At 40.4% G+C, this 43232-nt stretch carries 30 protein-coding genes and 1 tRNA gene; 14 read left to right on the top strand and 17 right to left on the bottom strand.

The window, feature by feature from the left end:
• Nucleotides 1-150 precede the first annotated feature (150 nt).
• The 10 genes from tldD to CXF72_RS08895 all read right to left on the bottom strand — a co-directional run bounded on the left by tldD (nt 151) and on the right by CXF72_RS08895 (nt 13450).
• Nucleotides 151-1596, bottom strand: a complete 1446-nt coding sequence (gene tldD, locus CXF72_RS08945; RefSeq protein ID WP_101038625.1) for a metalloprotease TldD — start codon at nt 1594-1596, stop codon at nt 151-153.
• Between the two features lie 11 nt (nt 1597-1607).
• The gene (locus CXF72_RS08940) at nt 1608-2429 is read right to left on the bottom strand and encodes a carbon-nitrogen hydrolase family protein (protein WP_101038624.1); all 822 of its coding nucleotides are present in this window, start codon (nt 2427-2429) and stop codon (nt 1608-1610) included.
• A 127-nt stretch (nt 2430-2556) separates the two neighbouring features.
• A complete protein-coding gene (locus CXF72_RS08935; protein WP_232784928.1) occupies nt 2557-6435 on the bottom strand; it encodes a YhdP family protein in 3879 nt (1292 codons plus the stop codon).
• 93 nt (nt 6436-6528) lie between these two features.
• A complete protein-coding gene (gene rng / locus CXF72_RS08930; protein ID WP_101038622.1) occupies nt 6529-8004 on the bottom strand; it encodes a ribonuclease G in 1476 nt (491 codons plus the stop codon).
• 257 nt (nt 8005-8261) lie between these two features.
• The gene (locus CXF72_RS08925) at nt 8262-8846 is read right to left on the bottom strand and encodes a Maf family protein (protein WP_101038621.1); all 585 of its coding nucleotides are present in this window, start codon (nt 8844-8846) and stop codon (nt 8262-8264) included.
• 2 nt (nt 8847-8848) lie between these two features.
• Complete coding sequence (mreD, locus tag CXF72_RS08920) at nt 8849-9331, bottom strand: rod shape-determining protein MreD (protein WP_101038620.1); 483 nt, start codon at nt 9329-9331, stop codon at nt 8849-8851.
• Nucleotides 9315-10295: a rod shape-determining protein MreC gene (gene mreC / locus CXF72_RS08915; protein ID WP_101038619.1), complete on the bottom strand. Its 981-nt coding sequence runs from the start codon at nt 10293-10295 to the stop codon at nt 9315-9317. The genes mreD and mreC overlap by 17 nt, the downstream gene beginning before the upstream one ends.
• 192 nt (nt 10296-10487) lie before the next feature.
• Complete coding sequence (locus CXF72_RS08910; RefSeq protein ID WP_101038618.1) at nt 10488-11531, bottom strand: rod shape-determining protein; 1044 nt, start codon at nt 11529-11531, stop codon at nt 10488-10490.
• A 755-nt stretch (nt 11532-12286) separates the two neighbouring features.
• Nucleotides 12287-12682, bottom strand: coding sequence for a periplasmic thioredoxin of cytochrome c-type biogenesis (locus tag CXF72_RS08900; protein WP_101038616.1), 396 nt, complete (start codon nt 12680-12682; stop codon nt 12287-12289).
• Nucleotides 12683-13051: 369 nt separating this feature from the next.
• A complete protein-coding gene (locus CXF72_RS08895) occupies nt 13052-13450 on the bottom strand; it encodes a hypothetical protein (RefSeq protein WP_101038615.1) in 399 nt (132 codons plus the stop codon).
• A 660-nt stretch (nt 13451-14110) separates the two neighbouring features.
• On the opposite strand from CXF72_RS08895, the gene CXF72_RS20235 reads away from it, so the two are divergent.
• A complete protein-coding gene (locus CXF72_RS20235; RefSeq protein WP_198552543.1) occupies nt 14111-14293 on the top strand; it encodes a helix-turn-helix domain-containing protein in 183 nt (60 codons plus the stop codon).
• On the opposite strand, the gene aroA is transcribed toward CXF72_RS20235, so the two are convergent.
• From aroA to gyrA, 4 genes are all read right to left on the bottom strand, one after another.
• The gene (gene aroA, locus CXF72_RS08885; protein WP_101038613.1) at nt 14290-15576 is read right to left on the bottom strand and encodes a 3-phosphoshikimate 1-carboxyvinyltransferase; all 1287 of its coding nucleotides are present in this window, start codon (nt 15574-15576) and stop codon (nt 14290-14292) included. The two genes, CXF72_RS20235 and aroA, sit on opposite strands and share 4 nt — an antisense overlap.
• Nucleotides 15577-15584: 8 nt before the next feature.
• On the bottom strand, nt 15585-16697 hold the full coding sequence (hisC, locus tag CXF72_RS08880; protein ID WP_101038612.1) for a histidinol-phosphate transaminase: 1113 nt from the start codon (nt 16695-16697) through the stop codon (nt 15585-15587).
• 114 nt (nt 16698-16811) lie between these two features.
• Nucleotides 16812-17900, bottom strand: coding sequence for a 3-phosphoserine/phosphohydroxythreonine transaminase (gene serC, locus CXF72_RS08875; protein ID WP_101038611.1), 1089 nt, complete (start codon nt 17898-17900; stop codon nt 16812-16814).
• 488 nt (nt 17901-18388) lie between these two features.
• Nucleotides 18389-21145 (bottom strand): DNA topoisomerase (ATP-hydrolyzing) subunit A, encoded by a 2757-nt coding sequence (gene gyrA, locus CXF72_RS08870; RefSeq protein WP_101038610.1) that lies wholly within the window; start codon nt 21143-21145, stop codon nt 18389-18391.
• Between the two features lie 381 nt (nt 21146-21526).
• Here gyrA and ubiG point away from each other — a divergent pair, with 381 nt between their 5' ends.
• The 11 genes from ubiG to CXF72_RS08815 all read left to right on the top strand — a co-directional run bounded on the left by ubiG (nt 21527) and on the right by CXF72_RS08815 (nt 35527).
• Nucleotides 21527-22252, top strand: a complete 726-nt coding sequence (gene ubiG, locus CXF72_RS08865; protein ID WP_101038609.1) for a bifunctional 2-polyprenyl-6-hydroxyphenol methylase/3-demethylubiquinol 3-O-methyltransferase UbiG — start codon at nt 21527-21529, stop codon at nt 22250-22252.
• 631 nt (nt 22253-22883) lie between these two features.
• Nucleotides 22884-25157: a class 1a ribonucleoside-diphosphate reductase subunit alpha gene (gene nrdA / locus CXF72_RS08860; protein ID WP_101038608.1), complete on the top strand. Its 2274-nt coding sequence runs from the start codon at nt 22884-22886 to the stop codon at nt 25155-25157.
• A gap of 143 nt (nt 25158-25300) precedes the next feature.
• Complete coding sequence (gene nrdB / locus CXF72_RS08855) at nt 25301-26446, top strand: class Ia ribonucleoside-diphosphate reductase subunit beta (RefSeq protein WP_101038607.1); 1146 nt, start codon at nt 25301-25303, stop codon at nt 26444-26446.
• A gap of 35 nt (nt 26447-26481) precedes the next feature.
• Nucleotides 26482-26733, top strand: coding sequence for a class I ribonucleotide reductase maintenance protein YfaE (yfaE, locus tag CXF72_RS08850; RefSeq protein ID WP_101038606.1), 252 nt, complete (start codon nt 26482-26484; stop codon nt 26731-26733).
• 636 nt (nt 26734-27369) lie between these two features.
• Complete coding sequence (locus CXF72_RS08845) at nt 27370-29067, top strand: tetratricopeptide repeat protein (RefSeq protein ID WP_232784926.1); 1698 nt, start codon at nt 27370-27372, stop codon at nt 29065-29067.
• A 176-nt stretch (nt 29068-29243) separates the two neighbouring features.
• Complete coding sequence (locus tag CXF72_RS08840; RefSeq protein ID WP_101038605.1) at nt 29244-30860, top strand: cation:proton antiporter domain-containing protein; 1617 nt, start codon at nt 29244-29246, stop codon at nt 30858-30860.
• 186 nt (nt 30861-31046) lie between these two features.
• Nucleotides 31047-32717 carry an asparagine synthase B gene (asnB, locus tag CXF72_RS08835; protein WP_101038604.1) on the top strand — a complete coding sequence of 557 codons (1671 nt, stop codon included), beginning with the start codon at nt 31047-31049 and terminating at the stop codon, nt 32715-32717.
• Nucleotides 32718-32946: 229 nt separating this feature from the next.
• Nucleotides 32947-33459 carry a YchJ family protein gene (locus CXF72_RS08830; protein WP_101038603.1) on the top strand — a complete coding sequence of 171 codons (513 nt, stop codon included), beginning with the start codon at nt 32947-32949 and terminating at the stop codon, nt 33457-33459.
• A gap of 230 nt (nt 33460-33689) precedes the next feature.
• Complete coding sequence (purU, locus tag CXF72_RS08825; RefSeq protein WP_101038602.1) at nt 33690-34526, top strand: formyltetrahydrofolate deformylase; 837 nt, start codon at nt 33690-33692, stop codon at nt 34524-34526.
• Nucleotides 34527-34647: 121 nt separating this feature from the next.
• Entirely contained in the window at nt 34648-35232 is a 585-nt protein-coding gene (locus CXF72_RS08820; protein WP_101038601.1) for a VC2662 family protein, read from the top strand.
• A gap of 211 nt (nt 35233-35443) precedes the next feature.
• Nucleotides 35444-35527: transfer RNA gene (locus tag CXF72_RS08815), tRNA-Tyr, on the top strand.
• A 192-nt stretch (nt 35528-35719) separates the two neighbouring features.
• On the opposite strand, the gene hrpA is transcribed toward CXF72_RS08815, so the two are convergent.
• Together hrpA and queE are read right to left on the bottom strand one after the other, a co-directional pair.
• Nucleotides 35720-39610: an ATP-dependent RNA helicase HrpA gene (hrpA, locus tag CXF72_RS08810; RefSeq protein WP_101038600.1), complete on the bottom strand. Its 3891-nt coding sequence runs from the start codon at nt 39608-39610 to the stop codon at nt 35720-35722.
• A gap of 225 nt (nt 39611-39835) precedes the next feature.
• Nucleotides 39836-40513 (bottom strand): 7-carboxy-7-deazaguanine synthase QueE, encoded by a 678-nt coding sequence (queE, locus tag CXF72_RS08805; protein ID WP_198552544.1) that lies wholly within the window; start codon nt 40511-40513, stop codon nt 39836-39838.
• Nucleotides 40514-40817: 304 nt separating this feature from the next.
• Between queE and queC the strand changes: the two genes are divergently transcribed.
• Together queC and CXF72_RS08795 are read left to right on the top strand one after the other, a co-directional pair.
• A complete protein-coding gene (queC, locus tag CXF72_RS08800) occupies nt 40818-41483 on the top strand; it encodes a 7-cyano-7-deazaguanine synthase QueC (RefSeq protein ID WP_101038598.1) in 666 nt (221 codons plus the stop codon).
• A gap of 497 nt (nt 41484-41980) precedes the next feature.
• On the top strand, nt 41981-42577 hold the full coding sequence (locus tag CXF72_RS08795) for an AAA family ATPase (protein WP_101038597.1): 597 nt from the start codon (nt 41981-41983) through the stop codon (nt 42575-42577).
• A gap of 346 nt (nt 42578-42923) precedes the next feature.
• Here CXF72_RS08795 and CXF72_RS08790 read toward each other — a convergent pair whose 3' ends face one another.
• Nucleotides 42924-43103 carry a hypothetical protein gene (locus CXF72_RS08790; protein ID WP_101038596.1) on the bottom strand — a complete coding sequence of 60 codons (180 nt, stop codon included), beginning with the start codon at nt 43101-43103 and terminating at the stop codon, nt 42924-42926.
• Nucleotides 43104-43232: the final 129 nt, after the last annotated feature.

Raw genomic sequence — 43232 nt, 5'->3', positions numbered from 1 at the left:
CTGCGAGCTGCGAGCAAATGAGCTGCGAGCTGCGAGCAAATGAGCTGCGAGCTGCGAGCTGCGAGCAAATGAGCTGCGAGCTGCGAGCAAATGAGCTGCGAGCTGACTGAGCCTAGCGCTTCACGCTAGACCGGTTTCAAGAAAGTTTATTTAATTCGTCCCGCCAACAGTTAATTGATCAATTTTGACTGACGGTTGCCCCACTCCCACGGGCAAACTCTGGCCCTCTTTGCCGCACACACCAACACCTGAATCGAGCTTCATATTATTGGCGACCATAGATATTTGCTGCATAGTATCAAAACCGTTGCCAATCAGGGTGGCACCTTTAATTGGGGTGGTTATTTTACCGTTTTCAATCAAGTAAGCCTCGGAAGCTGAGAATACAAATTTTCCCGAAGTGATGTCAACTTGACCACCCCCAAAGTTAGGCGCATAAATACCTTTTTTAACACTTTCAATTAATTCTTCATGCGCATAATTGCCATTAAGCATAAAAGTGTTCGTCATACGCGGCATCGGCAGATGGGCATAGGATTCTCGGCGGCCATTGCCGGTAGGTGCAACGCCCATCAATCGAGCGTTCATTTTATCCTGCATATAACCTTTTAAAATACCCTTTTCGATTAAAACATTACGTTGTGTTTTAGTGCCTTCATCATCGATATTAAGAGAGCCGCGACGATCCGCAATAGTGCCATCATCAATGATGGTACAATGCTCCGATGCAACTTTATCACCAATGCGTCCCGCGTAAGCCGATGAACCTTTACGGTTAAAATCACCTTCTAAACCATGTCCTACGGCTTCATGTAATAACACGCCCGGCCAGCCTGCACCGACAATCACCGGCATTGAGCCTGCGGGTGCATCAATTGCCTCAATATTGGTCAATGCCTGATGAACGGCCGCACGCGCATAACCGAATACAACTTCTTCTCCTGCGCTGCTGTCAATAAAATAATCCAAATCAAAACGTCCGCCCCCCCCTGCACTGCCACGCTCACGTTTACCCTTTTTTTCAATCAATACGGAGCAACTAAAACGCACTAACGGGCGAATATCAGTGGCTAAAGTACCGTCAGTCGCCGCCACCAGAATTTCTTCATAAATCGCATTTAGGGAGACAGTGACATCGGTGACCGAAGGCTCTAGGGCACGGGTGAACTGATCAACCTGCTTTAGGAGCGCAATTTTTTTATCTCTCGATAAACTCAGTAGAGGATCGGATTCACCATAAATTAACTTCGCAGGCGTTGGCAAAATAAGTTTTAGCGATTTTTCCTGACCGCTTTTAACAATACTTTTAGCGGCATCAGCAGCCTCTTTAATTGCTTTTAGCGAAATTTGATCAGAATAGGCGAAACCTGTTTTTTCTCCTGAAACCGCACGGATGCCAACGCCTTTTTCGATATTATAACTGCCATCTTTGACAATCCCATCTTCCAATAACCACGATTCATGTCGACTTGACTGAAAATAAAAATCGGCATAATCAATTTGATTGCTATTAAGGGCTGCAAGCTGAGATTCTAAATCACTAATTTGTAATTGTGCAGGGGCTAAAAATCGTTCGCATACTTTATCGAAGGACATGAATATTTCCTTTAAACTTTTAAGGTTGTAAAACGGTTATGCTCAAGTATTGGCATAGCTTGACGAATTTTGTCTATCTGTGATTTTTCAAAGGAGTGGTGAATACTGCCTTCACCCTCTTCTAATTGTTCAAGTATTTCACCCCAGGGTGAAATAATCATGGAGTGACCATAGGTTTCAGCGCTGCTCTGATTCGCAGCAATAATATAACACTGATTTTCTATTGCCCTGGCTTGCAATAAAGGTAACCAGTGCGCCTCTCCTGTGGTCTGTGTAAAGGCGGCGGGCAGTAATAAAATATCAGCTCCCTGTTGGCGTAATGTTTGAAATAAACCCGGGAAACGTAAATCGTAACAGATAGCTAATCCAACTTTGACAGAATAAGCGCCACACTCCCAGTTAAAGAGCTTAACTTCCTGCCCGGGAGTAAAGGTATCTGACTCTTTATAAAGTCCTTTTTTATCCGGGACCTGTGCGTCAAAAAGATGCAGTTTATGGTAGTGACTAATCAGTTCGCCCAAGGGCGAAAACACCAAACAAGTTGTAAATATTTTATTCGTTATTGTACTTTTAATCGGGAAACTGCCACAGACTAAATAACATTGGTAACGTTTTGCAAGGACGCTCAACAGAGACTGATAATAACCCTTTCCCAAATTTTCGGATAACGTCAAATAATGGTCTTTGTTTGCCATACAGAGTGCATTTTCAGGCAACAGAACCAACTGCCCGGGAGCAGGAGACAATTTAGCTAACAACACTTCTAAACGTGCTAAATTATCATTTGGAAGACTCAAACTGCGCATTTGTATTGCTGATAGATTAAAATTCATTGCAAGTCCCCTTTCATAATAACCATTCGATAAACTCCGGCGTTAGTATAACCACCTGCAGCGCTAATGAGTAAAAATGAGTGCAGAAATAAACTTAAAGCGCGCTAAAGTAGAGCTAGCATGAGCATTAACTCTCGGCATTTTTTTGCTTGAGTCCTTCTATTTCATGAAGCACTTCGGTGTCTTGCAGTATTACTTTACCTTTTTTTCTATTGATAAGTTTGATTTCAGGTGAATTCAACGGACCTTTAACCGTAAAATCAACGCGAATAATAGTATCGACAACAGGCTCTAAAATTTTTGCCAACATAAAAACAGCGGCTCCGGTCAACGGACTGATCACAAAAGCGGTTAAAACGGGTAAACTTGAGGTAATTGCAGGGCTGTAACTAATATGATAATTAGTATCGTTGTTTGGCAAGTCGATAAGCCCCTTACCTGATATTTTCCCGGCAGCGCCATTTAAGTAAAAATCATCATTTTTAACAATACCATCGGTAATACTACCTGAAAAGTTTGCTTGATCAAAATTCAGACCTTTTGAAAATACATTGTTAAATTCATTATTGAGTGTACGGCGAATCCCATCAAGGCTAAATAAACTTAATAAACGTGCACCGTTATCATTAACCTCAGTGATAGCACCATCGGTTAATTCGGCAGAAAAAGTACCATTCAAAGAATCTAAATTAAAAGACCAGGGTGCGCCAATCCAATTTAAAGCCCCGTTTAATTCAGCTTTAGAATAGATCATCGGGCTGCTATAACCGAGTCTTTTTACAATGTCGTTGTTCTGGTCACCGACACTTTTAACAATCAAGTTAGTTTTACGTTGATCCCAAACGCCTGATATCTCGCTGAATTCTTTCTCATTCCCGATTTTAATGTAATTAATATTAAGATTTTTTTTGTTAGGAAAAATATGCAGGCGCATCGGCGATAAATTTATATCGCCATAAATACACTCTAAGCAATCAACCAAAATCTCGGGATAATCCTGCAATAAATTACGATCTTTAACTTGATTTTTTGAGTCCGATTCTTGCTTTATTTTTGTTAAATCCAGCGACTGAAAATTCAACTTTTTAATATCAAAATCGAGTCGTACAGGCTCTCCGTTGCGCAATTGCACGGCTGTCTGTAAATTATCAGAGTCAACTGTTGCATCCCACTTTTTATGATCGTTGACCGCCCGTATCCTTAAATTATTTAAGGATTGTGAAAATAAATCAGCATGTTTGATGTTGAAGTTAATTTCATCCAACTTAATCGCTCGATTGCTTGTTTCTTGTGTTTTAAGCTTGCCGCTGCGCTTATCAAACAAAACCCATTGTTGATACCAACTGGCGATGTTCAAGTTATCCAGATTAACATTAATAATCTGCTTGGTTTTATCAATTACAGATACGTTATCTGTGCCGATATTGAGCAAAAAATAGGCCGTATTATTTTGTTTTTGCAGGTAGTCAACGGTTCCACTAAACCACAAAGTGTTTTTTATTTTTGCTTCAACAGTGCTGCTGCTCTGGTCACCTGAAAAAACGATATCTGTCGGCCAGGATTGCAACGCATTTTTTTCAAAGGGGTAAGGAAGTGCAATATCGACTCCCCGTGTGGCAGAATTAAAGGCAACATTATATTGATAACCACTTGCCAGCAGATTATCAAATTTTATCGCGGTAGCCCAATCTAACTGTCCTGATATTTTCAACGGATTCAGTATGGTTTGTGCTTCGGTTAATTCCGTCAAGTCCCAATTTCCTGACAGGTCGGCGTTCACTTGATATCTATCTGGTTGTGCTTCACTGTTAAAAGAAATCTGTAGCGGTTGTTCAAATAATTGCCCCTGAAGGTTATTTGCCGTCAAGTTGCCATCGATAAAACTAAACTGTCCCTGCACGTTTTTTAAAGGCAGGATCATATCTTCAGCTAACCTAATATTAATATTATTTTTTGCCAGCTGAATAGTGCCCAGGGTTTTGCTGTTCTGCGCTTTTTGGTTAAAAGGGATAGTTAAGGTCAGTGCACCGGTTAATTTTTTTTCGACTTCAATCACCGAGAGTGCTTTACCCACACTTTCCTTAAGAGGAGAAGCTTTTAAATAGTCGCTTATTTTTTGCGCATCTTCAGTAATTTCTGCATTAACAGTTAAAATGCCGTTGGGATTTAAACTGTCAATGCTCGCGGTCAGTTTTTTAACCTCCAGCGCCTGCAAAGAGGCGCTTCGCGCATTCATTAAAAGCCCGTCATTTTCGAAGAGTAGATCTAAATCCAGATTTTTGAGCCCCTGCCAGTCACCATAAAAATCGTATTCGGAGTCCCGCAAGGGTACCCATGCCTGAAAAATGCCGTTATTCTGACGATACGGATATTGATTTAATGCACCGTACCATAATATTTTAGCCCCCTTTACCTGTCCTTTTTTCAGGGTCGGTTGCAGGTAATCAAAGACTTTATTACCCAAGGCTTTAATGGGTAAATAATATTGCGCCTTACTGGCATCATTGAGATTCGCATAACTATACAAGCTTAAAAAGGGGCTTTGTTTTTGCTGGTCTTGATTGGGGAAAAAAAGTGAAAACGCAGTCATGCTATTAAGATCGCGAGTATTTAATACGCTATGCTCACTAAAGACTTTAAATCCAGCCGGCATTTTTAACCATTGTAAATTAAGTTGCGCACTTTCAAGCGGCATTTCCCGGCTAAATTGTCCATCAAAATTGATACTCTGATTGGGTAAGCTGATAGTTAACTGACCTTTTGAAGTATCACCAATAACTTCAATCTGAGCATCGTTTATTCCCGGCATTGCCCCTGTTGCTTGGTTCTTAAATTGACTTAGATGGGCAGAAAACTGCAGTTTATCCGCACTGTTTTTAAACAGTCCAAAATCATCGAGTTGTGCCTCGGGGTCAAAAGCTAACAAGGATTCGATGGTTTTTTCTGCTAAATCAGAACGTAATAAATATAAAGGCATTAAATCTTTTATATTTACTCCGTCAAGTTCAAAATAAGCACTCGCTGCCGTGCCGTGCCCTCGCACATTAAGATCTTTTAATCTTTTTTGATTAGACTCTACATCAAGGGAGTAACTGTCTAATAACCACTGGTCATTACTGTTTGTAAATTGCACCAATCCACTGTTTATCTTCCATTGATAATCTTTATCCAATTGTGACCAATTTAATTGGGTGTTATTTAACTGCAGTTGCAGCTTTTGCAGCGTATTAGACGAAAATTCAGCCCACGCTTGAAAACCTAATACTGCATCAAAGAGTTGCGCATTACTGTTCACTTGATCGGTTAAATAATGACTAATATTGAAGTTATCTGCTGCCACATAAAGATGGCCTGCCAAGGGGGGATTTTGTTGATCATTTTGTTCAACCAAATCCACCACAAAATCCAAAGAGTTATCGGCAAGGCCGTTAAGCATTGAAGCAGAACCTGTCCCCTGGTGACGCCCCTCTTCGTTTATCCAATTTAACTTTTCTATCACAACGGTTTTATTGCGTTGCAGGGGACCGGTAAAATGAAGTTGGCTATCTTTTATTGAAAACTTACTAAGCTGCACTAATAAGATTTTCTGCAACGCCGCCGTCGTGACAGCGGAGCTTTCAGATTTAGCGCTATTTTTCCGGGTTGGTTTAATCGTAATATCGGCACCCTGCGCAGATATTCGGTTAAACACTAATGTTTGTTCGCTAATACTCTGCCAAAAATTAAGATAAATGAACAGATGATCAAGTTTAAGCCGATAAGGTAGATCAACCGAATCAACCAGTTCAATCTCACTGACATTTAAAATCAGTCCTGAAAGGTCAACACCGGCAGAGATATTTTCAAAGGTTAAATTAACATTATACTCTTCGTTTAACCATTGCATTGCATAGATTTTATAGTCGTCAATGCTGACAAATACAATGCGTAATAAGGTTAATAAAAAAGCAAAAATAAACAGCTTAACGGCAATTAATGCGTATATCCGTCTCAGCCATTTAAACAATCTGAACTTCAATTTATGACTCGATACGGGAGAAAAGAAAGATTGAATCGACGCATTGAATGCCTAAATTTTTAAATGTCATATACCGCCCTATTACATCATCACAACATCAAACTGTTCTTGACCATAGAGATGCTCAGCATGAATTTTAACCGGCTTTTCCATAAACAGAACGAGTTCAGCCAAATTATGAGATTCATCCCCGGTTAATGCCTCTGCCACTTTGGGTGAAGTATAAACAACAAAACGATCAGCATCATAAGCACGATTCACGCGTAATATTTCACGTAGAACCTCATAACAAACGGTTTCTACCGTTTTAACATAACCGCGACCGCTGCACTGCTCACAAACACCACAGAAAATATGCTCTAAACTTTCCTGCGTGCGTTTACGTGTCATTTCAATTAACCCTAAGGGGGAAAAGTCATTGATATTTGTTTTAACACGATCTTTTGCCAACGCTTGTTCTAAACTGTTAAATACTCGGCGTTTATGTTCAACTGACTGCATGTCAATAAAATCAATAATAATAATACCGCCTAAATTGCGTAAACGTAATTGCCTGGCAATGGCCTGTGTCGCTTCAATATTGGTATTAAATATCGTCTCTTCAAGATTTCTATGGCCAACAAAGGCACCGGTATTAATATCAACGGTGGTCATCGCTTCGGTCTGATCAATAATCAAATATCCACCTGATTTCAGTTCCACCTTACGCTCTAATGCACGCTGCACTTCATTTTCAACATCGAACAGATCAAAAATAGGACTTTTACCCCGGTAACATTCGATTTTGTCCTCCAGTTCCGGTACAAAATCATGGGTAAACTTTTGAATCAGACTAAAATTGAGTCGCGAGTCAATACGTACTCGGTCAATTTCCTCACCAACAAAATCTCTTAGTATACGAAATGCGAGTCCCAAGTCTCGGTAAAGCAGCCTGTTTTTGCTAGCAGTCCGCTTACGACGCGTTAATACTTTACGCCACACTCGAAGTAAAAAAGCCGCATCGTTGATCAACTCATTTTCAGGTGCGCTGTCTGCCGCAGTACGGATAATAAAGCCCCCCAGATCATTGACGCAGCAGCTTTGGGCGATGGTCTTTAAACGTTCACGTTCCTGTGCACTTTCAATACGCTGTGAGACACCAACATGGCTGCTGCCAGGCATAAAAACCAAATAACGTGAAGGCAGGGTTATATCGGTGGTGAGACGGGCGCCCTTAGTGCCGAGCGGATCTTTAACCACCTGCACCATAATATCCTGGCCTTGACGGACAAGCTGCGAGATATCTGCTACTTTAAATTTTGCTTTTTCATTTTTGGCTACACATTCTGTAAAGGGCACAATGTCTGAAGCATGTAAAAATGCCGCCTTCTCCAAGCCAATATCGACAAAAGCGGCTTGCATACCGGCTAATACTCTGCTGACTTTGCCTTTGTATATATTACCAACAATCCCTTTGGTCGCCTGACGCTCTATATGCAGTTCTTGTAGTACACCACCTTCAACTAACGCAACCCGTGTTTCGGTGGGGGTGATATTCATTAATAATTCAACGGACATTAGACTACTTCCTTTAAAATTCTTTCATAAGCACTATCGCTTGATAATATAGTCATATTAAACAGCAATTTATACCCAAGTTTCTTGCTGCATCACAAGAAACTTGGGTATAAATACTGATAGTTGTTTTTATTTTCACCCTTAAACTACAAATTAATTAGTTAATTTTCCAATCATCTCAGTGCCAAGAGATTGATTTAGCGAGACTTAATTCAACAATGAAATTAAACCGGCAAGTTTTTAATCAGATTAATAGCTCAACGACCTTTGTTAAACGCTTCCATAAACTCACCAAGCAGCTCAGCTGTCTCAAAAAGCGGCAAGCCAACAACGCCACTGTAACTTCCGGAGATATTGTTAATAAACTTCCCGGCAATCCCTTGAATCGCATAACCAGCAGCTTTACCAACGGGCTCTCCGGAGCGCCAGTAATCAGAGATTTCCTGCTCACTCAAGGTTTTAAAACTCACCTCGGTTTTAACCAGAGTACTTTTTGTATAAATACTTTGTACCAGTGCCACTGCCGTAAACACTTGATGAACCCGCCCCGACAATAATTGCAGCATCTTTCGAGCATGTTTTTTATCGCGTGGTTTTTCTAATATTTTTTGATCAATAACAATGATTGTATCAGCCCCTAAAACAGGTCTGTCTTTATTGCTGTTTTTGAAACCTGCCTGAGCTTTTTGTAACGCTAAACGTAAAACATAATCCTGCGCAGCTTCACCCGTTTCCGGTTTTTCTTCAATGTCAGCTTTCACTAAATCAAATGAGACTCCTATTTGACTTAAAAGTTCACTGCGACGAGGGGAACTAGATGCAAGATAGATAGAAACGCCCATGCTTATGCAACCTTAAAACGGCGACGAATAAAACGCAAAAAAAGAAAAAACCAAGGCCAAACCAGCATCGAGGTAAAGACTGACCAGAAATATGATTTATGTAAAATAATGTCTTGTAAGCTCGATGCCATCAAATATAACGCCAGTTTCGACAGTAAAGAATACAAACCAACTAACAGGGTTGTTTGTACTAAGGTGAAATAACGAAAAAGTTGGTAATTGGTAATGACTATATAGGCTAAAAATGAAAATAATAAGGCATGCATGCCTAATGTAGAGCCTAATACAAGGTCAAATACTACCCCTAAAATAAACGCATGCCCGATGCTGACCCGGTGTGGTAATGCCAACACCCAATAAAAAATAATAAGGATCATCCAATCTGGACGAAAAGCATTCAGCATGATAGGCAGAGGTACAATAGCAAAGACTAAACCTGCAAAATAAGTAAAGTAAATCGCCAGGTAGTTACTCAATAATGACATTTTTTGATTCCAGCGGTTCAATTTTTTCGTCTGTCACTGCCGTGTTCAGAGAATCCGGGGGGGTCTTTGCATTATCTGCACTCTCAGTCGGGAGTAAAGCCGATGTTGTTAATCTACCCTTTGATAAATCAGACTCATTATATTGGTCTTCATTCCATAATAATAATAAATAACGGCTGCGGTGCAAGGGAGCAACCGGGGTTGCACTCACATCGGCGTAAGCTGCGCCTTCTTGGTAATCAACATGGCTTATTGTCGCAACCGGGTAACCTGCCGGGAAACGTCCTCCTAAGCCTGACGTGACCAGTAAATCGCCTTCTTTTAAATCGGCATTACTTTGCACAAAAGGCACCTTTAGCCTATTCCAATCTCCGCTGCCATGGAGCACGGCAATCAGATCATTACGCTGAACGCGCACCGGAATACCGTGACTTACATCGACAATCAGTAAAACCCGACTGGTTGTACTGCCTACCTGAGAAACTTGCCCGACCACACCATCTTCATTAATGACCGGTTGGCCGACATAAACACCGTTTACCGCGCCCTTATCAATCAATAACTGATGAGAAAAGGGATCCGAGCGTAAACTCATCACTTCGGTGATCATTCTTTTGTTGGTAAAGCTTCGATTTGAGCTGAGTAGTTCACGTAACTGTTTGTTTTCATTTTCTAATTGGGTGAGTAATAGGCGGTCAGCTTTAAGGTGTAAATTGTCTTTTTCTAACTGTTGATTGCGCGCTTTTAACTCATGGCGAGTCATCACACTCGCAGAGATGCCACTGAATAATTTTTCCGGTAGATCCGCAATATATTGCACCGGGCTGACCAGAGAATTTAAATAAATACGTGATGATGCAAAGAGATTGAACTTGCTGTCAGCAACAAATAAAAAAACCGAAAAGACTACCACTGTGGATAGCCTTAATAAAAATGAAGGGCCGCGCGTAAAAATTGTTTTCATTGTGACAGATTATTTAAGGAAGAGTTATCACAGCAAGCACATTAAATAATGCCTGCTACTTGGGACTCCGGGTAAATTTAAAGAAGCTAGCTAACAATTGAAACAAACAGGTTGTCAATCAATTAATAACTAGACTATCAATGCGTTAAATCGATCCGTTAATGAGTATAACTGTCATGACTCGCCGTATTATCAGTCTGAGTTAAACAGGTCACGACCATAGGTATCAATCATTTCAAGTGCCATACCGCCTCCACGAGCCACGCAAGTAAGCGGTTCGTCAGCAACGATCACCGGAATACCGGATTCCTCTGAAAGCAACCGGTCTAATTCACATAATAACGCCCCGCCACCGGTTAACACCATGCCCGTTTCAGCAATATCAGCCGCCAATTCAGGCGGTGTTTTCTCTAGCGCCAGCATAACTGCAGAAACGATTCCGCTTAAAGGCTCCTGTAGGGCTTCTAAGATTTCATTACTGTTAAGTGTAAAGCTGCGGGGAACGCCTTCGGCAACATTCATTCCGCGCACTTCAATCTCTCTAATCTCGTTAATAGGGTACGCAATCGCAATGCTGTGTTTAATACGTTCAGCCGTGATTTCGCCAATAGTACAGCCATAGTTACGACGGACGTAATTAATGATCGCCTCGTCAAATTTATCGCCGCCAATACGTACCGAGGCAGAATAAACCACACCATTTAAAGAGATCACCGCAACTTCAGTCGTGCCTCCTCCAATATCGACAACCATCGAACCTTTTGCTTCCGAGACCGGCATACCCGCGCCGATGGCGGCAGCCATTGGCTCATCAATTAAATAAACCTCTCGTGCACCGGCACCCTGTGCAGATTCACGAATAGCACGACGTTCAACTTGGGTTGATCCGCATGGCACACACACTAAAACGCGTGGGCTCGGGCGTAAAAAGCTATTGTTATGTACCTGTTTGATAAAATGTTGAAGCATTTTTTCGGTGATATAAAAATCTGCAATGACACCATCTTTCAGCGGGCGAATGGCTTGAATATTACCAGGTGTTTTACCTAACATCTGCTTCGCTTCATAACCGACAGCAGCAACGCTTTTACCCGCACCGTTTTTATCCAAACGAATCGCAACAACTGAAGGCTCATTTAAGACTATGCCTTGGTCTTTTACATAAATAAGCGTGTTTGCAGTTCCCAAATCGATCGACAGATCGTTAGAAAACATACCCCGGAACATTTTAAACATGAAATTTTCCATTAATGGCGAATAAATAAAGTAACGTACTTTACCAATCTAGCCATATTTCATCAAGAAAAGAAAGTAAATAGCACAAGGTATTATGGCTTTATTGTAACGATTGAATTTTTTCTATCGCGAAAAGCAAAAAAGAGGTATTAGCCTGGTTATTTATCCCCTATTTATTCAAGATAAGAGCAGTGGATTTGGACTCGTTGAGTTATTGGCGATTAAAAGTAACAAACTCAAAGCGCTGCTTATCGTAATACAGTTTAAAAGCCCTGTATTAACAGGGCGTCTAATTTAGCCTGAAGGCTCTATTTACAAACCGGCAGACGCCAACTTTTCAACATAATTAGGAAAGGTTTTTAAGCTAGCTTTAGGATTGTTAATAATAATCTGTAGCACTTAATGCAACGAATGAAAAACAGTTTATTAACCAACAGCGACAATGCGTTGGCCTACATTGCCAGCTGGTCTTATAGCGGTTAGCGGGAAGAACCGTTGCTGTGTCTGCTCAGCAGCGCCTATATAGATCATTGTCTGATCAGTGATTCATTTGAGGTTATCAGCAAGGACTATCAGGGTGTCCCCGGCTCAGCTGATCACTAAGCTTGGAATGCGCTGAGGGTTAATTGCTAGTGAGTTATACGGCAGGTTAAAAAAGATCTGCACAGCCAAATTTCTTAACGCTTGGCTAAAACAGAAAAAATCAGGACAAACCCTTTCACTAGCTAAAAATAACAGCTGTCCGGCTATTTACTTTACTCTGCTGACTTATTTAACAGCAGAGTAAATTTATCCGCTAAGGCTGCAAGTTGCTCGCGACTGATAATTTCGACATTTTCTGCATCAACTATTTTATTGCCTGACATTAAAACCGTGCGCGGATAACCACGCCCGCCTAGTTTAACCGTCAGCGCTTCATGCCGTGCTGATAGATATTGATTTTTAATATCCTGCACATTAAGTTGATAAACAGGCACTCCCTGAGCGGAAAGTAACTGTGAAAATAGGGATAAATTTTCAGCCTGTGCCGTGCAGTCGCTGCACCATGAAGCCACTATATTCAGGACAAATACTTCATTGCCGCTGAAAAGTTGTTCAGCCTTGGTTATGTCTATGGTTAAGTCAATGGTGAGGTCAATATTTTTAATCATGTTTACATTCCGTTATTTAAAAAGTTGATTATAAAAAAAGAAGCGGACAGAAAACCTGATATTTTTTTATCTCAAAGGAGCAAAAAAACCAACTCAGGGGCTGTTGATTTGCTTTGTTGCAGGTCTGCTTTTGTTGTATTTGTTTTTACTTTTTAGTTGCTATTCCAGCCTGATGGCCTGTTAATTTATTACAAACACCAGTGAGTATTCAAGTTTTTTTACTCTGACTCACTTATCCGCTTATTTCTACAGGCCTAGAAGCTGGAGGTTTCAAACAGAGCTCTCACTTTTTCCGCCTGCCGCCGTTATTGAGTATTTTCAAAACAGCGACAATAGAATAAAGCCTAAGATATGCAGGTTAGACAGCTATTACTGGCATTCTGCTGTGGCAGTAACAAAAGGGTTATCCCCGAAGTTAAATGGCGAATATTGATAAAGCTTGGTGATACTGCCTGAATCTTTATTGTCAATATCTGCCAAGTAATTGACAGTGGAAGGCTGTTTACCGGAGCCATCTTCCGGATCAATGCCGTAGCTAAGAGCTGAAATAGAATAGCCATCAGCTGTTTCAGCTAACCTGACCACACCCCAGTCATCAAATTTATTTACCCAGGTCGACCACTTCTTTTCCACGCAAACGGCAACGTCTTTAGCATCTTTCTGACTTGAAAAAACCTGATCTACTCCAGCAGAACGGATTTGATCAGGGCTTGTGCTGCACGCTGATATTGATAATACGGCAACAGTCAATATTATTGATTTTTTCACTATTATTTCCTCTTGTTTTATCCAGACATAACAATAGCATTATTTTCATGGAGTTAGACACTCATAAAAACGCTGATCAAGTCGCTTATTGTAAAGATGATAGATTGAGCAAAACAATCCATCAAGGCTTAGGAGCAAAGATTTTATGCTTTGTTATCACGGGTATAGAGCCTTTCCTCCACTAGCACAACCGGTGTTCCTTCTTTTGCAAAGGCGTTCGCATAATACGAATAAGCATTATTAAATTATATTAAAAAAACCGATTTAAATGTAACCAACCGTTTATATTGAAAAATAAAAATGGGCATGATCAATGCGTTAAACTTGAATATAAAAAGACTCTCTCTAAAACCAAGGGATTAAGCCATCAAGATTAAAAATATCGATACCAGTAACGGCAATGTGATTATTCAGTTAAGCGGCGAAATGGACGCATTGGGCTGCGGTAAAATCCGCCCGAATCTGGAAGCACTCAGCAAGTAGCGATTTACATGATAAAAACAGGACAAATTAATACTTGATAAGCTAATGCTTTAATTGAGGAATATTGCGCACGGTAAGCACATATAATGATCGACTGGGCACACCTGCCAGCTCCATTAAATACCTATCGGGCTTGGTAAAAGCCGCAGTAGTACCCTGTTAAGGTTATTAATACGCTTGAGAATAGCGTTAGCGGATGTCGAACGGGAAACAATAAACAATGCGCTTAATTTTTGTAATGGTAATATCCCCAAAGCCGCCGTCCTACTCGATGTCCTATCTACCGTAAAAAACAGGGCTGGGAATAAAAGGAAGTTAAAACACAATAACACCCTGTGGGCGTTATTGTGTTTTAATTAACAACTTACTGAGGTCAACTTTTCAAAATAGTCCGGAAAGGTTTTCGAGGTACATTTAGGGTCGTTGATAGTCACCGTGGTATTACCTAAGGCCACTAATGAAAAGCACATCGCCATACGGTGATCGTCATAGGTATCGATTTCCGCATGAATTAATTTTTCAGGTGCGGTGACTTCAATAAAATCATGCCCTTCAACAACGGTTGCACCGACTTTGCGAAGCTCGGTTGCCATCGCGTATAAGCGGTCGGTCTCTTTCACCCGCCAGTTATAAACGTTGCGAATTTTAGTTGTACCCGTTGCAAAGAGCGCGGCAACGGCAATGGTCATTGCGGCATCGGGAATATGATTCATATCCATATCAATGGCTTTTAACTGCCCTTTACTGGCTTTAATAAAATCATCACCCCATTCGATTTTTGCCCCCATCGCCTGCAATGCATCGGCAAACTGAATATCACCCTGAACCGAGTTTTTACCGATACCGGTCACTTTAATACAGCCCCCGGCAATCGCGCCGGCGGCTAAAAAATAAGAAGCTGAAGAGGCGTCCCCTTCAACTAAATAATGCCCGGGCGCACTATAGGTTTGCTTGCCTTTAATAATAAAACGTTCGAAGTTTTTATTATCAACATCAATGCCAAAATCATGCATTATTTGCAGGGTGATTTTAATATAAGGTTTAGACACTAATTCACCGACTATTTCAATTTCAGTATCTTCAGCTGCCATCGGTGCGGCCATTAAAAAAGCGGTTAAAAACTGACTGGAAACACTGCCGTCAATTTTTATTTTACCGCCTTTAAGCCCCGTCCCTTTGATTTTAAGTGGCGGATAATTTTCATTTTCAAGGTAAGTGACCTGTGCACCGGCCTGCTGTAGTGCATCTACTAAACTGCCGATCGGACGCTCAAACATACGCGCCTCACCGGTTAGAATGTATTCGCCTTGACCTAAACACAAAGCGGCACATAAAGGGCGCATCGCGGTGCCGGCATTCCCTAAAAAGAGCTCTAACAGACCTGATTCAGCAGTAGTAAACGCCCGTCCTAATCCCTCAACAACGCACTGTTTTTTATCCTTTGAAAGCTGATAATTGACCCCTAATTTTTTTAATGCATTTAACATATGACGAATATCATCACTGTCTAGAAGGTTGGTCAGGGTGGTTGTGCCTTGCGCTAAAGCAGCCAGTAAAAGCGCACGATTAGAAAGGCTCTTAGAGCCAGGCAGGTTAATTTCGCCATCGACTTTTTTGATCGGGTTTAACAATAATTGTTCCATCATATTCTCTATTTTTGATCTAACTTAAGCACTTTAACTAAGGCTTGTTTTAAACGCTGGTTTTCATCGAACAGGCCGATGCTAATGCGCAAATGCTCGCTTAAGCCATAGCCCGTTATCGGGCGAACAATCACACCTTCATGTAATAACTGTTGATATACCTGATCACCTGATTTTCCGACATTGACCGTAATAAAGTTCCCCATTGAAGGAATATATTCAAGGTTATGTTCACTGAAAAATGCGCTTAAGTCTGCCATACCCGCATTATTTAATTTAATGCCTTGCTGTAAATACTCTTCATCTTGTAAAACGGTCTCAGCCGCTTTAAGCGCTAGAGCATTGCAGTTAAAGGGTTGGCGCACGCGGTTAAGGATATCTGCAATTTGCGGATTTGAAATACTGTAACCGACACGCAATCCCGCAAGACCGTAGGCTTTTGAGAAGGTTCGGGAAACAATTAAATTGGGAAAATCTTTAATCCATGCGATAGCATTACCGCGCCTGTCCGCCGCCACATATTCAAAATAGGCTTCATCCAATACCACTAATACATGCGCATGTACTTTGCTCAAAAAGGCCAGAATATCAGCCGGTTCTAAAAATGTGCCCGTGGGGTTATTAGGATTAGCAATAAAAATAAGTTTTGTTTTATCAGTCACCGCTGCTGCCATCGCATCTAAATCATGACCGTAATCTTTTGCCGGTACAACCACCGCTGTTGCACCAATCGCTTGTGTCACTATTGGATAAACGACAAAAGCATATTGCGCAAAGATCACTTCATTTTCAGGGCTTACAAATGCCCGCGCAACCAATTCAAGCAAATCATTTGAGCCGTTGCCGAGGGTTATCTGATTTAATCCGACGTTATATTTGTAGCCGAGTGCCTGCTTAAGGTCAAAACCATTGGCATCGGGATAGCGGGTTAATTCAGCAAGCTCACTGTGCAGTGCAGATTTCACTTTCTCACTCAGACCTAACGGATTTTCATTGGAAGCCAGTTTGACAATATCACTGATGCCGAGTTCACGTTCTAATTCAGACGTTGGTTTACCGGCTTGGTAGGGATGCAGTTTTTGCACCCCCGCATTAGCAAGCGTTAAAAAATCACAGCTCATCTTTGATCCTTAATTTCTAATAGCAATTTGTTAACCGAGTATCACCCCCATTGACTGAGGGTGTTTAAACAGGATGGTTTAGGGTGTTTTTTAAGTGCCGATTCTCAGTCAATGTTACGCGTAATCAGCTTCAAACTTTGCCATAAAATCAACTAACGCCTGCACACCTTCAATCGGCATCGCATTGTAGATACTGGCACGCATTCCGCCTACTGCCCGATGACCTTTGAGAGTCATAAGATTAGCGTCTGTAGACTCTTTCAGGAAAAGCGCATTTAAGTTTTCATTCGCAAGTTGAAAGGGAATATTCATCCGGCTGCGCACTGATTTGTCGACATTATTGCGATACAACGTAGAACTGTCGATAAAATGATAAAGTAAATCGGCTTTTGCTATATTTTTCTTTTCTATTTCGACCAAACCACCCTGCTCTTTTAACCATTTAAAAACGAGGCCCGCCAGATACCATGAATAAGTTGGCGGCGTATTGAACATTGATCCGGCATTCGCCTGTATTTGGTAATCAAAAATAGACGGGATGACTTTGCGTGCTTTACCGATTAAATCTTCACGTACAATCACAATTGCCAAGCCCGACGGACCGATGTTTTTCTGTGCGCCCGCGTAAATAACACCAAATTTAGAAACGTCAATCGGACGGGACAAAATCGTTGAACTCATATCGGCTACCAGCGGCACAACACCTGTCTCAGGTGTTTCAAAAATTTCAATACCTTCGATTGTTTCATTGGGGCAGTAATGCACATAAGCCGCACCCGCATTAATATTCCAGTCAGCTGCAGCTTTAACACTTACCTTACCCTCGGCTGTTTTGTTGAGGACACTGGTTTCGGTCACACGGGCGTGTTTTTTCGCTTCATCGACCGCTAATTTTGACCATTGCCCGGTAATTAAATAATCCACATCCAATTTATCACCCAGCAGATTTAATGGCACCGCGGCAAATTGCCCGCGTCCGCCACCATGACAAAAAAGTACTTTATAATTATCAGGTACAGCCAACAAATCACGCAGATCCTGCTCAGCTTGTTCTGCCATTTCGATATATTCTGGACTACGGTGGCTGATTTCCATCACAGAAACCCCCAGCCCTTGCCAGTTACAAAACTCTTCTTGTGCTTTTTGCATAACGGCTTCAGGTAACATAGCCGGACCTGCGCAGAAATTAAATATTTTACTCATCGGTTTTCTTCTTTAGGATATTATACCAAATCCTTTAAATTCATGCCCATTTATGCTTGTTAAAACACATGCTAGCTAGACATAAAACTACGTTTTAGTCTTTGTTATTGATTTTGCAATTAGAACAACTAGTTACTGCAATCAATGCCTTGCTTTCATGCGTTTTTCCGGCGCCTAAACAGATCACTTAATTAATGGAATTGGTATTAAAGGGTGAATTAAATTATTTAGGGTGGTAAAACTAGCATTAAATGTAGAATGAAGAAACAGCTAGTGCCAACAAACTTAAGCTAGAATGATTAATTTTTGACACTTTTTATTTTTTAAAATAAGATTATCAATAAAAAACGCCTATTTACTTAAGCGTTAATCTCTCTACCCGTTCTTTATCTTCGAAAACAAAAAAAACGGCAAAAGCCGTTTTTTAAAACCTTTCTACCCAAATTACTTGAACAGGAAAATTCAAGTAATTTGAGTATGACTTATGGTTATACTTCGTCTGGCTGATCAACATCAGTTTCAGCGTCTAATGTAGCCGTTTCACTGCCAATTTCCTGACCTTCTTGATCAACATCAGTTTCAGCGTCTAACGCAGCCATTGCACTGCCGGTTTCCTCGTCTTCTTCGTAAACGGGCAGATCCTCGATTTCCTCAATGCGTTGCAGAGCAACGATTTTCTCGTCTTCTGCGGTGCGGATCAGCGTCACCCCCTGAGTATTACGCCCGACCACTGACACTTCACTCACGCGGGTACGTACTAAGGTTCCCCTGTTGGTGATCAGCATGATCTCGTCGTTTGTATCAACTTGCACCGCACCCACCACTTTACCGTTACGCTCGCTTACTTTAATGGAGATAACACCTTGCGTTGCGCGGCTCTTAGACGAGTAGTCTGAAAGTGGTGTACGTTTACCGTAACCATTTTCAGTCGTGGTTAAGATATGGCCTGTTTCGTTTGGAATAATCAAGGACACAACTTTTTCGCCCGCTTTTAATTTAATACCACGAACCCCGGTTGCGGTACGCCCCATTGCACGAACACCTTTAACCTTGATTTCAGGGTTACCCTCTTCATCTAATACCGGTGCACCGTTTTCATCAAGCACAGGACTTTCTTCTGCTTCTTTAAAGCGCACAACCTTACCGGCATCGGAGAAAATCATGATTTCATTGCTGCCGTCGGTGATACCAACGCCGATTAATTCATTATCTTCATTTAGATTGATTGCAATCAGACCACTGTTACGCGGACGACTGTAAGCGCTTAGTGCGGTTTTCTTGACCGTTCCGTTGGCGGTTGCCATAAAGACAAATTTATCATCGGCATAATCACGCACAGGTAAAATTGCGGTAATACGTTCGCCTTCTTCAAGGGGTAGAATATTAACGATAGGACGACCACGTGCCTGACGTGACGCTAACGGCAACTGAAATACCTTCAGCCAATATAAACGGCCGCGGGTGGAAAAACATAAAATCGTATCATGGGTGCTTGCAACTAATAGTTTTTCGATGAAATCTTCATTTTTCATCTTAGTTGCCGCCTTTCCTTTACCGCCACGACGTTGTGCTTCGTAATCGCTTAAGGGTTGGTACTTAACATAACCTTCATGGGAAAGCGTGACCACTACATCTTCTTCAGTGATTAAATCTTCCATGCTCAGGTCGGTTTCACTCGCGGCGATTTCAGTACGACGAGGATCAGCATAGTTGGCTTTAATTTCGGCTAACTCTTCACGGATAACTTCCATCAAACGTTCAGGGCTCTCGAGGATAAATAATAATGCCGCGATAATTTCAAGCAGCTCTTTATATTCAGTTAATATTTTTTCGTGTTCAAGACCGGTTAGTTTTTGTAAACGTAAATCGAGAATAGCCTGCGCTTGTACTTCCGTCATAAAGTATTGGTTATCACGGACACCAAATTCAATGGCTAAACCATCGGGACGGGCCGCATCAACACCTGATGCTTCAAGCATTGCCGACACATGGCCTAGATTCCAACCCTGTGCCTGTAACGCGATTTTAGCCTCGCCCGGTGTCGCTGAATGGCGAATCAATGCAATGATAGGTTCTATATTTGCCAGCGAAATAGCTAAACCTTCAAGTATATGTGCACGTTCTCGCGCTTTCTTCAGCTCAAATACAGTACGGCGCGTAACCACTTCACGTCGGTGTAAAATGAAGGCTTCCAACATTTCTTTGAGGTTAAATAGCTTGGGTTGACCATGATCAAGCGCCACGGCATTAATACCAAAGGTAACCTGCATTTGGGTTTGTGCGTAAAGGTTATTTAAAACGACCTCTCCCACTTCGCCACGTTTAACTTCAACCACCATCCGCATACCGTCTTTATCGGACTCATCACGTAACGCGCTAATACCTTCTATTTTTTTATCTTTTACGAATTCAGCAATTTTTTCAATTAAACGCGCTTTATTAACCTGATAAGGAAGTTCATGCACCACAATCGTTTCACGACCGGTTTTATCATTCACTTCAATATCCGCTTTTGCGCGCACTTTTATTTTTCCACGGCCCGTGTGGTAAGCATCAACAATACCCTTACGGCCATTGATAATACCTGAAGTCGGGAAATCAGGTCCGGGAATAAATTCGATTAATTCATTAATCGTAATGTCAGCATCTTCAATCAGCGCTAAACAACCGTCGATGACTTCACCTAAATTATGAGGTGGAATATTGGTTGCCATACCGACCGCAATACCGGATGATCCGTTAATTAACAAATTAGGAATTTTTGTTGGCATTACTTCAGGAATAAACTCTGTACCATCATAGTTCGGCACAAAATCAACGGTTTCTTTCTCTAAATCGGCTAATAATTCATGCGCCAGTTTCTGCATACGAATTTCCGTATAACGCATTGCTGCCGCACTATCGCCATCGACTGAGCCAAAGTTACCCTGGCCGTCAACGAGCATATAACGAAGGGAGAAATCTTGCGCCATACGAACAATAGTATCGTATACCGCTGTATCACCGTGCGGGTGATATTTACCGATCACATCACCAACAATACGGGCTGATTTTTTGTAAGGTTTATTCCAGTCATTACGCAATACATTCATGGCAAATAAAACACGGCGGTGAACCGGTTTAAGACCATCGCGTACATCGGGTAAAGCTCGCCCGACAATGACGCTCATTGCATATTCAAGATAAGAGTTCTTTAATTCATCTTCAATGTTGATCGGAGAAACGTCTGATACAAATTCGCTCATAGAGGCCAAGATCCTTATTTTATTAGTATATCGATTGAAATTTTTTAGAGTTGTGCATTCTACCACATATTATTGGTGAAGAGATGAATTCAGCGGCATTTTTCAATTAATATAAGCTCAGAATCAATCTATGGCGCAAATAAGCGGTAGGATGTCATTTGTGATGTTTTTTTATACAAATTAATTTTTATCTAAAACTTCTACAGGCGGTTAATTTTAGCTTTCTAATCGCCTTTCCCAACTTGATACGCTGAAACGTCTCGGCTTAGGGATGATCACGATTTTAAATATTTTTGCCGCGCTATTAGCGGGACTCAGGTTAATTGTTTTATCTTTTTTACTCGTTATAATGCCTCATCTACAAAAACCGGGTAAAGCTTCATGTCAGTCAATAAAAGTACAACTGCAAACAATGTTGATCCAAAAGAAATTGAAAAGTTCTCCGCAATGGCTGAACAATGGTGGGATTTAGAAGGTGACTTCAAACCATTGCATATGCTTAATCCCACTCGGTTACGTTATATAGAGCAGGGCAGCGAGGGATTATTTGCCAAGTCGATTGCAGATATTGGCTGTGGTGGCGGTATTCTCAGTGAAAGCATGGCAAAACAAGGCGCGAATGTAACAGGCATCGATATGGCCCATGCTGCGTTACAAATTGCAAAGCTGCACGCATTAGAGACGCAAACAAAAGTACAGTATCAAAAAATAACCGCAGAGGAGTTTGCGGCACAACATGCGGGTCAATTTGATTTGGTGACTTGCATGGAGATGTTAGAGCATGTGCCGGATCCTGCCTCTATTGTGCAAGCTTGTTGCGATTTGGTCAAACCGGGTGGTACGGTTTATTTTTCGACTATTAATAAAACCTTCAAGGCTTATTTAATGATGATTGTTGGTGCCGAGCATTTATTGAAATGGGTACCTAAAGGCACCCATGAATATGAAAAATTTATTCGCCCTTCACAGTTATTAACAGCTATTGATAGCACCACATTAACCTGTGAAGATTTATGCGGTGTTGAATTTAATCCGCTGCAGAGCGAGTTTGTTATTACTAAAAATGTCAATGTTAATTACATGCTAAGGTGTACAAAAGCCCTGTAACCAGATTTACAGGATCTTATTAACAGAGAAGTATAAATCCCCTGCTTCTCTGCCATTCTATTCGTCTTATTAAGCAAGCCGATTGCCGAACGAACAATCTCACCATAAGCTGATTATTGTCACTATTTTCTTCCATAGCTAGTTTCATCATCTTTCCCGCAATATTACTTTTTAAATTTGAATGGTATGAATCGCAATGGCATTTATTATTAACCTGCTATATTAAACAGGCAGCACGCAATAATTGAAAAGTTTTTCTTATTTTTGCCCGCGTGTAATCGGTAGAAATGCAAAAACAGGAATAGAAGAGAAGTTAGTGAAATTTTATTCCTAATTATATTTGCTGATATAATTATTATTTACAGTTAAAAATAAAGGTTGCATTTCATTGATCTCAGCCCCTCCCTTAAGCTATTTGTTAGTTAATACTAACCTGTTTTTTTATGCGCTAGTTATCCACAATTTTATCCACTGTAAAGCTAAAAACATTTGCTTGAAAAAAACTTAAAAAGCTTTATCTTGTGTCACCTCGCGCTATCAAACACAATATGTTGTGTTTTTGACCAATGAGCAACACTATTAAAACTGCATGTTAAGTAACACAGTTGTCGCTAGATATAAGGTATCCTGAATGAAAAAAAACCTATTTGTCACAAAACGAAATGGCAAAAGAGAACGCATTGATCTTGATAAGATTCACCGAGTTATCACTTGGGCTGCAGAAGGCTTAAAAAATGTTTCGGTCTCTCAGGTTGAATTAAATTCACATATTCAGTTTTATGATGGTATCCGTACCGATGATATCCATGAGACTATTATTAAAGCGGCCGCTGATCTTATCTCAGAAGCATCACCAGACTACCAATATTTAGCGGCACATCTTGCGGTATTCCATCTGCGTAAAAAAGCTTATCGACGTTTTACACCGCCAAGTATCTTTGAACACGTCAGTAAAATGTGTTCTAAAGGCAAGTACGATACGCATCTTCTTGAAGACTATAGCAAGCAAGAGTTTGAAGAGATGGAAAAATTTATCGTTCATGATCGTGATTTAAAGTTTTCTTATGCCGCAGTAAAACAGCTTGAGGGTAAATACCTCATTCAAAACCGTGTCACCGGTGATATTTATGAAAGTGCACAGTTTCTTTACATGATGGTGGCAGCATGCCTGTTTTCCAATTATGAACCTGCCATACGTTTATCTTACGTTAAACGCTTTTATGATGCGGTTTCACAATTTAAAATTTCATTACCGACCCCTATTATGGCCGGCGTCCGCACACCAACGCGTCAATTTAGTTCATGTGTATTGATTGAAACGGGTGATAGTCTTGATTCGATCAACGCGACATCCAGCGCAATTGTTAAATATGTTTCACAACGCGCCGGGATCGGTATTAATGCCGGTCGTATTCGTGCACTGGGCAGTGCTATTCGAGGCGGCGAGGCCTTCCATACGGGTTGTATTCCATTCTACAAACACTTCCAAACCGCAGTAAAATCATGCTCACAGGGTGGCGTACGTGGCGGTGCAGCAACGGTTTTTTACCCTGTCTGGCATTTGGAAGTTGAATCTTTATTGGTTTTAAAAAATAATCGAGGCATTGACTCCAACCGCATACGTCATCTCGACTACGGAGTCCAACTAAGCCGATTATTTTATCAACGCCTGATCGACAAAAGAAATATAGCCTTGTTCAGTCCCTCGGATGTCCCCGGTTTATACGATGCTTTTTTTGAAGATCAAGATGAATTTGAGCGTTTGTATAATTTATACGAAGGTGATCCTGAGATTCGTCAAAAAAGCATTCCAGCCGTTGAGTTGTTCTCTCTTCTAATGCAGGAACGCGCCAGTACGGGCCGAATCTACATTCAAAATGTGGATCACTGTAATACGCACAGTCCCTTTGACAGTAAGGTTGCCCCTATTCGTCAAAGTAACTTATGCCTTGAAATTGCCTTGCCGACTAAACCCATGCAGCACATTATGGATGAAGAAGGTGAAATTGCCCTGTGTACCTTATCGGCATTTAACTTGGGCGCAATTGAGTCACTTGATGAACTCGAAGAGCTTGCAGAACTTGCAGTGCGCGCATTAGATAGCTTACTGGATTACCAGGATTACCCGGTAAAAGCGGCTGAAAACAGCAGTATGGCACGTCGGACATTAGGCATAGGGGTTATCAACTTCGCTTATTATTTAGCTAAAAACGGCGTTAAATACTCAGATGGCAGCGCCAACAATCTAACCCATAAAACCTTTGAAGCTATTCAATATTATCTTTTGAAAGCCTCCAACAAACTGGCTTTCGAACGTGGTGCATGCCCTAAATTTAACGAAACACGTTATGCACAGGGTATTTTACCGCTTGATACGTACAAAAAGTCATTAGATAATATTTGTGATGAACAGTATCACCTCGATTGGGAAACCCTGCGCAGTGATATTGTTAAACACGGTTTACGTAATTCTACCTTATCGGCATTAATGCCCTCTGAAACATCGAGTCAAATATCGAATGCGACTAATGGTATTGAACCACCACGCGGTTTTGTAAGCGTTAAAGCAAGTAAAGATGGTATTTTGAAGCAGGTAGTGCCTGAGTATGAAAAATATAAACAAAACTATGAGTTATTGTGGGATATTCCCAACAATCAAGGTTACCTTGAATTAGTTGGCATAATGCAAAAATTCATCGATCAAGCAATTTCAGCCAATACGAATTACGATCCAAAACGTTTTTCTGAAGGACGAGTGCCGATGACTAATCTTTTAAAAGACTTATTGGTTGCTTATAAAATGGGTGTTAAAACATTGTATTACCACAATACCCGCGATGGTGCAGACGATGAAAACGTGATAGAAGAAGCAGATGACTGTGCGGGCGGTGCATGTAAGATATAATCAACGCTAACGACAAAAAGAATGCTCGCTTAATATTATAAGCTGAGCATTCTATTGCTTATAATTAAACTTGATTAGCCTCGCTAACAACAAAAAATTTTAGACTCTTTATTCATAAATCAAACGTTCATCTGGAGCATTCTATGGCTTATACAACTTTCTCGACAATTCCTAATGATGCAATGAAGGAACCCATGTTCTTTGGCAATCCGGTCAATGTAGCGCGTTATGACCAACAACGCTTTGCTGTATTTGAAATGTTAATTGAAAAACAGTTATCGTTTTTCTGGCGACCAGAGGAGATTGATGTAAGCCGTGACCGTATCGATTTTTTAAACTTACCGGATCATGAGCAGCATATTTTCATCTCCAATCTAAAATACCAAACATTATTAGATTCAATTCAGGGTCGTAGCCCCAATATTGCGCTACTGCCGATTGTGTCATTACCAGAACTTGAAACTTGGATTGAAACATGGTCATTTTCTGAAACTATTCACAGTCGCAGTTACACCCATATTTTACGTAATCTATTTACTGAACCCGCTGAAATCTTTGAAGATATCGTCACTAATGTCGAAATTCAAAAGCGCGCAACAGATATTTCCGGCTATTATGATGCGTTAATCCATGCCACACAGTTTATGCAACTGCATGGATTGGAACAAAATGACATTGATTATATCAACCTGAAAAACCAAGTTGAAAAATTAAACCTGCGCGCCATTAAGAAAAAACTTTACCTTTGTATCTGTTCAGTTAATGCCTTAGAAGCCATTCGTTTTTATGTTTCTTTTGCTTGTTCATTTGCCTTTGCCGAGCGTGATTTATTAGAAGGTAATGCAAAAATAATCAAATTAATTGCGCGGGATGAAGCCCTTCACCTCAATTCGACGCAACAAATTTTAAATCTTTGGGCTGATGGAAAAGATGATCCTGAAATGGCAGAGATTGCTATTGAATGCTTTGCTGAAGGGCGGGAAATATTTTTAAAAGCGGCTCAGCAAGAAAAAGATTGGGCTAAATATTTGTTTAAAGATGGATCAATGATTGGCCTAAATGAACAAATATTATCCCAATATGTTGAATATATTTCAAATCTGCGTATGCAGGCAATTGGTTATGCCCCAGAATTTGAAGTTAAGAGTAATCCCATTCCATGGATTAATAATTGGCTGGTCAGTGATAACGTACAGGTTGCTCCGCAGGAAACGGAAATTAGTTCCTATCTGGTAGGGCAAATTGACAGTAAAGTTGACAGTGAAGATCTCAGTACCTTTGAATTATAAACAGCTTCTCAGCAACGCTCTTATTTGCAGTCGTTATGAGTAAAAAAATAACTGTCAACGGGATTGAATATCCCCTCGACAGTGAAAAAACATTGCTTGAGAATTTGGAAGCTCAAGCAATTAAGCAGGAATATCATTGCCGTGATGGTCATTGTGGTGTTTGCCGCTGCCGATTAATTAGCGGACAAGCTGACTATATAAACTACCCAATGGCCTATCTTCGGGATGGCGAGGTGTTAACCTGCTGCTCAAAATCCAAGCAGGATATTGTACTGGCAACCTATTAAGCTCATCAATAGCGATAAATCGCCTGTTTTAACTCAAAGTTGACAGGATAACTTTCACCAACCTATTGGTTTATCAGCCTCAGTAAAATGATCTGTTCCCTTTGCTCGACAGCAGATTTTCTCTCCTTACCATCTTGATTCGAAAAAATAATGCCGCAGTCAATATAACCAGTACCAAAAAACCTCAGTTCAGATGATTAACTTCTAATTCAAGATGTTGTTTTAAAGAACATTATCAGTAAAAGACGCATGCTCAGGCAGTGACACTAAGTTATATTATAAAATACGTGATAATAAATCTTACCCGTCCTGTTTTTGCCGCTTGGTAATATTCACAACATCATGATTTTACGAACTTTAAACCACTATTCCATCTAGACTAATCACTTTAATTAGTCAAGTCTAATAATGCTAAAAATATGAGACATAAAGTTATTAACAGTGATATCTTTCACAAATAATTAATCTCTCTGCGAAATTATAGCGATCACCAACGATAACTCCCTATATAATAAAAAATAATGAAAAATAATGAAAACGTAGAGATGAACCCTATTGCTTAGCATTTTACTAAATAAATGATATCTATAGAAGTAAAACTGACACTCCTGGATTTAAATTTAATGAATTATTACTGTGTTTAAGTTAGCTGCTATTACCCTCCTTAGTGCGGTCTTATTAAGCTCGAATGCTTTCGCTCGCTCTGATTTTAATGACGCTTATGAAGCCGCTCAGGCCGGTGACTACGCACATGCAGTTTCATTATGGAAAAAATTAGCCAAGCAGGGAGATCCTGCCGCGCAATATGCTTTAGCCTGGATGTATGAAAGTGGACAAGGGGTTTTAATAGATATCAAGCAAGCTGCCCATTGGTACAAAGAAGCTGCAATTCAGAATAATATTGCAGCACAAGCTGTTCTAGCGTCGCTCTATGACCAGGGGACAGGTGTGACAGCAAGCCCTCAAAGTGCGGTAAAATGGTATTTAAAAGCCGCTAATCAAGGAGATGCAGAATCCCAATTCCAATTAGGCTTACACTATCAAGATGGTAACGGTGCACTGCAAAATGATCGGCAAAGTTTTCTTTGGTTTAGTAAAGCAGCAGAACAAGGATATCTCTCTGCAGAGCTCCATTTGGCCAACATTTACCGATTGGGTAAAGGTGTTAAACAAGATTATCACGCAGCTATCAAATGGTATAAAAAAGCATCCTCACAGGGTAATGCCAGTGCAACTTTTTACCTTGCTCAATTCTATGAACTTGGCCATGGCGTTGTTCAGGATAACCTGCGTGCGCACTCGCTATACCAAGCATCAGCGCTGAAAAATTTTGCGCCTGCGGCCTATAAAGCGGGTGAATTTCACGAAAATGGTAAAGCGGGAAAAACCAATTTAGAACAAGCTATGAAATGGTACAAAAGCGCGGCAAATAAGGGTGACAGTACTGCACAATATAAACTTGCCAAGCTCTATCAAAATGGCAGCGGTATCGAGAAAAACATCCGCATTGCGATTAATTGGTACAAGCATGCTGCAATCAAAAATCATCCCCAAGCTTATTATCACCTTGGTCTTATTTATGAAAAGGGTGAACAGGGAATAAAAATTAATAAATCGAAAGCATTTGATTACTATCAAAAGGCTGTCTCATTAGGAAATCTGTATGCAAATGCGCATTTGGCAGCTTATTATGAGCAGGGTATAGGTGTGCCCATGGATATTGAGCGCGCGCTGGCATTATATCAAAAATCCCCTGAAGCTTGGTCTAAAGTTAACTATCAAAAACTATCTGAACACAAATTTTGTTTAAAAAATGCCACAACAGAACTTTTTTCAGTGCCGATAGCCTGCACCAATAGACAGGTATTATCCAAGGAAATTAAAAATAAAAAGATAACCGTTATTTCTGAAAACCTGGCTGACTGGTCAGACACTTATTTTACGGGTGCTGCCATTGAAGGCACAAGTCAGCTGGAGATAACCTATACGCGTGAAGATTATTTTGCCAGTGCACAATATACTTTTATAGGCAGAAGTGATCCCAGTTTAATTTTTCGTATTAAAGAGATAGTGCAACAAAAATATGATCAACCAGATACCTCTGAAGGTGACCCTATAAAAGGCGAGGTAAGTTTTCAATGGTTATTGAATGATGGCATTAAAGTAGTCGTGCAGCGAAAATGGCCCGATACAACAACCTTTCTAACTTATTCACTGCCTGAGCATATTGAGTTACTAAAAGCACAACAAAAACAATCCCCGGATAAAATCTACCTGGCCGATAATGACGCTGAAAATAAAACAATCGGCAAGGTTGCTCCTTCATTTTTCTAACCTAATTGTTTTAACTTATTCATGTCAAAATATTGTAAAATATTATAAAATAAATTTGTCACCCTCTTTTTTATTAAAAGGTTTTAAATGCGCAGAAAAATATAATAAAGCAGCGATTAAATTGAACTGCAAGGTGTCATCGGCATTACTTCTCCCCTTTATCAAATGAGCTTCATATGGATTTTTCTATACTACTTTTTATTGGCACCGCATTTACCTTCGGCATGGTGGTTAACTTCACCAGCTTACCGCCCATGGTCGGGTTTTTAATAGCAGGTTTTGTCCTTAATTTTTTCGGCTTTGAATCCAGTGAAGGGTTGATTAGCCTGTCGAATTTAGGCGTCACTCTATTACTATTTTCTATCGGATTAAAATTAGATATCCGCACCCTCTTTAAAAGCGAAGTTTGGGGAGGCGCAAGTATTCATCTTATCGCCAGTATTATTTTTTATACCCTGCTGTTAGCGTCCTTAAAAATGGTTGGTTTAATATTTTTTATTGATCTCAAAATAATGGAGTTAGTACTTGTCTCCTTTACATTAAGTTTTTCAAGTACCGTCTTTGCGGTCAAAATTCTGGAAGAAAAAAGTGAAACAAACTCACTTTATGGCAGGATAGCAATCGGTATTTTGATCATGCAGGATATTTTTGCCGTGCTGTTTTTAACCATTTCGATCGGGGAAATGCCATCAATTTGGGCAGTTGCATTATTAGGCTTGCCCCTTATCCGCCCTCTTTTATTTAAACTATTAGATAGAGCAGGTCACGGCGAGTTATTAGTTTTATACGGTTTCTTTTTAGCGCTGGTTGTCGGAGCGGGTTTATTTGAATTTGCCGGCTTAAAGGCAGATTTAGGCGCACTAATCGCAGGAATGCTGCTTGCGGGACACCCCAGTGCTAAAAACATGGCCAAATCTTTATTTAATCTGAAAGAGCTGTTTTTAATCTGCTTCTTTTTGAGCATCGGCTTGGGTGGATTGCCAAATATTGATCATGTTATGGTTGCCGGTATTTTATCCATTTTATTATTAGGAAAAATTGCACTTTATTTCCTTACCTTAAGTCGATTTAAATTACGCTCACGGACTTCTCTGTTCAGTTCATTTTCATTGGCAAATTACAGTGAATTTGGCTTAATTGTTGCGGCCCTTGCCACCCATAAAGGTTGGTTATCTCAGGATTGGTTGATTATCATCGCCATTGCCGTCTCCTTTAGCTTTATTATCGCCTCATTATTAAATAAATATGCGGATACTATCTACAGCCGCTTTAGCCGTCCTTTAAAACGTTTTCAGGCAAAACGTTTGCATAAAGATGATCGGCCAGTGCGGGTGGGCGATGCTCAAATATTAGTATTAGGGATGGGTCAGATTGGAACGGGGGCCTATGAGGCCCTAAAGATAACCTACGGTGAACGGGTAATGGGTATTGATTACAATCATCAAAAAACGCTGGCACATCGTGCCCGTGGAAGACGGGTAATAACCGGTGATGCCTTAGATTCAGATTTTTGGAATAAATTACAGCTAACAGATAATATTAAACTTATTTTATTGGCAATGCCGGATCATAATGGTAATCGTTATGCAGCAGAGCAACTTAATAAAATTAACAGCTGCAGTTTTAAAGTCGCCGCACTTGCACACTATCAAAGCGATGAGGTGGAATTAAATGAGTTCGGTGTTAATCAAGTTTACAATATGTACGAAGAAGCGGGCTCTGGTTTTGCGCGCCATGTTTGTTCGGAATTACAAATTTCATTGCTAAAAGATCATCATAAACAAGAGTTATAATCGTTCATTTATCCGAATTAGACTTATTTCTAATATATTACGGTGATTTAGTGACTTTTATTGATTATTCTGCAAAAATCGTCTATCAAATTATTGTTTTTTTGTTTTGTCACAGCAAACCGGCAAGCATTAATAACTTAACACTCGATATCTTGTAGATATCCGCTTTAAATAAAAGGTAACATTATGTGTTCAATTTTTGGTGTACTTGACATTAAAAGCGATCCGCTCGCTTTACGTCAACAAGCTATTGAAATGTCTAAACTGCTTCGTCACCGTGGCCCAGATTGGTCCGGCGTCTACGCGTCTGAGAAAGCAATATTGGTTCATGAGCGTCTTTCCATTGTAGATGTAGATACTGGCGCACAGCCTCTGTACAATCAGAATAATACACATATCCTTGCGGTAAATGGTGAGATCTATAACCACAAAGCGTTAGAAGCTGAATTAACCTGTGGTTATCAGTTTAAAACAAAATCAGACTGTGAAATTATCTTGGCTTTGTACGAAGAAAAAGGGAGTGATTTCCTGGATGATTTAAACGGTATTTTTGCTTTTTGTTTGTACGATGCTGAAAAAGATAAATACCTGATTGGCCGTGATCATATGGGTATTATCCCGCTCTATATGGGCTGGGATGAACACGGTAATTTTTATGTCGCCTCAGAAATGAAAGCATTAACACCTATCTGTACAAAAGTTCAGGAATTCCCACCGGGATCCTTTTTGGACAGTGACATAGGTGAAATCACTCAATATTATGCACGTGACTGGATGGAATATGATGCAGTTAAAGATAACGGCGGCAGCGCGGCTGAAATTGGTGAAGCACTTGAAGCGTCGGTTAAGCGTCAGTTAATGTGTGATGTACCCTACGGTGTTTTACTGTCCGGTGGATTAGATTCATCTGTTATCTCGGCTATCACGCAAAAATTTGCTAAACAGCGTATTGAAGACAATGGTGAAAGCGGCGCATGGTGGCCACAACTGCACTCTTTCTCTGTTGGTCTGGAGGACTCGCCTGATTTAGCCGCTGCTGCAAAAGTAGCCAAAGAATTAGGCACTATTCACCACCCTATTATCTTTACCGTACAAAATGGTATTGATGCTTTGCGTGAAGTTATTTACCATATTGAAACTTACGATGTAACCACTATTCGCGCTTCAACACCTATGTACCTGATGGCACGTAAGATTAAAGCGATGGGTATAAAAATGGTACTTTCAGGTGAAGGTGCTGATGAAATATTTGCCGGTTACTTGTATTTCCATAAAGCGCCAAATCCTAAAGAGTTACATGAAGAATTAAACCGTAAAATCAGCAAACTACATATGTTTGACTGTCTACGTGCTAATAAATCAATGGCGGCCTGGGGCATTGAGGCACGTGTACCTTTCTTAGATAAAGAGTTCATGGACGTTGCTATGCGTACCAATCCTGAACTTAAAATGATCAAAGATGGCCGCATCGAGAAAAACATTCTTCGAGAAGCCTTTGAAGGTCAATTATTAAGCGAAGTTTTATGGCGTCAAAAAGAGCAGTTCTCCGATGGTGTGGGTTACAACTGGATAGATACGTTAAAAGCGCATATTGAAACACAAGTAACGGATCAGCAACTGGCGACTGCGCAATTCAAGTTCCCAATCAATACACCCGATACCAAAGAAGCTTACTTCTACCGCACTATCTTTGCTGAGCACTTCCCGCTGGACAGTGCAGCAGAATGTGTACCACACGGTAAATCAGTGGCTTGTTCAACCGTTGAGGCATTAGCCTGGGATGAGAGTTTCCAAAATAATGCAGATCCTTCCGGTCGCGCAGCAGGTATTCATAATGATGCCTACAATATTGCCTAACTAAACGTTAAATTACACCAAAAGAACTAAAAAGGTGCTCATCCTTGCTGGTTAAAATTATCCCTAACTGCGTTGTGAGTTTTGAAGTGAGAATAACTATCTCCTGCAACTCACGCCTTATTAGCGTTAATTTTCCCTTCGCAATCACTGATCACTTCATTAATTTTTTTGGTATTAACTTTATAAAGCGTTCTGCGGAACGCTTTTTTTATACGCAGCCGAATATAAAATGCCCAAATTAAATCAGCAAACCTGCCCTTGTAAAAGTAACAAAACCTATCAACAATGTTGTTTTCCATTTCATATAAAAACAGTTAAACCTATTACCTGTGAGCAGCTGATGCGCTCCCGTTTTAGTGCCTTTGTGTATCAACTAGGTGAGTATTTATATGATAGTTATCATCCTGACTACCGGGGTGATTTAAGCGTTGAAGCCTTAGCCGAACAAAGCGTTGATTGGAAAAATTTACAAATTTTAAGCACTGCAAGTTTTTCCAATTCAGGTTACGTGGAGTTTAAAGCTTGGTACTTAGATCAGGGAAAACTATTCTGTCACCATGAGCGTTCTAATTTTGTGAAAGAAAATAATGACTGGCTTTATTGTGATGGGCTTATTTATCCGGAGAAAAAATCAGGTAAGATACCCCGTAATGAACCCTGTCCCTGCGGCAGTGCTCAAAAGCACAAAAAGTGTTGTGCTAATACCAAAAGCACTAAAAAGGTAATCACCCTTGCTGGTTAAAATTATCCCTAACTGCGTTGTGAATTTTATTCAGAACATCCTGTTCTTCACCACTTTGTGGTCAGCTAAAGCTGTTCAAAATCGTTCCATACGATTTTGTGAAGGAGAATAACGATCGAATGCAACTCACGCCTTGTTAGATCTAATTTTTCCTTCGCAACCCCTGATCACTTCATTAATTCTTTTGGTATAAATAACCAGCGCATAGCCACAACAAATAAGAGATAAAAATGGAAAAGAAAATACTACTGACGGATTGCCCTGACAGCAAAGGTCTGATTGCTCAAATCACCAATATTTGCCACAAACATCAGCTGAATATTATTAAAAATAATGAGTTTGTCGACCACCAACATGGGCGTTTTTTTATGCGCACTGAAATTGAAGGTTATTTCAATGATCAGACACTGCTGGCCGATTTAGATTTTAGCCTACCAAAAGGCTCCCATCGGGCATTAATATCAGCACAGAAAAAACGGATCGTCATTTTAGTCACCAAAGAAGCTCACTGTCTTGGTGACATTTTAATGAAAAGCACTTACGGTGGCCTTGATGTTGAAATTGCAGCTGTCATTGGCAATTACAATACATTAGAAGACCTAGTGACCAAGTTTAACATTCCCTATCATACGGTCAGTCATGAAGGTTTAAGTCGTGAAGAGCATGAAAAGCAAGTACTAGAGACGATTTCGCCCTATGCGCCTGACTATGTGATTTTGGCTAAATATATGCGTATTTTAACGCCTGAATTTGTTAAGGTTTATGAAAATAAACTGATTAACATTCATCACTCATTCCTGCCCGCTTTTATTGGTGCTAAACCCTATCAGCAAGCCTTCGATCGGGGTGTTAAAATTATTGGCGCGACGGCGCACTTTGTCAATAATGACCTTGATGAAGGACCTATTATTACGCAAGATGTAACCCACATTGATCATTCCTATAGTGCTGATGATTTAGTAAAAGCAGGACGAGATGTAGAAAAATCGGTATTAAGCCGTGCATTACAACAGGTATTAGATGACAAAATTTTTGTTTATGCTAACCGCACCGTGGTTTTTCAATAAACAGAAGTTCAATCTCAGCGGCGCTAAAAGTTAAATTAATTTTGCATTATTTTAACTTTTATTCAATCAATGTTATCTTTATTTAACGCGCTTTATTCTTATCTAAGAGATGGACATTATCATGAAAAAGTTATTACCTGTTGTAACGGTGCTGGCAGGGTTGCTCTCTCCGGCGCTTCAAGCCAGTCAAACTCCGGTTATGTTCTCAACCATTGATGGCTTTAATGCACCTAATGCAGAGAGTGTTAAAGGCGTTCGGCTTAGCGTCTTTCATGGCAGAGTTAATGAAGTAAAGGGTCTCGACTTAGCCGCTTTTGGACTCTCTGAAACCAATAAAACCACCGGTGTAAATTTAAACTTTTTTGGTGCCGCTAAGGTCAATCAGGAGATGACAGGGGCTTCTTTAGGTATTGTTAACTGGCAAGAAGGTAATACAGTCGGTGCGAACATTGGCGCGCTAAACTTAACCAATAATGTCAAAGGGGCTAATATCAGTTTGGTCAATTATTCGACGGGTCATACTTTGGTTGATGTGGGCGCAGTGAGTTTTTCACAGCAATCAACTGTGCAGGTCGGTCTGTTTAACAAAACAACACAACTTGACGGTATACAGATTGGTCTGTTAAATTGCGCTGATAACGGCTTTTTCAAATGTTTCCCTTTGGTGAATTGGTCTAAGAATTTATCCGTTAACATTTCCAATTAACGCGGTCACCCTTAACACTTAAAATCCTCCTTCTAATAATGCTGTTGTTTAACAGCATTATTAATCTTTTTTCTGCTGTTAATTTAAACGCTTTTTGTTGTTTATTGTACAAAACAAATAAAACACCCAACGAACTGATTTTATTTACTGTTTTTCTCTTAGCAACGTTTTACAAAGGCTGAATTTCTGCTATTATCCATCGCGAAATGAAGGAGGGGTTCCCGAGCGGCCAAAGGGAGCAGATTGTAAATCTGCCGCGAAAGCTTCGATGGTTCGAATCCGTCCCCCTCCACCATTTCAATCCTTTCGATTACCTTTGTAAAAACTTTCCAAAATAAATTACCTATTACCCGTTACCCGTTACCCTATAATATAAAGTCATTTTCCGCTATTTGTATCACTGTATAATGTTTTTTATCGGCTTAAAAAAAAGCCCAACACGCTAAGCATGATGAGCTTTATAAAAGGCATAACGCTGATAGAGAAACTAACCCTTTAATTCAGCTAACTTTAACTTGATACGTTTTGCTGAAACGGGATAAGCGGTCCCTAACTGCTGCGCAAACAAAGACACCCTTAATTCCTCCATCATCCAATAAATTTCAGCTAATTGTTGATTATCACTTTCGCTCGCCAGTAGGGTTTTACAAAGAGCATGGTAACGTGTTTCAAGTTCATTGAGTGCGATAGTATGCAGACGATCCTGCGTGGGATTGACGGGCAGCTTTTCTAAGCGTTTTTCCAATGCCATTAAATAACGTTTTAAATCCGTTAATCTAGCCTCACCAACCTGACAAGCAAATCCGGGGAAAATAAGACGATTTAATTGCGCTTTAATATCTCCTTGCGCCACCAGCAGGGTTAAATCAACTTTCCCTTTGAGTTTTTTATTTACCGCATAAGCCAGAGTTAATATTTGTTCAACTAACTGGGTTATTGTTAATGTGGCTTCAGCCAATTCTGCCCGTACTTTTTCTTTTTCCACTTCAAATTCGGCTTCTGTCGTCGGACTTTTCTGATCCTTTAAAATCGCATCAATAGCACAGTTAATACAATCATCAATTAAGTCTTTTACTTGCCCAAAGGGATTAAAATAGAGACCTAATTTGGCCTTATTAGGCAAACTTTTTTGTAAATATTTAATCGGTGACGGCACATTTAATAACACTAAACGGCGCAGACCTTCCTTGCCAATTTGAGCGGCCTTTTGTTCACTGTCAAACAGTTCAATGGCAACACTTTTATTTTTATCCACCAGTGCAGGGAACGCTTTAACTTGATAACCGCCGTGATCTTTACTAAATGACTTAGGCAACTTTCCAAAACTCCATGTCACTAAATCTGTTTTTTCAATGCCCTGCTTCGACACTTTAGACAGAGTCTCTTTTACTTTTCCTTTTAACTGATGCTGTAAAAGTATTAAATCTGTCCCTTGGTTTATGCTTTTGCCCTGCTCATCAATAATATTAAATTTTATTTTAAGATGTGTTGGTAATGCCGTTATATCCCATGAATTCTCAGGGATGCGTACGCCGGTCATGCGCAGCAGTTGTTTCTCAAATGCTTCAAGCAGCGGTGTTTTTAGGGGCTCCATGACGGCTAATGCGGCCTGCGCGTAATTTGGTGCGGGTACAAAATTACGACGCACTGGTTTTGGCAGGGTTTTAATTAATGCAATTAATAATTCTTCACGCAATGCAGGTATCTGCCAATCAAAACCATTGGGCTGAAGTTGATTTAATAACGCCAGCGGAACCTCAACGGAGACACCATCCTGAGCAGTACCGGGCTCAAAAGCATAACTTAAGCGCAGCTTGAAGTTTCCCTGCGACCAACAATCGGGGTAGGCATTTTCAGTTACTTGATCCGCGCCGTGGGTCATCACTAAACTGCGCTGGTAATTTAATAAATCAGGTTGTTTTTGCTTTTCTCGATTCCACCAGCTGTCAAACTGTTTAGCGCTGGCTACATCCGTTGGAATATGCTGATCATAAAAATAGAATAAAGTCTCATCATCCACCAAAATATCACGGCGACGGGATTTATGCTCCAGCTCCTCAATATCTTCCAGTAACAGTTGGTTCTCTTTGAAAAACTGATGACGAGTGACAAATTCGCCTTCCACCAGCGCATGACGAATAAAAAGCTCCCGGCATAAAACAGGATCTATTTTTGTATAAATGACCTTACGTTTAATGACAATCGGCACGCCATATAAAATCTGATTTTCAAATGCGCCCACCACCCCGAGCTTCTTCTGCCAATGCGGTTCACTGTAACTGCGTTTAATTAAGTGTTGTGCCTGCTGTTCAATCCATTCAGGTTTGATCCGTGCAGCCGTTCGTCCAAAGAGTTTCGCTGTTTCAACTAATTCGGCAGTCATTATCCATTTAGGCTGCTTTTTAAACAGTGCCGATCCCGGAAATAGATAAAACTTACTGTTACGCGCACCGAGGTATTCAGCTTCTTTGTCTTTAAAACCGATGTGCGACAATAACCCTCCTAATAACGCTTGATGAATAGCATCAAAATTTGAGGCTTGGTTATTGATTTTAATGCCTAACTCATCGATCACCTGTTTAATTTGGGTGTAGATATCCTGCCATTCGCGCACCCGCATGTAAGCCAGAAACTCTTTTTGACACATTTTACGAAAGTGGCTGCTGGAAAGCTCATGACGTTGCTCTTTGATATAATCCCAAAGATTCACAAAAGCGATAAAATCAGAATTTTTGTCAACAAAGCGACGATGCTTTTCATCGGCGGCTTGTTGTTTATCCATTGGTCTTTCGCGTGGATCCTGAATACTTAATGCCGCACTAATGACCATCACTTCATGGACACAACCAAACTCCTGCGCCGCTAAAATCATTCGAGCCAAACGGGGATCAACGGGCAGTTTAGCTAACTGCCGGCCTAGAGGCGTAAGCTTTTTCTGCGCTTCCTGAAGCGTTAGATCAACGGCGCCTAACTCTTCTAATAATACTAAGCCATCTTTAATATTACGATCTTCAGGCGGCTGCACAAAGGGGAATTTATTCAGATCGCCAAGGCCCAAGGAGAGCATCTGTAAAATAACCGATGAAAGATTGGTGCGCAGCACTTCCGGATCCGTAAACTCCGGGCGGGAAAGAAAATCATCTTCACTATAAAGGCGAATACAGACACCGTCACTGACACGTCCGCAACGCCCCTTACGCTGATTCGCACTTGCCTGTGAAACAGGTTCAATCGGTAAACGTTGTACTTTAGTACGGTAGCTGTAGCGACTGATACGTACTGTACCGGTATCAATAACATATTTAATACCGGGAATAGTCAGCGAGGTCTCTGCAACGTTGGTGGCCAGCACGATACGCTGACCTTGATGCGATTGGAAAATACGATTCTGTTCAGCAACGCTTAATCGTGCAAACAGCGGTAATACTTCAGTATCACGTAAATTACGACGGTTTAGCGCATCGGTTGTATCACGAATTTCCCGTTCACCATTCATAAAAATCAGAATATCGCCACGCCCTAAGCGCTGTAATTCATCGACTGCGTGAAAGATACCTTCAATTTGATCCCCCCCTGCATAATCCTCTAAAGGACGGTATAAGGTTTCAACGGGGAAAGTACGGCCGGAGACTTCAATGATCGGGGCTTTTTTACCTCGGGCGGAGATAAAATGGTTGGAAAAACGTTCGGGATCAATGGTTGCAGAAGTAATAATAACTTTAAGATCCGGACGGCGCGGTAATAAACGTTTCAGATAACCTAATAAAAAATCGATGTTCAGACTGCGCTCATGCGCTTCATCGATAATAATAGTGTCATATTTACTTAAAAAACGATCGTTTTGAATTTCCGCCAATAAAATACCGTCGGTCATTAACTTGATATAAGAGCGTTCGCTGACTTTATCCGTAAAACGTACTCGGTAACCAACGGTTTCACCTACAATAGAATCAAGCTCTTCAGCAATACGGTTGGCAACGGTACGTGCCGCGATACGCCTGGGCTGCGTGTGGCCGATCAGCCCCGAAACACCACGCCCTAACTCTAAACAAATTTTAGGAATCTGAGTGGTTTTGCCGGATCCGGTTTCCCCGGCAATAATAACCACTTGGTTATCACGAATAGCAGCCAAAATATCATCTTTTTTCTGGCTAACGGGCAAGCTTGGCGGGTAACTCACTTTAGGTAAATTAAGTAGTCGTAAGGCGCGCGCGTCGATTGAAGACTGAATATCGCAGGCTACTTTAACCAGGGCATGCTCTACTTTTTCAGCTGTTTTTTGTTTTTTAGCAGCATCAATACGACGTGCCAAAGAAAATTGGTCTTGGTATAAGGCCTGAGAGAGATGTTTTTTTAAAGTAGCAGCAGAAATGGTCAAAAGAAATACCTAACAAGAATCAAAAAACAGATCCTAGCAAGGTGCATACAATAAAGACAGCAGTGCTTTATCTTATAGCCAAACTATTTGAGAATGCAGATTCAAATAGTTTGGCTATGAATAGACGCAAGGACTCTATTACTGCTCTTTTTATTTTCCTTCAGAAACACCATCGATTTTCAAAAATCATCTATTTTCAAAAAACAAGCAGTCTTCCAACTATCACTAATCGATTCCCAAATACTTATGCATCTGCACCGATAAACGCCAGTTGCGTTCGATACAGACTCGACTGCATAAAAGTGTTGCTTTTACTTTCTGAGAAATCGGCTGTAAACAGATAATTTTATCCTCGCTCGATGTAAGCTCTGCCAACAATGCATCTAACTGTTCGATATCTTTTTCAGTACCAACGGGATGTTTTATTTCATCGGCACGTTCAAGCGCCGATTGTAAAACGACTTTACCTGCGCGCATATTAACCTTTGGAGAGAGTGTCACCCAAGTCGTCGGTGCGACTAAAACAGGATAAGTGCCACTGGTTTCAATCTGGGTTTTAAAGTCAAACTCATGCAGCACAGTGGTTAACTCACGCAAGTCTGCCATACAAGGTTCACCACCGGTGATCACTACTAAATTAGCGCTGTATTCGAGACGTTTAATTTCAGCCACTATCTCCCGCGCGTTAACATTTGCCCAACGCGTTGATTCATTACTGCTGCCGGTTAATAAAATCAGTTCGCTCTGTTTATCGGGGTTTATTTCCCAAGTATGTTTAGTATCACACCAGGCACAACCTACATCACACCCCTGTAAACGTAGAAAAATAGCGGGTACACCGGTGTGAAAACCTTCTCCCTGAATAGTTTGAAATAATTCGTTTACTTTATAGTTTTGACTCATTGCTTTATTATGCTCGGTTGGTAGCAGGATTTTGTCAGTGTAACGCAATAAGTAAGTGAACATACAAAATCAAACCTATTAAAACTTAATATTTATACCCATGTTACTTCAATTTTATGCCTAGCATCTCAGCACAATTTTTCTTGCTGACTTTGCATCTTGAAGTATCATGGGTATATATATCTCAAAAATATAAAAAATAACAATAATATAAAAAATAACAATAAAATTCAAAGGGTTCGAAAAATTATGCATCATTACTTAGGATCCGCTTTATATCTAAATCAATCGGGAAAAATGTCTTATGTCTAAAAAAGTCGTCGTAATTTATTCTGGAGGCATGGACTCTTTCACCGTATTACACAAAGCCATGCAACAAGGTTTAACCCCTTATGCTTTAACATTTGATTACGGGCAACGCCATATTAAAGAGATTGAAGTGGCACGCAAGGTCTGTGAAGAATTAGGAGTCCATCACAAAGTTATTGATATTTCAGCTATTAACCAGTTAATTGGCGGTTCTTCATTAACCGACAACAGCATTGATGTTGCGCAGGGCCATTACCAACAGGAAAACATGAAATCCACGGTAGTCCCCAACCGTAATATGATTTTATTATCTTTGGCTATTGGTTATGCCGTTTCACTCGGTGCCGAGCAGGTTTATTACGGCGCACATTCGGGGGATCATGAAATTTACCCCGATTGCAGGCCCATTTTTGTTGAAAAAATGAATGACGTCGCAGCCGTGGCTAATTATGAAAAAGTAGAGATTTTTTCGCCCTATTTAAACAATAACAAAAGCGGCATTTTAAAAGATGGCATGGCAATGGGCCTTGATTATAGTAAAACATGGACCTGTTATAATGGCAGAGAGAAAGCCTGTGGCAAGTGCGGCTCTTGTGTTGAACGCTTAGAAGCGTTTGCCGCTAACGGCATCAATGACCCCATTGAATATGAAAGCACTTAGTTAAGTGCTTGAAGGCGTTTGCCGCTAACGGCATTAATGATGCCAATAAATATGAAAGCACTTAGTTAAGTGCTTGAAGGCGTTTTCTGCTAACGGCATTAATGATACCAATGAATATGATAGCACTTAGTTAACGCTTGTTAGCGCTTGAAGGCGTTTACCGCTAACGGCATACTATTACCGCATAAGTTAACATGCGCTGCTGTTCAGCACTTAGCAGCCTTAGCGGTAATTATATTAACAATCAAATTCGGCATAGAATAAAATCTAGCCTTTTTACCTGTCGCCTGCAAATTTTCTCAATCCTGCCGCTTTAAATAAACACCAACACCTTGCCACCTTCCCCATATTTTCTAACCTGAACAATAGCTAAGTACAGATATTGCATAATAATAATTAATAGCCGTCATTTTTATTACTCCGCAAAAATTTCCAAAATAAAAATAGGGAGGCAATTGGTTAATATTTTCACTGAATCTATAAAAAGGGGAAGTGCTATGAATAAATTAGATATAAAGAGACGTATTGTGTTAACCGGTGGTCCCGGAGGTGGAAAGACAACTGCTCTGGATCTGTTTCGACGTGAATTAAAAGGAAAAATCGCCTCTGTGCCTGAAGCCGCAACGATGATATTTAGTGGTGGTATTGATCGATCCTTCGTGGTGGAAGTCGCCTGTGCACAGCAAGTCGCTATCTTTAATTTACAGCGGCACTTAGAAGATATTCAGCGAAAAACCACCCCGAATGGTCTTATCCTGTGCGACAGGGGTTGTTTAGATGGACTTGCCTATTGGCCGCATTCAGAAGAAGATTTTTTTAAAACCATGAATACTTCATTGAATTTTGAATTAAGCCGTTACGATGCGGTGATTTTTTTTGAAACGGCTGCGAAGTCAGGTCAAGAAATCAAAAGTAATAACCCGGTCAGAAATGAATCAGCCCAAAAAGCAATTATTCTGGATAAAAGACTGCAGCAGATATGGTCCAAACATTCCAATTTCAATTTAGTTTCCAGCTCAGAATCTTTTATTAAAAAGATTCTGTTTGGCATTAGAACCATTGAGAATGTGATCGATAAAATACAATCCCCCTGATATTTCCTCGTCATAATAGTCTTAGCAGACAGGATGAAGGTCAAGGTGTGCCTACAAGCCGCACTTTGTTCATTTTATTCTTCAATTGCATAAGCAATAAAGGTTGTTACTCGATTATTGTTCACCGGCTAGGTAATAAAATGTGGCGCCAGCAATATTTTATTATTTATTTATTTATTTATTTATCAAGAGGGGAGGTCGAAACTGGATTAATTTGTTACCTCTAAGCTGAGGGTTAAAATCACTTTGCTGTTGACAACAATCTGAACCCCTTAATCTCTGCATCAGTGCAGTAATGACACCGAATTGCTGATCATTCGAATGATATATTTATTTAAGACTTAGATTAAAAGCTAAAACGGTACTCCTCTAAATCATCCTCTACCACAAGGTCTGCTTCAATTGCCCGTTGCCATGCCTCAGAATAATATTCCTCATCTGAAGGTTCGTGGTCCAGCTCTATGAAATTTATTTCGTAGGATGCCACTACGCGCTCACCATCATTTTCAATGATTGAAACTTTCATTATTATTCTCCTTCGCTGCCCATAAAGTGATACGGATTAAAAATACTGGCGGCAACAGCGCCTGTCTTTATGCGCAAAACTAACAATACGGCAACAGCGCCTGCCTTTATGCGCAAAACTAACAATACG

Source organism: Psychromonas sp. MB-3u-54, assembly GCF_002836415.1.
GTDB lineage: Bacteria > Pseudomonadota > Gammaproteobacteria > Enterobacterales > Psychromonadaceae > Psychromonas.
Note: the sequence above shows the minus strand (reverse complement) of the source record. Positions and strands in the feature narration are given on the sequence as shown.

What these genes read in the sequence shown, in the direction of transcription:
- tldD (WP_101038625.1), bottom strand. Translation starts at nt 1,596, where the DNA reads ATGTCCTTCGATAAAGTATGCGAACGATTTTTAGCCCCTGCACAATTA.
- CXF72_RS08940 (WP_101038624.1), bottom strand. Translation starts at nt 2,429, where the DNA reads ATGAATTTTAATCTATCAGCAATACAAATGCGCAGTTTGAGTCTTCCA.
- rng (WP_101038622.1), bottom strand. Translation starts at nt 8,004, where the DNA reads ATGTCCGTTGAATTATTAATGAATATCACCCCCACCGAAACACGGGTT.
- CXF72_RS08925 (WP_101038621.1), bottom strand. Translation starts at nt 8,846, where the DNA reads ATGGGCGTTTCTATCTATCTTGCATCTAGTTCCCCTCGTCGCAGTGAA.
- mreD (WP_101038620.1), bottom strand. Translation starts at nt 9,331, where the DNA reads ATGTCATTATTGAGTAACTACCTGGCGATTTACTTTACTTATTTTGCA.
- mreC (WP_101038619.1), bottom strand. Translation starts at nt 10,295, where the DNA reads ATGAAAACAATTTTTACGCGCGGCCCTTCATTTTTATTAAGGCTATCC.
- CXF72_RS08910 (WP_101038618.1), bottom strand. Translation starts at nt 11,531, where the DNA reads ATGTTTAAAATGTTCCGGGGTATGTTTTCTAACGATCTGTCGATCGAT.
- CXF72_RS08900 (WP_101038616.1), bottom strand. Translation starts at nt 12,682, where the DNA reads ATGATTAAAAATATTGACCTCACCATTGACTTAACCATAGACATAACC.
- aroA (WP_101038613.1), bottom strand. Translation starts at nt 15,576, where the DNA reads ATGGAACAATTATTGTTAAACCCGATCAAAAAAGTCGATGGCGAAATT.
- hisC (WP_101038612.1), bottom strand. Translation starts at nt 16,697, where the DNA reads ATGAGCTGTGATTTTTTAACGCTTGCTAATGCGGGGGTGCAAAAACTG.
- serC (WP_101038611.1), bottom strand. Translation starts at nt 17,900, where the DNA reads ATGAGTAAAATATTTAATTTCTGCGCAGGTCCGGCTATGTTACCTGAA.
- gyrA (WP_101038610.1), bottom strand. Translation starts at nt 21,145, where the DNA reads ATGAGCGAATTTGTATCAGACGTTTCTCCGATCAACATTGAAGATGAA.
- ubiG (WP_101038609.1), top strand. Translation starts at nt 21,527, where the DNA reads ATGTCAGTCAATAAAAGTACAACTGCAAACAATGTTGATCCAAAAGAA.
- nrdA (WP_101038608.1), top strand. Translation starts at nt 22,884, where the DNA reads ATGAAAAAAAACCTATTTGTCACAAAACGAAATGGCAAAAGAGAACGC.
- nrdB (WP_101038607.1), top strand. Translation starts at nt 25,301, where the DNA reads ATGGCTTATACAACTTTCTCGACAATTCCTAATGATGCAATGAAGGAA.
- yfaE (WP_101038606.1), top strand. Translation starts at nt 26,482, where the DNA reads ATGAGTAAAAAAATAACTGTCAACGGGATTGAATATCCCCTCGACAGT.
- CXF72_RS08840 (WP_101038605.1), top strand. Translation starts at nt 29,244, where the DNA reads ATGGATTTTTCTATACTACTTTTTATTGGCACCGCATTTACCTTCGGC.
- asnB (WP_101038604.1), top strand. Translation starts at nt 31,047, where the DNA reads ATGTGTTCAATTTTTGGTGTACTTGACATTAAAAGCGATCCGCTCGCT.
- CXF72_RS08830 (WP_101038603.1), top strand. Translation starts at nt 32,947, where the DNA reads ATGCCCAAATTAAATCAGCAAACCTGCCCTTGTAAAAGTAACAAAACC.
- purU (WP_101038602.1), top strand. Translation starts at nt 33,690, where the DNA reads ATGGAAAAGAAAATACTACTGACGGATTGCCCTGACAGCAAAGGTCTG.
- CXF72_RS08820 (WP_101038601.1), top strand. Translation starts at nt 34,648, where the DNA reads ATGAAAAAGTTATTACCTGTTGTAACGGTGCTGGCAGGGTTGCTCTCT.
- queE (WP_198552544.1), bottom strand. Translation starts at nt 40,513, where the DNA reads ATGAGTCAAAACTATAAAGTAAACGAATTATTTCAAACTATTCAGGGA.
- queC (WP_101038598.1), top strand. Translation starts at nt 40,818, where the DNA reads ATGTCTAAAAAAGTCGTCGTAATTTATTCTGGAGGCATGGACTCTTTC.
- CXF72_RS08795 (WP_101038597.1), top strand. Translation starts at nt 41,981, where the DNA reads ATGAATAAATTAGATATAAAGAGACGTATTGTGTTAACCGGTGGTCCC.
- CXF72_RS08790 (WP_101038596.1), bottom strand. Translation starts at nt 43,103, where the DNA reads ATGAAAGTTTCAATCATTGAAAATGATGGTGAGCGCGTAGTGGCATCC.